Below are 57671 nucleotides of genomic sequence, written 5' to 3'. Positions count from 1 at the left end.
GTACTATTTAATATTGTATAAGAAGCAGTACTTACAACTCCATTCAATTCTGCAGTTACTGTAAATGTATAATAGGCAAGGGATGGCAGGGTAAGATCCCAACCATTGATACCAGAATTATATACAGCATAAGAAGAAACATCAGCCCCTGTAAGATCATTAACCAGCTTAACAGTAACATTGGCACCCGGAGTGGAGTTGTTTCTGATAGTAAGGGTTTTATTTACTGCCGGCACGCAGGAACCATATATGGAACCTGCTACTATTACGTTAGTACCAGAAGCTGTAGCAGAAGCGTTTACTGTAGTACCTGTAGCAACCGAAATTGTACCCCCATATACAGTGGATATGGCAGGGTCAGTAGACACCACCTTTATTTTATATCCTGTACCTGCAGCAAGTGAAGTAGGTAAAGTTGCATTTATAGCATTAGTATAAGTAGCGGTATAAGTACTTATCAGAGTTTGACTGGCAAAACTACCACTGGCATCAGACAGGTAAACCTGAAAAGTATTGCCTGCATTAAATGTTCCTGAAGGTGTTATTTCCACTCCAATTGAAGCACCTGGCGCGTAGGTGCCTGATACAATATTATCAACCGCAATACCTGCTTGTCCAGAAGCACTATTACAAAACAACACGCACAGCACTACCGAAAGTATATGTATAGGCCTAAGGGTCAAACGCACAAGGGTTTTCATATTCTTATTGGATGTTATCTAAACGCTTAGCTAATTATCCTAAAAAAGATAGTTAGCCAAACAACGGGACAAAATAGCACGATTGAATTTAATGGTGGACCACTTGTTCTAGGGATATGTCTCCCCGTGATTAAAATCGCTGGTAACTAATGATTGATGAAATGGTTTCTGTGTAAGGGTTTTCAGCATTTTCAGGAAGTATGTTTATCAGATAGAATAAATAAAAAAGGGTGGCAAAAAATTGCCGCCCTTCCTCAAAATTCCTGATTTATTTATTTCTCCTGCAATGAAACCTGCTATTAACAAAACCATTGTTTTTAGCACAATAGCTTTATTGTTCCTAAATAGCCTGGATATGCAGGGTTATTTCCTCTCCTCTGTTCAGCGCTGCATAAACCAGTTTCATCAATGGATCAAAAACCATCCTGGATTTTTCACCACAGCCCGGCCTTAACAAAGTGCTTACCGGTGCAATGCATCCTTTTAATTCCAATTCGGCATTATTGGCCGGATGTATTAATATAAGACTGCGGTCAGGAACATCCTGCACCAGCAAATGGTGTTTAAACTTGTCACTATATCGCTTTACCAGCATATAGGTTCCTTCCGGAATACAGCTTACCTGGGGTTTATTGTCGCGCCAGGGCAATTCTATGGTATAACAAACCAGTTTACCATTCAGCTCCAAAGTCCCGTTGGTTCCACCTGGGCGATAGGTGCGTGTTAATGTTAGCTTCATCATGTTATCCTCCATAGGTTACGGTTACAATATCGCTGGGTTTACCAATTTCCTCCCTGCCGTTGAAATAGCGAACCATGTATTCGCGTATTTCCGGCTGGTTGGCCACTGCAAGTGGTCTTTTGTCTTCGTAGGGACTTTCATAATCATTACCCAGTTTTTCCCATCCCATTGTTCCTTTAGGCCGGCAATAAACACTTACGCAGTTCATTTTTTGCAGGTTGAAGGCCAGGGTTACTTTACCTGCATGCACCTCGGCGCTTAAAATAGGCTTCAGGTATTCAGGATTTAATACCTGAACCGAGCCTATAATTCTTAATTCGCCACCGATAGAAGGCAGGTAAGCAGGATGCTTTTTTAAAGCAAGCAGAGAATTTACCACCAGCTGTAACTCGTTCTCCCGCATTTCATTTTTGGCATTCACCGCATTAGAAAGCTCGCCGCGCTTAGCTTCCACTTTATTTACCGCATCTATAATAAACTGACAGTAGTCCTGAATTTGCGAAACCTGTGCAGCAGAATAGCCAAGTATTGGCCCCCATATCACAATTTTTTCTTTCAGGTTAACCGCCCACACTGCTAATTCGCCATCATTACGTGGCACAAATGAGAAAAATGTCTTTTTCATAAAAAATGAGTTATTTGTTTTTAATGAATTGGACAAAGCCGCTTAGCCTTATGTATCCTCCCTTGTTGTGATGCTTTTTTATGCGCAATAACCGGATAAGCAATCACAGCCTGGAGGCGAACGGCCGTTCTGATCAATTGGTTAGCTGCTTTGCAATATAAAATTGCTGACGGTTAGCCTGCTTACCAGCGCGTACCGTACGCGTACCCATGCTCAAAGGCAATGCACATGCGGAAAAGATTTTTTAAAATATTGGTTGTAAAGTTTCGTGTAGTAATCAGTTTTTATATAAGAAAATGAAAATCAGCGCAATACACTTAAGCGTACCCACAACTTCAGGTACGCATAAGGTACGCATAAGGTACGCACCGGGTTACTCAATGTTACCATCGAGATAGTCCAGGAACTTCATAACGTATTCCCTGATAATTTTCCGGGACTTTTCCCTATTACGCCTGGTAGCACTCTCCAGGTAATTACCGGAACACGAATTCCCTTTTCCTATATCTCCGGTTTCTATAACAGCATTACATAATTGCGCAAAACTGTCGTTTAAAATAAAGCCACAGGTCAGCATCATTTTATACGTTTCTGCTACCACAAAAGCCGGCTCTTTGTAAATGATTTTATCAGGTTTCCGGATTTCTTTTCCTGTCTGGTTCTGACATCGGTGCATATGCTCTTTTTCCTTTAGTAAGGTAACAGAACCATTTACCCAGTAAGTGATTTCATCCTGTAACGATGGTGTGCTGGAGAATAAGGGAGTGGGTGATACAGGCAGTAGAAAATTCAGGTGGGCAAGAGCCAGATGATACCCCGCAATTTTTTCATCATAAGCTGTTAGCAGGTGAATTTTATCATCCAGGTGTTGCTTGTAGTAAGCAATAAATAAAGGCGCGTTGAACTCTTTACTTATCAACATAGACATGATACCACCCTCTAGTTTTATGCTATTGGAAGCATTCGCCAGCAGCTGCTCTAATTGCAAAAAAACATCATTGACATAATCAATACGATCAGCTGTGAGCTGGTAAGTTTTTTTGGTAGAAATAAAACTGAACAGTGTTTGTAACACAGCATCGCTCAATGCTTTGTCAATACCCCTGCATTGCTTTTTTAATACACGAAATTTTCTGCACCAGACAGAACGAATATCAAAAATTTCCCTGTCTGTTTTTTTCACATCTCCCGAACAATGCAGAAGCCACCGCTGCTCAATAAAGCACAGCACTTTTTTGATTTCGTATAGCAGGTTGCTATAGGCTATTACACTGCTTTCTCTTTTTCTAAATTGCTGGATACCATTATCCAGTCTGTCGTAAATTTCCACCAGTACCTTACGAGTATTGGCAATACACGATTTTTTTCCTTTTTTAGGAAGAGTGGCCATTTTGGTAATCAGATCTTTCCGGATGTGATTACAAACAGCTTTACACTCAGACAATACGCTTGTTACAGGTGTGTTGGTAAGTCCTGTTTGCAGCAGGTCATCCACAAGCAAGTCAATTCTACTTAATCCACAGAGTTGGATGGCAGTTCCATCCACGTTTTTTACAGCCATATTCTGATTTTTCAGGTTAAAAAATCAGAAGAAACAGCGAATGAAGAAACCTAACGCCACTTCTTCCTTATGGCTTTTCATGGGAATTGGATTTATTGATAATAAAGCGCTCTACAGCCTGTTTTAAAACTTTGTTTTGATTTTCAACAACATCAATACGCTTTGTAAGTGCTTACAGAAGACTTTGTAAGTACTTTAAAACCATTCGTAAGTACTTACAGAGGACCTTGTATGTACTTACAATACACTTTGTAAGTGCTTACAGAAGACTTTGTAAGTACTTTAAAACCATTCGTAAGTACTTACAGAGGACCTTGTATGTACTTACAACACACTTTGTAAGTGCTTACAGAAGACTTTGTAAGTACTTTAAAACCATTCGTAAGTACTTACAGAGGACTTTGTATGTACTTACAACACACTTTGTAAGTACATACAAACAATATCGTAAGCACTGCACAATCATTTGTACTTACTTTGAAAATGTTCTGCAGTTTGTACCAATGCATGGGAAGGATCTTACATGTCTTGTACAGCACTTACAAACAAGTTGTAAAAACTTTACTTTCAGAAATAAGCACTTACCACACTATTGTACATAGCTGCATCTTTACCATAAGTAATTTCAACTGCACAGCAAGCACATGCAAACCGAACCAGCATACTACAGGAGTGCCGGTAAGCGCCTGCCATTGCACAGCAAGTACCACCAATCACATACAAAGCACACCACGATAATTTTGTAGGGGAATCAACACATTAGTAAGTATTTCAACGCAAAACGAATACACATAAAATTCAATAATAGCAATAGGCCAGAACCCGAAGAATGCACTGGGGTTGATGGTAACACCTCTTCTGCTAAAATGGTCAGCGAATCGTTTTTCAAAAGCTCTTCTATACGAATATGATACTATTTCCGGAATAAATAAATATTATACTAAACTATTTACCTACAGTTTTTTACTCCCATCCGGTACCCTTTCCCTAAGGGAGGTAACAAGCACACAAAAGGAAAAACCTGTTTCACTTTTGGTAATTGTTTACCCCTCAAAAATATTCCCTTTATGGCTGTAAATGTTCCTTTTAACACCAATAAAACACAATTGTGTAAACAAACTGGCACCCTATTCGTTAATTATACGCCAGAGTTAAAACAAGGCTGTCATTTTTGGCAATATTATCGTTTACTTTGCCTGTTCATTTTTCTAACGATTAAACAGTGTAATGGAATATTCAGCAGCGGTGCCACCGGTAGAAACATTGAATGTGAAAACAATTAAAAGTGGCCTTAGAGACAATATAGTGACACGCAGATTTATTTATCTTGTAAATCCGATATCAGGAACCTCTAAAAAAGAGGCCTTTATCAAATTGTTGAAAAATATCAGCAATCAGCGTAATCTCAACTACGAAATTGTACCTACCAGCTCAACGGGAAATTATGATTTCCTGATTGATAAGATACGTGACGAGCAAATAACCGATATAGTGATCATTGGCGGTGACGGAACTGTGAACCAGGTAATCAACGCCCTGCGACACCTGCCCGTGCGGTTTGGCATTATCCCTTTTGGTAGTGGTAATGGCCTGGCTTTTTCGGCCGGCATTCCTAAAAAGCCCAAAGAAGCCTTTGAACTGATTTTAACAGGTAGCGCCATGCCGGTGGATGCCTTTATGGTAAATGATCAGTTTTCGTGTATGCTTACCGGTTTAGGCTTCGACGCCCAGGTGGCACACGATTTTGCCACTAAAGATTCCAGAGGGCTATTAACCTATACCCAGCAAAGCCTGCTGAACTTTTTTAAGGCACATCCTTATCAGTTTGAGGTGGTTTTAGACAGTTTTTCGTTTTTTACGGATGCTTTCTTTATCAGTGTGGCTAACAGTAACCAGTTTGGTAACAACTTTACCATTGCGCCGGCTGCCAGCCTGCAGGATGGGCTACTGGATATTGTAATTGCCCAAAAAATGAATAAAGCCAAGCTTCCTTTTGCTATCTTGCGTCAGATTAGGGGCAATAATAAGCTACAGCAACTGGTAGAAGATATGGCCAACAAAAACGTGCTGTATTTTCAAACTCCCTCATTAACCATCAAAAATCTGAAACATGCTCCCCTGCATATTGATGGTGAACCACGGGAAACGATAGAAGAGCTGAAAATTGAGATTATTCCCCACTGCTTTCATCTGATTCGCAGCATGGCATAAAATCAGTACATTTGTTACATAAGCAATAATTTTTAATGGAATACAATACTACCCGGAATTATTTAGTAATGCGTGAATATGGCCGCCATATTCAGAAGATGGTAGAACACCTGCTAACGCTTGAAGACAGGGAAGAACGTCAGCAACAGACTAAAGTGGTGATTGAACTGATGGGATTTTTAAACCCCCACCTGAAAAATGTGGAGGATTTCAGACACATGCTTTGGGATCACCTTTTTTATATCAGCGATTTTAAATTAGAAGTGGATAGCCCTTATCCTATTCCTACAAAAGAAACCTATAAGGCCAGACCTGATCCGCTGCCTTATCCTAAGCGCTACCCTAAATACTCGCACCTGGGCAAAAACCTGGAAACAGTAATAGAAAAAGCGTTGAATGAAGAAGATCCTGAGAAAAAAGCAGGTTTTGCCAACACAGTAGCTTACTACATGAAGCTGGCTTACAGCAACTGGCATAAAGAACTGGTACACGACGATGCCATCCGTGTGGAGATGAACCAGATTACCGGTGGTGAACTGGAATTCAGCAATACTCCTTACATTAAGCACAGGGCTCCGGCATTTGATCGCGACGATTATCCTTCCCGTAGCAACAATCGCGGCGGAAGACAACAGCAAAGCTTTAAAAGTGGCGGTGGTCGCAGCAATAACAACAATAACCGTAATAACGGTGGTGGCAGCAACAACCGTGGCAACAATGGTAATGGCAATAACCGCAACAATAATGGCGGTGGCGGTAGTAACAACCGTAACAACAATAACCAGAATTTCAAGAAGAGATTTAAGTAAACTCCTATATGGCTTCATTTGAAGTAAAGGGCGGCAAAAAGCTGCAGGGCACAATTGTGCCCCAAGGTGCTAAAAACGAGGCACTACAAATTATTTCTGCAGTACTGTTGACCCCCGAATCTGTTACCATTGAAAATATTCCTGATATCCTGGACGTAAATCTGCTGATTGAGCTGTTACAGGATATGGGAGTGAAAGCGGACCGTGTTGACAGGCAAACCTGTATTTTTAAGGCGGATAACGTAGATGTAGATTATCTCAGCTCAGAAGATTTTCGTAAAAAAGGCGGACGCCTGCGTGGCAGTGTGATGATTGCCGGCCCTATGCTGGCCCGCTTTAAAAAGGCATTTATTCCCAAGCCAGGTGGCGATAAAATTGGTCGCCGCAGGCTGGATACCCATATTATTGGTTTTGAAAAACTGGGAGCCCGTTTTGATTATCACGACGAGCTTAATTATTTCCAGTTAAGCACTTCCCGTTTGAAAGGCACTTTTATGCTGCTGGACGAACCTTCCGTTACCGGTACCGCCAACATTGTAATGGCTGCGGTAATGGCAGAAGGCACTACCACTATTTACAACGCCGCCTGCGAACCTTATGTGCAGCAGTTATGCCGCATGTTAAACAGGATGGGCGCTAAAATATCCGGCATAGGCAGTAACATGCTTGTTATTGAAGGCGTGGACGCTTTAGGTGGTACCACCCACCGTATGCTGCCTGATATGATTGAAGTGGGCAGCTTTATCGGATTGGCCGCTATGACCCAAAGCGAAATTCTGATTAAGGGGGCTGGCGTAGAACATCTGGGTGTTATTCCAGAGAAATTTCGCCAGTTAGGAATCCGGATGGATATTAAAGGCGACGACATTTTCATTCCCTCACAGGAGAAATATGAAATAAGCACCTTCCTTGACGGAAGCGTATTAACCGTTTACGATCATCCCTGGCCGGGCTTTACCCCCGACCTTATCAGCATTGTGCTGGTAGTGGCTACCCAGGCAGTAGGCAGCGTATTGATTCACCAGAAAATGTTCGAAAGCCGCCTTTTCTTCGTAGATAAACTCATTGACATGGGTGCGCAAATTATTTTATGTGATCCGCACCGTGCCACCGTAATAGGCCTGGGCCGTAAAAACCAGCTGCGCGGTATTACCATGAGCAGCCCCGACATTCGTGCCGGACAAGCGCTGCTGATAGCCGCATTAAGCGCTGAGGGCAAAAGCGTAATTCAGAACATTGAACAAATAGACCGTGGTTACCAGTACATTGACCAGCGCCTGAACAGCCTGGGTGCTGAAATTACCAGGATACCTTAATACATCATTTAGAAGCGTAATGGAGAAGATGGCAACACTTACACAGATTATTGAAAACCGTCGCAGTATTAAACCGGCGGTAATGAACGGACAAAAGATTGAAGACAACGTAATACGCGAACTGTTACAACTGGCCGATTGGGCACCTACCCATGCTAAAACCGAGCCCTGGCGCTTTGTGGTGTATGCAGGTGAAGCAGTAGCCCGCTTTTGTGCCGATCACGCCAACCTGTATAAAGAAAACACACCTGCTGAACGTTTCAACCAGGGAACATTTGACAACCTTACCAATATGGGCAATAACCTGAGTCATATTGTAGCAGTGTACATGAAGCGTGGTGCCAATCCTAATATTCCTGTAATAGAAGAGCTAGCCGCTACTTCCTGTGCAGTACAAAATATATTACTGGGTGCAGAAGCCAACGGCATTGCCGTTTTATGGAGCACTGGCGGTATGACCTTAAAACCAGCTATGAAACAGTATTTTCAGCTGGAAGAAGAAGACGCTGTACTGGGCCTGTTGTATATGGGCTACGCTGCCGACAGCAGCAAACCCGGTGCGCGCAACACACCATTAGAACAAAAAGTACAGTGGCACTCCTAGTACCCTGTTACAGATACATTTTTCAAAAAGGCCGCTTTCATAGCGGCTTTTTTGTTGCTCTGGATTTTTTCCGGCCCTCTTTCCAATATTTTCTACCTTTGCAATACCGAATAGTGTTCGGCTGCTGACATCTCTGTACGGGGCAGATGTATCCTTCCAAGGCCCCATGATCTAATCTTTTTAGTCTAATTTAAAGAACATGTCATCTATTGACTTTTATTGCAATGCTAACAGCATTGAGCAAAATGCGTTGTCGCAACTACAGCAGTATGCACAAAAACCCTTTGTAGAAAAGATTTGTGCATTTACCGATATACACTATTGCACCGAAAAGGCTTTGCCGGTAGGTGTGGCATTCACCACCTCACAGTATTGCTATCCTTTAATTACCGGTAAGGACATTGGATGTGGCGTGATGTATCTGAAAACAGAGAAATCGTGGTGGCTGAAGCCATTCAACAAAAGCACTCATTACCAGGCATTACAGTTTGCCCATACCCAAATGACAGATGATGGTTTGGGTGGGGGCAATCACTTCTTATCTATTGAAGAAGATGAGAACGCCGTATATATCATTTGCCATACCGGCACCCGCAACCGGGGAATAGCCTTGTATCAGCAATGTTTACAGCTAACCCGGGATTTTTCACGGGAATATGGACAGGAGGTGGATTTTGTGCACCGGGATTTTTTAACCCCCACGTTTACAAAATATTACGAAGAAACCCTGGAGTTTGGTTATGACAGGCGTAAAGCCTTCTGTTTAAAAACATTGCAGTTTTTGCAAAACGCCAATTATATCCGTTGTAATAAAGCGGGAATAAACAAACAGTACCTGCAAAACAACAGTAACAGCTTTGCAGAGCAGGATGAATGTAATGGAACGCCCTATATACTGGAAGACTCCATTCATAACCATATCCGTTTTAATCAAACAGGTATCTGGCACCGTAAAGGAAGTACTGAATTGAGTGTTAACAAAACAGTAGTGATTCCCTTATCCATGTCAAGGGGTAGTTTACTGGTCAAAGCAACTTCGGAACAGGCTGCAGCCCGGGCACTGTATTCCTGTGCACACGGAGCAGGCAGAAGATTATCCCGCTTTGATGCCATGAAATACTGGAGCAGTACCTTAAAAGAAAAAGAACGCAGGGCTTATAAAGCCCGGTTCAGCGAGTTACTGAACAAATCAGGCCAGTTTTCGCAGGGTTATGTACAGGAATTTGATTTTGCCTATAAAAGTGATGCTGTTATTTTTCAATATCAGCCCTATTTAAAAAAGGTAACGCAAACCTCTCCTGTGGTAACTATTAAGTACACGGAAATATAAACAACCAGCCCTATCGGGAGAGCCGATAGGGCTATTTTTAGCTTTACTCTCATATTTACATTTAGAATACACCACTGTTTTTAAGCTAAAACAAAAATTTTTGCCCCACGTAAGGGTAAGTGAATACATGGTTGTCTTACCTGCAAACCCGGCCGGTTTTGCAAAAAGATTCAAACCATGAAACAGATCATAACAATCACTTATATCCTATACCTGCTTTTACAGGCAGCTTACGCACAATCATTTACACAATCCGTAAAAGGCCAGGTTACCGATGCTGAGTCGCGCCGGACGCTCGCAGGCGTAAGCATTGTGCTGATGCCTGGTAACATACGCGCTATTACAGACAGCCTGGGCTTTTACCATATTGCCAACATAGGCACTGGCCGGTATACAGTACAATATACCATTGCCGGTTACGAACCACAGAGCCTGCCTGATGTGGTAGTGAATTCCGGCAAGGAAGCCGAACTGAATATTGGCATGCGGGAAGATTTTAAAAACCTGGGTGCTGTTACCGTTACAGCCCGTGGCAGAAAACCGCTGAATGAGTTTGCTGCTGTTAGCGCCCGCTCCTTTTCTATGGAAGATACCAAACGTTACCCCGCTTCGTTCAGCGATCCGGCACGTATGATTATGAACTTCCCGGGCGTGAGCGCCGGTTTTGATGGCAGCAACGAAATACTGGTAAGGGGCAACTCGCCACAGGGTGTGTTGTGGAAACTGGAGGGCATTGAAATACCTACACCCAACCATTTCAGCACTTTAGGCTCAACAGGTGGCCCTATTAGCATGTTCAGCAGCAATGTAATTGGTAAATCAGATTTTTATACCGGTGCTTTCCCCGCTAACATTGGCAACGCCACTTCTGCCGTTTTTGATATGAACTTTCGTAACGGTAACAAAGACAAGCGGGAATACACTGTGCAGCTGGGTACTTTAGGTGCAGAACTAGGCGCAGAAGGCCCTTTGAACAAAGCCCGTACCGCATCGTACCTTGTCAACTACCGTTACTCTACCCTGGCTATTTTAAAACCTTTTATAGGATTGGACCAGGCGCCTACCTACCAGGACCTGAGTTTTAAATTCAACTGGAACACAAAGAAAGCAGGCGAGTTTACCCTGTTTGGACTGGGTGGTTACGACAGCTATACCAGCGATCCGGAAAAGGATAGCACCCAATGGAACAGCTACGATAAAGACAACTTTTACGTAAAAGGCAATTCCAAAACAGGTGTCATTGGCCTTTCGCACCAGATTTTCGTACACCGCAATGCTTACATTAAAACCGTAGTATCTGCTTCCTATTATCATTACGGACAAGACAGAGATACCCTTAACCCTGCAGCAGATTACGCCCATGTACACAATGCCACGGAGTTTTTTACAGACAAGGCTTTCCGCTTTTCTACCTTTTACAATTATAAAATAAGCCAGCAGCACACTTTTCGCGCCGGCTTTATTTCGCAGGAATTACAATACAATGCAGGTAACCGTTACTACGATATACACGAGCAACAATGGAAGCAGGTGCTGGAAGGTAAAGGCACTACCAACTTTTACCAGGCATACATGCAATGGAAATACCGCCTTACCAGCCAGCTAACCGTTAACACTGGTATACATAGCAGCTACCTGGCACTGAATAAAAAGCATAGTGTAGAGCCACGTTTGTCGGCCACCTATAACTTTGGCGCCGATGTGGTAAGCCTTGCAGCAGGTATGCACAGCAGGCCGCAACATATATCCACCTATTTGTTTGAAAACACTACAGACGAAGGTGTTCACAGTCAGCCCAACAAAAACCTGGATATGAGCCGCGCCCTGCACCTGGTAGCAGGATATGAACATACCTTCCGCAGCCTCAACCTGGTTACTAAAGCAGAAGTGTATTACCAGCACCTGTATCATCTGCCGGTAGAAGAAAACAGCAACAGTGCCTTTTCGGCAGTGAACATGCTGGATATGTACGACCTGGTAGATAAGAACGCCCTGGTAAGCACCGGCAAAGGCAAAAACTATGGCATTGACCTGAGCGTTGAAAAACCGTTTTCCAATAACTATTATATCAACAGTACAGTGAGCATTTACAAATCGAAGTACACCGACTTTTATGGCAAGGAGTACGATACCCGTTTTGCCCGTAACTACTCGGTAAATATTATCTGGGGTAAAGAATGGCAGTTACGCAACAACAAGCACGTGGGTATGAGTGGCAAAGTACTGGCCAGTGGCGGTATTAAAAATTCAGTAATTGATATTCCCGCCTCTATACAAACCGGTAAGGAAGAATATGTTCCTGGCAGTTATTACAGCCAACGCGGTCCTGCTTATTTCCGGTTAGACTGGAGCGCCTACTACCGCAAGGATAAGAAAAACAGCACGCACACGCTTACGCTGGAAATTCAGAACCTTACCAACCGCGAAAACTTTTACCGTTATTATTTCGACACCCGCAGCGGGCAACAGAAAACCATTCATCAGCTGGGCCTTTTTCCTAATTTGAGTTATAAAATCCAGTTTCACTAACATGCAGCCAACCTTAGATATCAGTTATTCCGGTTTAATGCGGCTGTTGCTGGCAGGCGATGAACAGGTGTTTGAACAGGTGTTTAAAACACACTTTAAAAGCCTGCATGCCTACGCCTTCACCATACTGAACAGCGAAGCCGTTGCGGAAGAAATGGTGCAGCAGGTATTTTACAAACTATGGGAACGCAAAGAAACAGTAGAAGTGCACACCTCGTTAAAAGCATATCTGTACCGTGCGGTACATAACGAAAGCATCAACTACCTGAAACACCATACCATTAAAATCAAACATCAAACATATGCCATGCAACAACAGCAACATCAGCAGGAACAGAGCGCAGGGGAAAAGCTGGCAGGCAAAGAGCTGGAACAACAAATACGTCAGGCCTTAAACGAACTGCCCGAGCAATGCCGCACCATATTTCAGCTAAGCAGGTACGAAGAGTTGAAGTATAAAGAAATAGCAGATCAACTGGGCCTGAGTATAAAAACCATAGAGAGCCAGATGGGTAAGGCTTTAAAGCTACTGCGTGTAAAGCTGGCCGATTTTCTGGTACTTATTATATCCTTATTGCTTTATCGTTAATGCCCACTATATGCATACAGAAATGAACGAACAAACAGATATACTACTGGTAAAATATATGCTGGGCGAAACTACAGCCAACGAAAAGCAAGAGGTAACAGCATGGCTGGCACAGGATAGCGCCAACCAGCAATATTACGAGCAGTTGCAAACCATCTGGCAAAAAAGCAAGCAACTGGAACCACATACCACAGTAAATGAAAATGATGCCTGGCAACGTTTCCAGCAAAGAGCAGGCAATGGTAATCCTTCTATAAGCACACCAGCCGCCCGCGTGTTACCACTAAGGCGTATAGCTGCAGCCGCAGCAGTTGTGCTGCTGGCTGCCGGTGGCTGGTGGTTGTATCAAAGTGGTGTGTCAGGCCGCAATACCGTAACCCTTACAGCCACAAGTGAGGTAGTTACAGATACGCTTCCGGACGGATCGGTAGTAACGCTGAATAAAAATGCACAATTAAACTACCGGAAAAACCTGGCCAGCACAGACAATAACAGGAAGGTGAACCTGGAAGGAGAAGCCTTTTTCAATATTGCCCCCGATAAAAACAAGCCTTTTGTAATTACTGCCGGTGATGTTACCGTAAAAGTACTGGGCACTTCGTTTAACATTAAACGCACTGCCACAAGCACTGAAATTATTGTAGCATCCGGAGCCATAGAGGTAGTACACCATAACCAGGCAATGCGCCTGCAGCAACAGGAAAAAATAGTGGTAACCACAAATGATAACCAGCTGCAAAAACAACAGAACAACAGCGAGCTGTATAGTTATTACCATACCCGGCAGTTTGTGTGTAAAAACACGCCGTTGTATCAACTGGTAAACGTGCTGAACGAAGCCTACGATGCGCATATTGTAATAGCCAACAAGGCTATTCAATCATTACCCCTTACCACTACTTTCCAGCAGCAACCAGTAGACAGTATCATTACTGTTATTACGCAAACGCTGGGAATTGAAGCCAAACGGCAAAACCACCAAATTATTCTACAATGATCAGAACATATTTTCTCTTTTTGATAATGACACTGCTTTGCGGTCAGTTACAGGCCCAGGGCCTGCTACAAATGCCTGTTACCATAGAAGCACATAACCGGCCGCTGGAAAAAGTGCTGGACACCATCAGCAAACAAGGCAGGTTCATTTTCTCATATAACAGCAATTTGATTAAAGCCGACAGCCTGGTTACGCTGAGCGTAAAAAACAAAACCGTGAAGCAGGTGCTGGATCTTTTGTTCAACGAAACCCTGCAATACAATCAATCGGGTAGCTACCTGATATTGCAGCCTGCCGCCCACCAACCCAACAGCTGGTATGTAACCGGCTATATAGAAGATGCCGTGAGCGGCGAAAAACTGAACAATACCAGCATCTACGACCGCAACAACCTGGTAGGTACCATTACCGATGAACATGGCTTTTTTAAATTAAAGCTGAAAGAGAAAGGAAATTACCCTCCCCAGCTGGCCATTAGCATCAGCCGTATTTCTTATGCAGATACCGCTATTATAATACGGCCTGGCCAGAGTTATGAACTCACCATTGCCATTCAACCAATATCGGCCGAGTTAGATCCGCTGGTGCTGAACTCGAAAATTGAAAAAGGATGGATAGCACATTTGTTTATTACGCCTGCACAAAGTATTCAAAGCCTGAACCTGCGTAACTTTTTTGCCAGCAAACCTGTGCAGTTTTCATTAACGCCGGGCCTGGGCTCACATGGCAACATGAGTACCCAGGTGGTGAATAAGTTTTCTTTTAATGTGCTGGGCGGTTATACTGCCGGTACCCGTGGGTTGGAAGTAGCCGGCCTGTTCAACATCAATAAAAAAGATGCAAAGTATGTTCAGGTAGCAGGCATTAACAACGCAGTAGGAGGTAAAGTGGAAGGGTTACAGGTAGCAGGCATACACAACCATGTGCAGGATTCGGTAAAAGGATTGCAGGTGGCGGGTATTGTAAACACATCCGGGGCAGTGAAAGGGATGCAGGTAGCAGGCATTGCCAACATTACCGACAGCAACATTACCGGTTTTCAGGTGGCGGGCATTGCCAATATTGTAAAAGGAAGCACCAGCGGTTTACAGGTGGCAGGCATACTTAACCGCACACGCCGCTTAAAAGGCCTGCAGGTAGGATTAATAAATATTGCTGATACCTTGGATGGATGTAGCCTGGCCCTGGTTACCATTACTAAAAGTGGGTATCATAAAATGTTGGTAATCCATAACTCCTTAATGGATGTAAACCTGGCATATAAAGCAGGTAATAAAAAATTGTACAGCCTGGTAATGGGCGGCATCAATACAGGAAGCAACCGTAAAGCCTATAGTTACGGATATGGGTTTGGTACAGAGATAGCACTTAACAACAGCATCAGCTGGATAAATGAAATTACCGCACAGCATATTTACAATGGCCAGTGGCAGGAAATTTATAGCTACCAGCCTGCCTTACAAATGATGCTGGGTAAAAGGCTGGGGATAATAGCAGGGCCGGTATTGTATGTAGGCAACCCCAAAGCAGCCAAAGCCGGTTATGTGGAAACAACTCCTGCACATTCCCTGTTTTCCGGCAATGCCACCCGTGGCTGGCTGGGATGGCAGGTAGGCGTGCAATTGTTTTAAGTAACGGTTACAGTATAAAAAGCAAAGGAGCCTTCGCAGGCTCCTTTTTCATGGTCTATGTTCTTTGTACTCAGGCATGTTGCTTAATAATCTGCTCCAGGTTTCCTGCGGGCACCACACCACTCTGACGCCACTTGATTTGCCCTTTTTTAAACAGTATCAGGGTGGGAACACCCTGTACCTGGTAAGCATTGGCCGCTGCCGGGTTTTTATCAACATCTACCTTAATAATGGTAGCATTGTCGCCCACTTTGGCTTTTAATTCGTCCAGTATGGGTTTCATCATTTTGCAAGGGCCACACCACTCTGCAAAAAAATCTACCAGCACAGGTTTATCGCTATTGATAATTTCAGTGAACGTTGCCATATGGATTCTATTTTCAGGTTAACTTTTTACTTCTTCAAAAGTGATGTCGCTTTCCGCCTGTTTTTTCCGGGTAAAAGGGTTGGTGAAACAACCATTTACACTACTGCAGCCTACCGTGGTAAGTGCCTGGAACAATAAAAACAAAGCCGCCAGTGCCAGCACCAGATCGTGCAATACTATAGAAGCGACTAAAAAGAACGTGCCAAACACCAAACGCACCCAGCGCATAAAATGCCATCCCGAAAACAATACCCTTTGCCAACGTGCTTTCATTATCTGTTTGTTTTTATAACATAGAAACCGGCTTCACATAATCTGTCAGAGAAAACAGGTTGGTTTCTTTAATAGCCCCCATACCGCCTTTCACATCTATCAGATTATGGTAACCTCTTGCTTTTAAAATAGACACAAAGATCATAGAACGGTAACCGCCTGCACAATGCACATAGTAGGTTTTGTTTTTATCTACCTGATCCATCGTCTGGTTAATATAATCCAGCGGCAGATTTTTAGCTACCCTGATATGCTCTGCATCATATTCGTTTTTCTTCCTGATATCCAGAATATCCAGGTTATCGTTAGCTGCTTTTTTCACTGCGAAAAAGTCTTCCGCAGAAATAGTTTGTACGGTATCCAGTTCTTTTCCCGCATCTACCCATGCCTTAATACCACCTTCCAGGTAACCAATAGCATTGTCGTAACCTACGCGTGCTAAACGGTATACCGCTTCTTCTTCACGACCAAACTCAGTGATCAGTAAAATGGGTTGCTTCGTATCCTGGATAAGCGCACCTACCCATGGAGCAAAACTACCATCAATGCCAATGTTAACAGAATTAGGAATAAAACCTTCTGCAAACACAGAAGCTTTACGCGTATCCAGCAATAAAGCCTTGGTGCTGTTGGCCAGCGCTTCAAACTCTTCTGCACTGAAAGCACGTGAACCTTTCTTCACCACCTTGTCAATGCTTTCATAACCGGTTTTGTTCATCATTACGTTGATAGGGAAATAAGCTGGTGGAGGCATTAACCCGGTGGTTACTTCCTTTACAAACTCTTCTTCCGTCATATCAGCACGTAAAGCATAGTTCTGACTTTTCTGGTGACCCAGGGTATCAGAAGTTTCCTTGCTCATATTTTTGCCACAGGCACTACCTGCGCCATGCCCGGGATAAACTACAATATCATCACCCAATGGCATAATTTTATCGCGCAGGGAATGAAACAAAATCTTAGCCAGTTCGTCTTGCGTTTTGCCGGCAAATTTCTGTGCCAGGTCAGGGCGACCTACATCACCAATAAACAGGGTATCTCCTGAAAACAGGGCAATATCTTTACCATTTTTATCTGTCAACAGGTAACACGCACTTTCCATAGTATGACCAGGTGTATGTAATAAGGTAAAAGTTACTTCGCCTACCTGGAATTTTTCGCCATCGTAACCCACATGCGCATCAAAAGCAGGTTGCGCAGTAGGTCCAAACACCACGGTTGCACCGGTTTGCTTAGCCAGATCAACGTGACCTGAAACGAAATCGGCGTGGAAATGGGTTTCAAAAATATACTTGATCTTACCCTCGTTACCTAAGGCACGCAGGGTGTAAGGTTTTGTTTCACGTAAAGGGTCTATAATAGCTATCTCACTTCCACTCTGGATGTAGTATGCACCATGGGCCAGACAGCCGGTGTAAATTTGTTCAATTTTCATGTTCGGGTATTTAACGGATTCTTCTAGTGATTATCTTTTCCAAAGTTCCTGTATAAGAGGTATCCGTTTGGTGACATTTGTTACATTTCTCTCAAAAGCAATGTTATTTTTTAGGTGCGGGGCGGTTAGCTAATGCCAGCTGTCTTTTTTACAATGCCTTTTACTACCTGGTCCAGCTGATCGCAGGCCCGTTGCATCAGCAATACATGCTTTTTCACTTCCTCGTCATTCACATCTTTTTCGCTTTCCACTTCCGATTCAATAATGGAAGCCAGGCCCATAATATTGGTTAAAGGCTGGCGTAATTCGTGTGATTGTATCCAGGCAATTTCACGTAGCTGGGTAAGCTGGCGCGACATCAGATCTTCCGTTTTTTTACGGTCGCTTATATTCCGCGAAATACATCCCACCCCAATTACCTGGTCGTGTACATCATAAATGGGGTTGAGTGATATGTCCAGGCAAATTTCTTCGCCGGTAGAAGGAATTTCGTACTTATCTTCTTTGCGCACGCTTTCTCCTTTCATAGCCATTTTGATGTTCTTCAGCCATTCTTCACCAAACATTTTAATAGGAAGTTCGTACAATGAAATAGGAGTATATAACCGGTGTGCACCCGGGAAAGAATTATTATATAATGCTTCAAAAGCGGCATTAATGGTAACCAGGTTCATATCAATGTCTACCATAAAAATGATATCCGAAGTGCTGTCTATCAACGACTTTAGCTTTTTTTCGGTAGAACGTATGGCATTTCTGGCCTTTAGTTGCTCGTCCACATCGGTAATTACTATCATACGTGCCCTCCGGTTTCGGAAATCGGTAGCATGCGAAGTAATGCTGGCGTAGAATTCCTGGCCGGAACGGGTAACCTGTTTCCATACACCACTTTCTGAAATAGGTTTATTGACCACATTGCGGATAAAATCCAGCGCCTGCAACCGCTCATCTACTGTGCAAATATCCATTACCTGTAGCCTTTCCAGGTCTCTTTCGTCATATTCATACCGCTTTAAGAATGCCTCATTGGCCTTGAGGATATAAAGTGTTTCTATATCGTAAATAACAATAGGATGCGGGCTGCCTTCAAACAAACGCCGGTAATCCAGCTCACGCCGTAAAATGCGGCGGTAACTGCTAACCCCCACCACATAAAATATAAGTGCAGTAATTAGTGCAAACAGTAAACCCTTTACCGTTTGAAAATACGCCCACCCAGCCGTATCCACACCTCGCAAGGCCAGATCGGTAACAACAATCCAGGTGCAGGCAGCCAGGAAGTATATAATAGCTACGCGTAAAGGGAGCCTTTTCATGGGGCACAAGTAATTTACATGACAAACATTGTGTTACAAAAAAAGTGCAAATATTACCCTGTAACCCACTGTGTATAAAATGAACAGGTTTTAGTGACTTATCTTTGTCCCCTATGGGCCAAAAGAAATTAATCAGGTTTAATGAGATAAAAACCTTTGACAATGTGCTGGAGTACCCGGAAAATATGAAGGGTAAATGGCATGAGTTTTTTAATAATAATCAACCGCTTACGCTGGAATTGGCTTGCGGAAAAGGTGAATATGCCGTGGGTTTGGGCCGGATGTACCCACAGCGCAATTTTATTGGAATAGACGTAAAAGGCAACCGTATATGGCGTGGCGCTAAAACCGCATTACACGATGGACTGAAAAATGTAGCATTTGTGCGCTCACAGATGGATAAAGTAGATCAGTATTTTGAAACAGGAGAAGTGGCAGAAATATGGATCACCTTCCCCGACCCGCAGCTGCGCCTGTCACGTATTAAGAAAAGATTGACCCACCCCAAGTTTTTACGCCTGTACCAGCAGTTTCTGGCACCGGGCGGAGTGGTGCATTTAAAAACAGATAGCCCCAACTTATACGAATTTACCAAAGCAGTAATTAACCTGTATGGATTGGAGCTGCTGGCCGACGATAACGACGTGTATCGTAACGGTAACTATACAGACGAACTGAAAATTAAAACACATTACGAAGGACTGGATATTGCACAGAGTAATCGCATACATTACCTGAAATTCCGTTTGAATGTAGTATTAGCAGAAGAAAAAGACGAGATACTGAAAAGCATGTTTCATGAGTCAGAAGCTGATTGAGGATGTTGACTTCTACTTTAATGAAGAAGGACTGATGGTGTTAACAAGCACCTTTCATTTGAAGAGAGGTGTTTGTTGCGGCAACGGTTGTTTACATTGCCCCTATGAATATGAAAAGGTGCCCGAGCCAAAGCGCAGCCAGCTGTTGTTACAACGTGCCCGCAATAGCAACCCCGCCACCAACTCCGGTACAGAATAAACACTTTATCGGTTATCTTTAAAGAGTGAAAAAAGCTATTAACTCAGACAAGGCGGCAAAACCGGAACAGAAGCCTAAACAATATTCCTTTTTTGAAAATGTATGGGCCGTTGTACGGCAAATACCCAAAGGGCGGGTTACTTCGTATGGAGCCATAGCACGCTACCTGGGTACAGGCCTGAGTGCACGCATGGTAGGCTGGGCATTGTTCAGCGCCGAATATGCTAAACCTAAAATTCCGGCACACCGTGTGGTGAACAGGAATGGTATGTTAACTGCCAAAGTGCATTTTAAACCGCCATCCTCTATGCAGGAAAAGCTGGAAAAGGAAGGGTTAATAGTAGAAAATGACACGATTAAAAATTTTAAAGAACGATACTGGGATCCCACTACAGAACTAACATTATAACCTGTATGAAAAAAATGACAGCGATTGTTGCAGCAGTAATGATGCACCTGTTTACCGCCTGTGCACAAGGCAAGGATGAGTATACCAAACTGGAAAAGATGATTCCCATGCGGGATGGCGTGAAACTATATACCGCCGTTTATATTCCTAAAGAAACCGGTACAGAGCCTTATCCTATACTCATGCACCGCACTCCGTATTCCTGCGCACCCTATGGCGACAAAATACCCCGCCGGTTTGGCCCGGGTAATTTGTTTAGCAAGGAAAAATACATTTACGTGTACCAGGATGTACGCGGCCGGTACATGAGTGAAGGTAAGTTTCAGGAAATGACGCCTGCTATTGACAAAAAGAAAAGTAACAAAGAGGTAGATGAAAGCAGCGACACCTATGATACCATAGAGTGGTTGTTACATAATGTGAACAACAACAATGGCAAAGTAGGCATCTATGGAATTTCATATCCCGGCTTTTATGCTACCGCATCTTTACCTGGTGCACACCCGGCTATTAAAGCGGTTTCGCCACAGGCTCCGGTTACGGATGAATTTGAAGGTGATGACGCTAACCACCGTGGCGCTTTTTTCCTGCTGGATAACTTTAGCTTTTTAAATTACTTCGATTATCCACGGGGCGATACCACCTGGCAGGACTATCCTTCGGTTTGTGATACTTTAAAAATAAAACCGGATGCCTATACCTTTTACCTTGGCATAGGCCCCATTAAAAACCTGGACAAGCTATACTTCCACGGAAAAAGTGTTATCTGGAATGAATACCTGGAGCATAGCACCAAAGATGCCTACTGGCAGGCCCGTAACATACGCACCCATTTAAATAATATACAACCTGCTGTGCTGGTGGTAGGCGGCTGGTTTGATGCAGAAGATATGTTTGGCGCTTTAAAAACCTATGAGGCTATTGAAAAGCAAAGCCCCAACAATAACAACCGCCTGGTAATGGGCCCATGGACACATGGTGCGTGGGCACGCGGTGACTGGAAGAAGTTTGGCGGGTATGATTTTGATATCAATGTGAATGAGAAGTACCAGCAATTGGAATATAACTTCTTCACCTGGTACCTGAAAGGTAAAGGCAGTTTTAACGAAGCGGAAGCCACGGTGTTTGTAACCGGCAGCAACGAATGGAAAGGTTTTGAACAATGGCCACCCAAAGCTGCTACTGCACAAAAATGGTACTTGGGTGCAGACCACCAGTTAAATACTACACCTTATGCCGCTAATACTTCTTACGACGCTTATGTATCCGACCCCGCCAACCCGGTGCCTTACATAGACCGTAAATCAAGTGGCAGAATAAACGAGTATATGACAGCCGATCAAACCTTTGCTGCTGAGCGTAAAGATGTATTGCATTACAAGGGTATGGTCCTGCCACAGGATCTTACTGTTTGCGGACATGTAACTGCACAGTTGTATGCAAGCACTACTGGTACTGATGCCGATTTTGTAGTGAAACTGATAGATGTTTTGCCCGATGGTAAACAGCAACTGGTAAGGGCAGAAGTGATACGTGGTAAATTCAGGAACAGCTTTGTAAAACCAGAAGCTTTTGTACCCAATAAAGTAACCCCTGTTACCCTGGAGCTGAACGATGTAGCCCATACCTTTAAAGCAGGCCATCAATTAATGGTGCAGGTACAAAGCAGCTGGTTTCCATTGGTAGATAGGAACCCCCAGAAGTTTGTAAACATACCGGAAGCCAATGCTTCAGATTTTCAGAAGGCCACTATCAAATTGTATCACGATAAAAAATATCCATCCAATATAGAAATTGATATACTTTAGCAATTATGCAAACCCTTAACCCTTCCAACTTTCGGAATATTATTCCGGGACTGTTGTTATTGTTATTGACAAGCAATACAAAAGCCCAGACCAATATCCCTTATGTGCCTTTAAAGGACGATTCCATTGCAGGTGTAAACCTGGTAAAGCAGGTAGAGCAACGCTATAAACAGGATGTGAATACCCTGAAAGGCAGTAACAAAAAATCTATAGCCGACCTTTATGAATATCGTCTTACGGAGGTAAAATCAATGACCTCACATAAAGAGGTGATTACTGATGCGTCCGTACAGCAATACCTGCAATCGCTTACTTCCCTTATTATCAACGCCAACAGCCAGCTTTCAGGAATCAGCACCCGGTTTTATTTTTCTCGCTCGGCTGTGCCCAATGCCTTTAGCATGGGCGATGGCACTATTATCTTTAACGTGGGACTGTTTACCAAATTGAACAGTGAAGCCGAAGTAGCTTTTGTGTTATGCCACGAGTTAGCCCATCTGTATCTGAATCATAGCAACAATCGTATTGAGCAGTATGTAAATACCATGTACTCGAAAGACATGCAAAAAGAACTGCGCAAAATTCAGAGTTCGGAATACAGGCAAAACGCACAGCTAAAATCCTTATCAGAAAAATTCTCTTTCAACAGTAGCAGGCATAGCCGCGATCATGAATCGGAAGCTGATTCTATGGGGGTGGTGTTTTTAAGAAATACCCGCTTTAATACTTATGCCACCGTTTCTGCCCTGGGCATACTGGATACGATAGATGTAGAAACATTTAACACTAATGCCTTCTTACAACAGACATTTACCTCTAAAGCATACCCCTTTCAAACTAAGTGGTTGGAAAAAGAAGAAGGCTTGTTAGGTGGCCATGCCACACTGGAAACCAATAAAAAGCTGGAAGATTCTTTAAAAACACACCCCGACTGTCAGTTACGTATAAAAGCCATCACTTCCATGGTAGTGCCAACTGGTGCAGATGGCAGACAAGACTTCCTGGTAAATGCCGGGGAGTTTACCCGCTTGAAAAAAAGCTTTGCATACGAAATAGTAGATCATTATTATAACAGCAGTAATCTTTCCGGCTGTTTTTACTTTGCCGTGCAAATGCTGCAGAAAAATGTAAACGACCCCTATGTTGTGGCCATTATAGGTAAGTTGTTCAGCCGCATGTATACTTTACAAAAAGCCCATAAGCTCGGTTCTTATACCCAACAGCCTGCCCCATATTACAGCAGCAATTATAATAACCTGCTACAGTTTATTCAAAACCTGTATCTCGAAGATATGGCTGCTATCAACTATCACTTTTTACAGCAGTACGAAAAACAGGGACCTTTGTTATCCTATGAAGATTTTGTATATGCCCTTACTATGAGCAAACAACAAAACGATAATCCCGAAGAACTTTCCTATTGGAAGAACTATTATAACAAGTCATTTTCTCCTAAAAAATACAGTTTCAACTAAACCATTTATGAAACAAACAATCATTGCTGCATTTTTTTGCATGCTGGCAGGCATAGGCTTGTGCCAGAACAAATTAAGTATTGACAACGTAAGATCTGTTTACCTGCGAAACTCAGGAACTATTAAAGATGGCGACCAGATTAAAGGTTACTACCTGTTTTATCAAAGTGATAAAGTAGATAAAAAAACCAATGAGTACACCCTGCAGATACTGGATCAGAACCTGAACAAGGTAAAAGATGTGGTGTTTGAAGACTCTAAAAAAGTAGAGCTGCTGGAAGCCTCTTATAACGGTGAACAGCTGGGCTTTTTATTTAAGAACGGAGATACCAAAACACTGGACATGAAAATTTACGACATGACCGGTAAAATGATGGCCAGCTTTTCTAACGAAATAGACAAAAAGGCAGAAAGACGCCTGGCATTGGCTTACGCCGTGGTAAACAACGATGAAAACACGAACAAAAATATGTTCGGCTTAAAAGGGCAGGGATTTGTGACAGTGTTTCCGGTAAAAGAAGATGGTCACTTCACATACCACCTGGAATTTTACTTAGCCAACAGAAAGCAGTTTAGCTTTACATCAGAAGATGAAGAGAAGTTTTCGGTAGCAAGCTACCTCGGATCAACAGACAGCCTGCTATTACTGGAAGTAATTAAAAAAAGACCCGGATTATCTTCCAACATTGTAGCTATTAACCTTTACACCCATAAAAAGCAGTTTGAGATAAGTACCAAAGGCAATGAAAACCCATTTGTACCTGTTAACATGACTGTGCAAAAAGGAACAGGTAACCTGATTATTATGGGCGCTTATTACGAGCCTGATGCTAACATTATCAAAGACAATAGCCAGGGTATTGGTGTATATGTGTACAGCACAGAAGGCAAGCTGGTAAACAAAAGCCAGAACTCTTTCACAGGTGAATTAAGCAAGTACTTTAATGTGAGAAGTAATGGTAAAATTGAAGATATCGGTTATCTCTATTTCCACGACATTATACAGGCTGCTGATGGTAAAGTGTTTGCTGTAGCTGAAGGTTATAAGCGTGTGGCAGATGCGTTAGGTATTGGTTTAAATGTACTAAGTATGGGTAGCCGAAGTGGCGGAGGTTATGCAGGTTATACCAAAATGAAGGTTACCGACCTGGTAATGCTGGAATTAAACACAGATTATAAAATTATAAATGCAAAGATTTACGAGAAAAATTCCAACTCTTATCCAACCCCATACGCCGATTACAACAGCCAGCATGCACTTGCTCTGATTATGAAAGCGGATGGTGCTTTTGATTATGAGTTTACGTTGAGTAATGCAGATAAATCTTCTTTCTCTGTTTGTTACAACGACTATGAAAGAAGCAAGGATTTCAAAGGCAATGTATTTCACTCTATCCGCTATAACGGAAAAAGCTTTAGCACCGATCAGATTAATCTCGGTACTAAAGCCACTTCTATGAAAGTGCAGCCTGCAAAACAAGGCTACGTAACTATTCTGGAATATTACAAAAAGGACAAACGCATTGACTTAAGAATGGAAAAACTAAACTAATTCCATTACCTGTAATAAGGACTTATCATAGCATATACGATAGGTCCTGTTGCAGCTACATAAAACCATAATGGCCAGGTATACCTGGCTATTTTTTTATGTGCCGGAAACTCGGCGGTTAAACCCCTGTAAGCAGTGAACAGTATAAAAGGTAATATTACCGCGGCCAGGAACACGTGCGTACTGAGAATAATGAAATACACCATGCGCATACCACCAACAGCAGCCTTTTCTGCATCACTTACCAAACCATCATGATCTGCATCGCCAAAGCGAGCTTCACCTGCAAACAGTTTGTGTGTGATATAAGAAACCAGGAAGGCGATGGATAACACCAATGCTACCATCATAATTTTTTTGTGGGCTATAAACCTGCCTTGCTTCACCGCTACCAGGGCGGCTACTAAAAGCACCGCTACCATAGCGTTTACTACTGCGTTAAACAACGCAAACACATGTACATTAAACCCTAATTGTACGTTCAACTGTATTTTACCCAATGCCACCACAACTGCAAACACCACAACCGAAAATATACCAATAAGCCAACCGGCCTTTTTATCATTCTTCTGTAAACTAGCCTGTAACATGATTATACTTTAAAAATTATGCTTTATTCTTTTTAGAAACAACCGTTAACACCACCACTACCACTACTACCGAAATAATAAGAAACACCAGCATTAACAAAGGATCGAAAGGTAATTTGCCAGGGTGCATACTATCTTTTTCCAGCATCAGTACCCCAATGTCGCGGGCCAGCTTGCGTAGGGAAACAGAATCTAACCCGTTGTAATAACCGCGTACATAGTGGTCTTTGTCAATCAATACAAAACGGCTGGTGTGCACAAAATCCGGGTCAATAGGCTCGGTACTGAACTTATCTACTTTCAGTTCTTCAAAGGCAAAGCGGTAAATGCTGTCTTTAGGTCCGGTAAGCATCCACCAGTTATCATGGTTTACGCCAAAGTGGTCAGCGTAATTTTTAAGGCGGGTAACAGAATCACGTTCCGGATCAACCGTAAACGACATAAACTGTACAACGGAGGTATCTATCTTATTCCTGGCTTCACCGCCTTTATTAAAGGAGCGTTGCATTTTAAGCATATTGCTGGTAAGAGTAGGACAAATGCTGCCGCAGCTGGTAAAAAAGAAATCAGCTACGATTACCTTACCCGGTACATCGTATAAACCTACCGTATCGCCCAGCTGGTTTACCAGGTGGATATTTTTGGTAACATGCCAGATACTGTCTGTTATTTCCTTTCCACTTTCTACCCGGGTAATAGTAGTATCCAGCAGCATGCGACGAGGCACAATTACCGCATCAGTGCTGGCATATTTCATTATCAGGTAACTTACCACCGGAATCATTATGGCAATACATAGTGCCAGTAGCGCTTTCTTATTCATTCTCTTCTTCCTGTAGGTTTAAAAAAACACATCCCGCTGTTACCGGCGGGATGGTTTAAAAGATAGTAAACACTAATGTATTTGCTAATATCTTAATGCAGCTCACCGGTTTTTTCTTCACCAGCAGCGTGTTCTTTCTCGTGAGATTCGTGTTCTTTCACTTCCATTTTCATCTTAGACCTTTCCACATAAGCCTTGTCGTACTTATTTCTCAGGTTGTTATAAGAATGGCCATCAGCAAGGAATGCGATGATAAACCAGATGAACAGGAAAAGAGGAACAACAATCGTCATCAGGAAGTTGCGGATTTCATGTTTTAAGTGCATGAAATAGCCAACGATATAAGTGGCTTTCCACATCATCATAATGATGATTAAAGTTTTCAGAAAGCTTCTGAAAGCACCTTCTTCTATTTTAGCACTGTACATATAATAACCAACAATCAATTCCAAAATGGTTAAAACAGACAGGTAAAGCGTAATTTTTTTAACCTCTTTCTTTCCAGCTTCCGCATCGTGGTGAACGTGCCCTTCGTGATGTAATACTTCTGATGTATGTTCCATTACAATAAGATTATGAATTCGTTTTTAAATTTAGATCAGATAGAAACAGGTAAATACGAATACCCATACTAAGTCTACAAAGTGCCAGTATAAACCAGCTTTTTCTATCATCAGGTAATGACCTCTTTTCTCGAATTTATCATTCAGGGTCATAATCAGCATTACAATGTTGATAACCACACCAGACAATACGTGGAAACCGTGGAAACCAGTAATAGTGAAGAAGAAGTTAGTGAAGTTAGGGCTGCTTAAAGTGCCATCATGGTTAGGGAAAGGATTGCTACCCCACCATGCGCCTTCGTGGAACAGGTGTGTCCATTCCCAGGCCTGACAGCTTAAGAAAGCTAAGCCACCTATAATAGTCCAGATCAGGTTTTTAACTACCGCCTGTTTTCTCATTTCCTGGCCAGCTTTCACTGCCAGTACCATGGTAACAGAGCTTACGATCAGGATAAAAGTCATTAAACTTACAAACAACAATGGATAACCAGCGCCCAATCCAGGAAATGAATTAAACACGTGGTTAGGGTCAGGCCATCCGTTAGTGGCAAAACGGGTAGTACCATAAGCAATCAGGAATGCACCAAATGTAAAGGCATCACTCATCAGGAAGTACCACATCATCACCTTGCCGTACTCCACGTTAAAAGGGCTTCTTCCGCCCGCCCAGTATTTGGGTTTTGTTGTAGCTGTCGTTGCCATTGTAATTAAGGAAATTTCGTTCGCAAATTTAATCTATCCAATCCAGTTAAAAAATACAAATAAGTATATCCAGAGTATGTCAACAAAGTGCCAGTAAGTAGCCACGATTTCCACCGGTGTGCTCGCGTACTGTTTGTTTTTCACACTATAAGCCCTAAAGAATATCACCAGTATAGCCACTACACCACCTAATACGTGTAAAGCATGCAATCCGCCGATAATACCCAGGAAGGAAGAAGACGGGTTGCTGTTTTCATACAGCATAGGCACCTCGTGGTTTACCTGTAAAAAGCCAACCAGTTGTAAACCGGCAAATAATAAACCTAATACCGCGGTAATAGTGATCAGTAAACGGTAGCGCGCCATTTCTCTTGCTTTAAAAGCCTTTAAGGCAAGGTGAATAGTACCGCTGCTGATTAAAATAACCACCGTAGCTATCCAGAAAGTCACAGGCAGATCGAACTCAATCCATTTGCTCTGTGCTCTTTTCACCACATAGGCACTGGTTAAACCAGCAAACATCATAATAATGCTGCCCATGGCTACCCACAAGGTAAACTTGTGAGGGTGTATTCTTTTTTTCTGTGTATCCGTGTCTGTACTCACCGCACTCATATACATCACTTCAAAAATTTAATACCGTTAATGATGAATTTTGTCTGCCAGTAAAGCCAGTAATACCAGCGGCAGATATATATAGCTGCTGAACATTACCCGGCGTGCCGACTTAATATCCATTGCTATAAACAACCGCACACATTGCATTACCAGGAAACCATTTAATACCAGCACTATCCAGAAACTCACAATACCTGTTAACCCAAAATAATAAGGCAGCATACAAACAGGGATCATCAACACCGCATACATCACACATTGAACAGCTGTAAACTTAGTGGGTCCCTTATCAGCAGGTAATAATTTAAAACCTGCTTTACTGTAATCTCCATGCGCCACCCAGGCTATTGCCCAGAAATGCGGAAACTGCCATAAAAACTGGATGCCGAATAAAGCCCAGCCACCTGCTCCAAAATCGTCGTTACCCGCTACCCAGCCAATTAAGCAAGGTAAAGCTCCCGGAACAGCGCCCACCAGAACGGCGATAGAACTGATTTTTTTAACCGGGGTGTAAATAAAAGCATACAGGAACAAACTAAACAGGGAAACCAATGCAGAAGACAGGTTAAAGAAGTGATACATCATAAACACTCCTACCAGGCCGGCAATCAGTGCAAACGTGTAAGCTTCTTTTACCGACATACGACCGCTGGCCACTGGCCTGTCTGCCGTACGTTTCATTACTGCATCCGTATCTTTTTCCACTGCCTGGTTAATGGCGTTGGCACTACCTGTTACCAGCATACCGGCAACAAATAACAGGATAATCTGAATCCAGTCGTACTCCACTACTTTAGGCGCCAGTAAATAACAAATCACGCAGGAAAAAACCACTGTAAAGCTCAGTGTAAACTTTATCAGCTGCTTGTAGTCCTGAAGTTTGCTCTTCAAACTAAACGTGTTATGTATCTCTGCCGTCATCAAGTTCCTTCTTCGCTTTAAAAGTGATGCCCTGATTTCTCAGGGCATCAGACATATTAGTTAAAATAAACTGTAGTTATTAGTGTGCCGACTCATCATCGCCAACAGGTACTGTTTGCGGAATGAAATCATGACCATCCTTACCGTAATCGTAAGCCCAACGGTGAACTTCAGGAATTTCTCCAGCCCAGTTACCGTGACCAGGATTGATAGGTGTAGTCCACTCCAGGGTGTTAGAACCCCATGGATTGGTAGTAGTAACCTTTCTTCCTTTGAAAATAGAATAAAAGAAATTAAACAGGAAGAAGAACTGTGCAGCAAATACAATGATTACTACAGTACTGATAAATCTGTTCAGTTCAATAAACTGTTTAAAGCTTTCCCAAACACCGTAATCGTAGTAACGACGTGGCATGCCGGCTAAACCTTCGTAGTGCATAGGCCAGAAAATCAGGTAAGCACCAACAAGGGTAATCCAGAAGTGGATATAAGCCAATGTGTTGTTCAGGTAGCGGCCATACATTTTAGGATACCAGTGGTAAACACCGGCAAACATACCAAACATAGACGCTACACCCATTACTATGTGGAAGTGGGCAATTACAAAGTAAGTATCGTGCAGGTGAATATCCAGTGCAGAGTTACCTAACCAGATACCAGTTAAACCACCTGAGATAAATAAGCTTACAAAACCGATGGCGAACATCATACCAGGAGTAAACCTGATATTACCACGCCATAACGTTGTTAACCAGTTGAACACTTTAATAGCAGAAGGCACCGCAATTAACAAGGTCAGTAATACGAATATAGAACCGAGGAATGGATTCAATCCGGTTACGAACATGTGGTGTGCCCATACTAAGAAGGCCAGAACCGCGATAGCAAACATTGATCCCACCATTGCCATATAACCGAAGATAGGTTTGCGTGCGTTGGTAGATAATACCTCTGACGCCATACCCATAGCAGGTAACAGGATGATATATACTTCGGGGTGACCCAGGAACCAGAACAAGTGCTGATAAAGGATGGCACTACCACCTTCGTTAGGCAACGCAGTGTTGGTAGTAGCAATAAAGATATCAGACAGGTAGAAGCTGGTACCGAAGTTACGGTCGAATATCAGCAGGATAAAACCTGAGAATAATACAGGGAAAGATAATACACCCAGAACAGCGGTGAAGAACAATGCCCAGATAGTTAATGGCAACCTGGTCATGCTCATACCTTTGGTACGCATGTTAAGGATAGTAGCAATATAGTTCAAACCAGCCAACAGCTGAGATACCACAAACAGGGCCATCGCTGTTAACCATAAATCCATACCGGTTTTAGAACCTGGTGAAGCATCGCCTAACGCACTTAACGGAGGATAAGCTGTCCAACCACCACTGAATGGACCGGTTTCAACAAATACAGATGAAAGCATTACGATACTGGCAATGAAGAAAAACCAGTAGCTAAGCATGTTCATTAAAGGAGAAGCCATATCCCTTGCACCAATCTGCAACGGAATAAGAAAGTTAGAGAACGTACCACTTAAGCCTGCTGTTAATACAAAGAATACCAGAACGGTACCGTGTGTAGTAACCAGTGCATAATAAGCTTCAGCGCTAATACGACCACCTTTAGCCCATTTACCCAGGATATCTTCTAACCATGGAAAAGTAGAATCGGGGTAGCCCAATTGCAAACGGAATAAAACAGACATTAAACCACCAAGCACAGCCCAAACCATCCCTGTTATCAGGAATTGTTTTGCAATCATTTTGTGATCCATGCTGAAAACGTACTTGGAGATAAATGTCTCATGGTGATGCCCGTGATGTTCATCATGATGAGCATCATGCCCGGAAACACCCACGTTTGCATGCAGAACAGCTTCGTTACTCATATCAAACTCTTTATTGGACTATATAACTTATTCTAAAATTTTGTTTCAATGACATTACGTCAACACTAATTACTAAACTAGTGAGCCAGCGCCACTTTTTTAGTGCTGTCTACAACAGGTGTAGTGGCAGCGGCAGCTGGTGCGTTGCTAGGATCCTTATCAGGATTAGCCACCAGGTAGTTAGGTTTTTGTTTTGCCATCCAAACATCAAACTCTTCCTGCGTTACTACTTCAATGATCCCTTTCATAGAGTAGTGTCCGTTACCACACATCTGGTCGCAGCTTATCTCGTAGATAAAGTCAGGGTTACCTGTCTTCTCTTTCATTTCTTTGGTAGTGTACTTAGGAGTAAACCACAAAGTAGTGGGTGTACCTGGTACAGCATCCATTTTCATACGAAACTGAGGTAAACCTACGTCATGGATTACGTCTCTTGAACCAATGATCAGTTGAACCGGCTTGCCTTTTACACAATACATAGTTTGAGACTGAACGATATCATCGTTGTTAGCAGGATCAGCTTTCATATTAAATTTCTCCTGATCAGCCCAAACCTGACCCAGTGGGTTATTGTTTGCGTCGTCAATTACACGGAAATATTTTTTACCGAATTCGTTGTCTTTACCTGCATAACGGAATATCCAGCCAAACTGTTTACCTGTTACTTCCACACGCAGTGAATTGGCAGGAGCATCACTGGTAAAAGTAAACCAGTTACGTAAACCAATTACTACCAGAATAGTAAGAGTGATAGCTGGAACAACTGTCCAGATCAACTCCATGGTGTTGTTATGAGGGAAGAAGAAAACCTTGCGTTTTGGATTTTCCTGATACTTATAGGCAAATACAAACAATACTATTTGTGTGGCTACAAATACGAAACCTGTAATCCATAAGGTAACAATTAACATGGAATCTACCTTCTCACCTTGTTCGCTGGCGCTACCTACAGGCAATAAAGTTTTAGGATATAAAGCCTTGTTGCACAGGTAAACACCTATTAAGCCCAGCACAAGAAAAGCCACCATCAGGAAACCGTTAATCTTATTGCTTTGCGCACGGGATTTTTCTTCACCCTTCAACACAGATACGTACTCACTGGCTTTAGCAATCTGGAAGATCACCAGGAAAACCAGTACTATCACTGCGATGGTAAAAAACATTGACATAATCTCTTATTCTAGTTATTTTCTAAATCAATTATCTTCTGCTATTCCTCCAATCTTACGTATGGTGGATGATACTTTCTTTCAGGAAAGGATGGTATTTCGCAACCAGTGGTTTGGAAGCCAGCGCCCTGCCTACAAAGAATATAATCATACCAACAAAGAATGCAGCAATACCGAAATCCAGCCAGCCTAAGGTAACATGTTCTTTAGAAAGGCTACCCATTACCATTTGATAAAAATCAACCCAGTGACCGAATATGATTAATACCGCCATAAAGGTAATCAGCGTATAGTTTCTTTTTGCACCGCGTTTCATCAAAATCAGGATAGGACAAATAAAGTTGATGATCAGGTTCAGGAAGAAGATGCCTTTGTAAGCACCCTGAACACGGTGTTTGTAATAAATAGTTTCTTCAGGAATGTTTGCGTACCAGATAAGCATATACTGAGAGAACCACAGATATGTCCAGAAAATAGAGAAGGCAAACATGAACTTACCAATATCGTGCAGGTGTTCCTGGTTAGTGTATTCCAGGTAACCTTTATTTTTCATGTAAATAACAAACAAGGCAACCAGTGACATACCAGAAACAAAAGAGCTTGCGAAAGTATACCAGCTATACATGGTGCTATACCAGTGTGCATCAATACTCATCATCCACAACCAGGGGATAGTAGAACCTACCGTTAAAGCAAACCATACAATAAACAAGGCAGCAGAAACTGTGTTTCTCCAGATAAAACGCTGGCCTTCTTCACCGTTCATAGCTCTTTCATCTGCTTCAGAGCTTAATTTACGCATTCTTGCACCTAATAAACTCCAGCCACCAATAGCCAAAATAGTCCAGGTGATGTAGAATGTTGGGTTTAAGAAGCCTTTTTTACCGTTCAAGATAACATCACCCGATACCGCTTCTTTATCCAGCCAGTGGTAAATATGATGATTACCGGTTAAAACAACATAAAGTAAAATAACTAAGCTTATAACTCCGAAGATCGGAACCAAGGTAGAAATAGCCTCTGGTATACGACGGAATACCATTTGCCAGCCACCCAAAGCCAAAGTAGTAGCGCAAATGAAAAACATGCTTGCATTACATACCAGCATAAAGAATATGCTGTTGTACATGAGAGTACCTATGAATTCAACTTTTTCATGTTCGTTGCCCATGCCTTTGGTAACCAATCCTATAATGAAAGACAGTAAACCTATAGCGATCAGGGCTATCGACCATGTTTTCATTTTACCCGGAATCTCAAATTGCGCTCTGATAGATGCCATTGTATATCTTTTATCTCTGGTTAAATGATTTGCTCTTGTTTATTTCTTAGCAGTGGTGGTGCTATCCTGAGCAGCTGCTGGTGCAGCGGCAGGAGCAGAACCGCCTTTTGCTTCAGCTTGTTTTGCTTTAATGTAATGAATAATGCTCCAGCGCTGTTTGCGGCTTAATTGAGAAGCGTAACTTCCCATCAGGTTTTTACCGTATTGTACAGAGTAAAACATCTGGCCTTCAGGCATTGCTTCATACTTAGCGTCACCTACCAGGGTAGCAGGTTTAGCAGGATATGGACCATCACCACCTTTATACAGAGGACCATTGCCATCCAGTTTAGGACCATGACATATAGCACAGTTGATCAGGTATAAACGCTCTGCATTTTTCATTTCAGTTTCGTTCAAAGCCGCAACCGGGTTAGGTATTGATTTTGAAGCAAAATAGTTTGCAGTATCGCCAGCTTTGTCTTTTGCCAGTGAAAAAGGCATTTCTTCTCCACGTGCAACAGTACCGTCTACTGGTCTGTTATTATAGTTAATTCCTTTTTCTGCAAGGTTACTGTGATCGGCGTACGTTTCGTAAGCACGGCTGTAAGCCATATCAGGCATATACACACTTCCTGGCTTACGCTTAGCAGAATCACTGCAGCTAACAATTGTAACACCTGCTGCTGCCAGAACAAATATGATTGATAATTTTTTCATCTTACTTAAGTTCTATTCTTTTATGCAACTGTAGCTGTCGGTTCAGTAATTAATTGTTGATCCTCATCGTAACGGCCGTACCACCATCCATCTTCAGCAACCTGAACGTTCACTTCTTCAGCGCCGGTGCTTTTTAAGAAGGCTTGTAGCTCGTCAACATTTGTTTTGCTGGTACATTCAATAGCCATGATGAACAGGTCATCAGTAGCGCGGGCGTGGAAGTGATGCTTCTTTACAAAAGGTGCCAGCTGACACAGGAAGCAGAAAGTAAGTACCATACCTACTGCCGCAAATAATACCGTTAACTCAAAAGTAATAGGTACCCATGCCGGTAAAGCAAAGTGAGGTTTACCACCAATGTTTAAAGGCCAGTCTTTCGTAAATACCCATGAAATGCAGCTAAGGGCAGTAGTAGTACCGGTGATACCATATATGAAACCTGCAGTGTGCAGGCTGGTTTCCCGCATACCCAGCGCATGATCTAAACCATGCACAGGAAAAGGCGTATACACATCTTGTATTTTATAGCCTGCAGTACGTACCTTCTTTACCGCAGGAAACAATACCGCCTCATCGCTAAAAGCCCCAACAACAAATGTCTTTTTTGCCATAATATTTTGATTCAAAAGTCAAAAACCAAAAGTCTTTCTACTTTCTAATTTCTAATTCAATTAATGTGCGTACTCGTGAACAAACTCATCCACTTCCATTGTTTCTTCCTTGGTAACTTCTGCCTTATAGTTGTCACCGGTGGTTTTCAATACGTACTTGATTTCCGCGATGGCGATTACAGGGAAGTATTTCGCAAACAGGAAGAAGCAGGTAAAGAATAAACCGAATGTACCGGCGTAGAAGCCCATTTCCCAGGTAGAAGGACTGTAGTATACAGACCAGCTGGATGGTAAGTAATCGCGATACAGGGAAGTAACGATGATTACAAAACGTTCGAACCACATACCGATGTTAACGATGATACTCATGAAGAAGGTAACAAACAGGTTTCTTCTCATTTTCTTGCTCCAGAAAATCTGAGGGCTGATTACGTTACAAGCCATCATACCCCAGTAGCTCCAGCCATAAGGGCTGAACAGGTTGGCACGGCTGTACCAGAATGTGTAACCCTCGTATTTGTTCTGGCTATACCAACCCATGAATAACTCGGTTAAGTAAGCACAACCTACGATAGAACCGGTTAATACAATTACCTTGTTCATCGCTTCGATGTGACCCAGGGTAATATAATCTTCCAGTACAAAGATTTTACGTAACATCAACATCAGCGTTTGCACCATGGCGAAACCGGAGAATACCGCACCCGCTACGAAGTAGGGAGGGAAGATGGTAGTGTGCCAGCCAGGGATAACTGAAGTTGCGAAGTCAAAAGATACAATGGTGTGTACAGACAGTACCAGTGGAGTAGATAAACCCGCCAGTACCAGAGATAAACTCTCGTGACGCTGCCAGTGTTTAGTACTACCGGTCCAGCCGAAAGAAGCTACACCATATAATAACTTGCGTAATTTAGTTTTAGCGCGGTCACGAACTGTAGCGAAGTCAGGAATCAGACCTGAGTACCAGAACAGCAGTGATACGGTAAAGTAAGTAGAGATCGCGAACACGTCCCACAACAACGGAGAGTTGAAGTTAGTCCATAAAGGACCGCGGGTGTTAGGATAAGGCAGTACGAAGAACGCCATCCATACACGACCCATGTGGAAGATAGGGAACTGGCCTGCGCACATTACCGCGAAGATGGTCATCGCTTCTGCCGCACGGTTTACACCGGTTCTCCAACCCTGACGGAATAACAACAGGATCGCTGAGATCAAAGTACCGGCATGACCGATACCTACCCACCATACGAAGTTGGTGATATCCCATCCCCAACCCACGGTTTTGTTCAGGTTCCACTGGCCAATACCGTAAGTAACCTCCCTGTATACACTATATACACCAAACATCAGCAGACATACTGCGATGAAAAAACCAACATACCATAATTTGGTTGGCTTAGCTTCAATAGGGCGACAAATATCCTCAGTCACCTGGTGATAATCTTTATTACCAGTTACCAGTGGTTCCCTTAGCTGTGATTCGTACTTAAGATGCATTTGGTATGGTTTAGATCCGGGCTAACCCGGCTTTAACTTTAAATTCTTATTTCGCCTTCAATTTCCTTTTATCAATTAACCGTGATGAGCGGGAGCTTCTGCTTTTTCAGCTTTCTCTGCTTTATGAGCTTTATGCTCGCCGGCACGTTCATCAGAATTACGCACTTTAGCCAGGTAATTTACGTTAGGCAGTACATGAATTTGCTCTAACGCATAGTATAAGCGGTTAGGGTTTTCAGTACGAGCCTTGTAAATATCGCTTTCTTTATCGTTTACGTTACCGAAAACAAAGCAATCGCTAGGACAAGCTGATTTACAAGCCACATCCAGATCAGAATCTTTCAGCGGTCTGCCTTCTTTCTTAGCTTTCAGTTTGCCATCCTGTAAACGTTGTACGCAGAATGAACATTTTTCAATCACACCACGTGAACGAACTGTAACGTCTGGGTTCAGTACCATTCTGGTTAAGTCGTCGTTCATGTTCAGAACCACTTCATCCAGTTCACCAGTCTGGTTGTCCGGGAAGCTGTCAGAACCTGTGTAATCAGCCCAGTTGAAGCGACGAACCTTGAAAGGACAGTTGTTAGCGCAATAACGGGTACCAATACAACGGTTGTAGGTCATTTGGTTTAAACCTTCAGAGCTGTGGTTGGTAGCAGCTACCGGACAAACGTTTTCACAAGGAGCGTTGTCGCAATGCTGACACATCATTGGCATAAACACTACATCCGGATTATCAACATCACCACTGTAGTAACGGTCAATACGTAACCAATGCATATCGTGATAACGCATTGCTTCTGATTTACCTACAACAGGAATGTTGTTTTCGATGTTACAAGCCACTACGCACGCACCGCAACCGGTACAAGCGTTCAGGTCTATGCTCATACCCCACTTAATACCTGGACGGTCGTAAGTTGGATAGATGGTTCCTTTTTCTTCGTAATGTTCTAAACCACCCCATGGTTTCAGTTCTTCTTCCCTTTCTTCACGGATTTGTCCGGGATCGGCCAGGAAAGCAGACAGTGGTAATTCTTTTACAACTTCGGTACGTACACCTTGTGATGTATCGTAACGGTTGTGTGTTTGTGTTAAGGCTACATCGTATGTTTCACCTTTTACCACTTCAATTTTTACGTCAGCTGCAGTGTAATCTACAGTAGCGCCTTTTAAAGCAGCCAGGATGAAAGCGTTTTGACCAACACCTTTGGCAGCCTTACCTACTTTTTCAGAACGTCCGTAACCTACAGCGATACCGATGGTATCAGCCTGGGTACCAGGAATGATCAAGGCAGGTAATTGTATAGTTTTACCGTTAACGGTAACTTTTACTACTTTTTTAGCAGGACGTGTTTCGTAAGCATCCGCCTGACCATTGTTGTTCAGATCGATGTCTAACAGCGTTCTTGCCATAGCAGGAGAAACGATAACATAGTTATCCCACACTGCACGGGTGATTGGATCTGGTAATTCCTGCAGGAATGGGTTACTGGCACCCTGGCCTTCACCGATACCTACTTTTTGATATAATACCAGTTCAACACCTTTCTTAGGAGCGCTTACTGCAGAGATAGCAGCAGTGGCAGCACCAGCGTTAAACGTAGCAGCTGTAGCAGCAGCTTCAGTTGGGTTGATAACACCATCTTGTAAAGCCTTGTCCCATGCTGTTTCGTTACCCAGTTTAGCAATCCAGTATTGTTTTACCAGACCCAGGTAATCAGTAGTAGCACCACTCCATTTTAACAGGCTGTCCTGCCACTGGCGTGTTTTGAATAATGGGAAAATAGTAGGCTGTATCAGAGAGAAGTAACCAGTTTTTGGTTCTGCATCACCCCAGCTTTCCAGGTAGTGATGATCAGGAACAACAATCTTACATAAAGTTGTTGTTTCATCTTCTTTCGCGTTGAAAGAGATGGTAGTGGTTACTTTTTGTAAACCGCTTTTGAATTTGTCAGCAGCAAACCAGCTGTAAGCAGGGTTTGCACCGTGAATCAATAACGCTCCAACTTTGCCGGCATTCATATCTTCTACTAATGCTGCAAATTCAGAATCGATACCCTGACGGTTATTTAAAGTAGCAGACCAGTCGATGGTTTTACCACCAGCCTGTAACGCTTCGTTGATAGCGTTTACTACAATCTGAACATTTACATCGTTGCTGGCACATACTACTAAAGCCTGGCCTTTGTTGGCAGCCAGTTCTTTGGCAGTTTTAGTAATGCCTTCGTTTAATTTTGCGTCAAAACCGCTTACAGCCTGACCATTGATCGCATTCAGTAAGGCTACTGCAATAGCACCCCATTCTGAAGGACGACAAAGGATTCTTTCGTCAGCAGCTGCACCAGTAGAGCTTAACACACTTTCAAACTGGAAGTGCTTGCTCATGCTTGGGTTTTTCTCGTCTATTCTTCTGTTGGGTGCATATTGTTTTGCAAACTCAGCAGGAGATAACCAGGTTGCTAAGAAATCAGCTCCGATAGAAGCGATTACTTTAGCATTATCGAAACGGTAAGAAGGAATTGCCTTTTTACCATAAGTAGCTTCGTTAGCAAGTAAGATACCGCTGTAAGAAACCGCATCGTAAGTAACTTGACGGCTACCTGGATATTTAGCTAAGAACTGGGCAATTACTTCTTTAGTAGTAGGAGATACAATTGAAGTAGTTAAGATAACAACAGGAGCGCCACCCAGGTTGCTTAAACCGCTGGCAACTGCTTTATCTGCTGCATCGAAGGTTACTTCTTTGCCGTTGATAGTTGGGAAACGTAAACGTGCTGTATCATACAGGTCTAACACAGAAGCTTCCGCTCTGGCAGTTGTACAACCTTTATATAAAGGACTAAGATCGTTACCTTCTATTTTGATGGGACGGCCGTCTCTTACTCTTGCCAGAACACTCAACACATCACCATCCTGCACATAGGTAGTAGCATAATAATTAGCTACACCAGGTACAATATCTTCTGGTTTATTGGCAAAGGGGATTGCTTTTTTAACAGGTATCTCACAGCTCGCAGCTACCGCAGCAGCGGCAGTGCTAAAGCCCAAATATTTCAGAAAATCTCTTCTGGGAGTAGCTGTCTCAAGGAAGCCTTTGCTATCGGATTCGAAAGGAAGTTGTTCCTGGAACTCATCTTTACCAGATTGCTGAAATGCTTCTGATTCATTCAGCTCACCAAAACTTTGCCAGTACTTTTTCTGCTCCATTATATCTATTTGATAATATTCGATAATTGGTAAAACGGGTCTCTTTGATCTTTATACGATCGGGATATCCTATTAATAGTGACATTTTTGACACTCAGTACCACCGATCATTTCTACAGTAACACCTTTAGTGCTGTCTAACTTACCGTTTTTCAGCTGCTCGTGGTACTTCTCGAAAATGCTGTAGTAGCCATTGTCTTTGAACTGAACCTGAGTAGTGCGGTGACAGTTAATACACCAGCCCATGCTTAAGTCAGCAAATTGCTTCACTTCGTCCATTTTGTTGATCTCGCCGTGACAGGTTTGACACTGTACTTTACCAGCCATCACGTGTTGTGAGTGGTTGAAATAAACGTGATCAGGAAGATTGTGAATGCGTGTCCATTCAATAGGAGTTGCTTTAGAAGCATCCCATGGTTTACCCGGAGTATAACCAGCATATTTATATAACTTCTGGATTTCAGCAGTACCATTTACTTCTTCACCTTCTGCGTTATACAGTTTCTCTTTACCTGAATATTCATTGATAGCCAGGTGACAGTTCATACAAACGTTCACTGAAGGAATAGTAGCCTGCTTGCTTTCCTGTGCATTACCATGACAGTACAAACAGTTGATCTGGTTGATGCCGGCGTGCACTTTGTGAGAGTAGAAGATTGGTTGTTTAGGCTCGTAGCTTTGTGTGCGGCCTAAACCGATAGCACCTTTAACAGTGAAGAAGCCACCTACTAAGAATAAGATTACCGCAACGAAAGCGATGTAGGTTTTGTTTCTCCAGAAAGGAACTGGTTCGTGTGCAGGAATTCCGTCTTTGTCATCAGCCAGTTTACGCAGGTTTGCGTTAACCTGTAACAAGATGAAAGCAACTACGGCTAAAACTAAAGTAAGGATACCAAACAGTAAGGTGTTGTCACCTTCAGCTGCTGCTGCACTTACTTCACCACCAGGAGTACCAGTTGCTGGAGTTGCTGTAGCAGTTTTGTTAATGTAACCCAGAATTGCATCAATTTCCGCATCAGTTAAGTTCGGAAATGTGTTCATCGGAGTTTTGTTGTACTCATTGTACAGGTTTACCGCATAAGGGTAACCACTTTTAATTACAGCCTGGTTATTCTTAATCCACGCGTGTAACATTTTTTTGTCAGGCCAGCGGTCTTCCACACCTGCAAGGGCGGGACCGGTTAATTTCTTACTTACAGCGTGACAAGATGCACAGTTTGCCGAAAACAACGCTTTACCATCCTGAGCGAAAGCACCATTTCCCAACTGCAATATAAAAGCCAGTGTGAATCCAAATATCAACTTCCCGGCAAAACGACTTAGGTGGATCATATTCACAATTCTGTTGTGTAGATGTGGAAAAATATCCGTGAACGGGTGCAAAAATATGACACGATGCTGACAAAAAACCATCACCTTAAAAATTTTTTTAACCACATGTAGCTTGCATTTCAGCGATTTGTCTGAAAATTGCGTGGAGAAAGCAGTTATAATTTTTGTCAAGGGGGCTTTATTAACAACGAACTGAACATATTGTTTACTGCCATATAAAATAAAAGAGCAAATATGACGACAGATAAAAACAACGCTACCATAAAGATTGCAGTTTTTGCTTCCGGCGCCGGATCGAATGCACGTAAGCTGATTGAGCATTTTAATAGCACTATCTCCTCCCCACTATCGAAGGGTATAGAAGTGGCCCTGGTGGTGAGTAATAAAATAGATGCCGGCGTTTTACAAATTGCCGCTGAGTTCCAGATTCCAACCCTGATTATTGAGAAGGAGAAATTTTTCAGGGGTAACGGTTACGTAGATGAATTAAAGCAATCGGGGATTGATTTTGTGGTACTCGCCGGATTTTTATGGAAGATACCTTCTACCCTGGTACAGGCGTATGCTGGTGCCATGGTGAACATTCACCCGGCCTTGTTACCCAAATATGGGGGGAAAGGCATGTACGGCAATTTTGTGCATGAAGCCGTAATTGCTAATAAAGAACCGGAAAGTGGTATTACCATACATATGGTAGACGAAGTATTTGATAACGGCGCGCATTTATTCCAGGCTACCTGCCCTGTGCTGGCAGATGACACCCCGGCTACACTGGCGCAACGCATTCATCAGCTGGAACACGCACATTATCCAAGGGTGGTGGAAGAAACCATTCGTAAAACGGGGAAAGCGTAATTAGTAAAGAGAAAACAGCCGGATTGCTATTGGCAAATTCTTATCCGCATTGTCAGTGATCGAAAATACCTCCGGCTGATTCATTTTATTGGTTTATAGCACGTTGAACAACGTATGCTCGAAACGGATTAAAAAGCTATTGGCCGAATAACGGCTTAATGTGCTGTATAATTGCTGACGGTAACCTACATCTATCCGGGTTTGGCTATTAATGATAAACTGTATGGCCGGAGCGATGTCCAGGAACGATTTATTATTATTCAAACTGTGTTGGCCCAATAATTCTACCATCAGGTTAAAATTCAACTGACCGTAATGGGTATAGCTGGATGGATAAAGCAGCCTGCCGGTAGACAGTGAATAATTCATGGCCTCACCCGGAAAACCGGTTTGACGGCTGTTGCCCACCACCTGTTCGAAACTGACACTGGCCGAAATGGCCTGTTTGTGCAATAATTGGGTAGCTATAAACCCTAGCTCATAACCTTTTTGTAAGCCGTTGGTTTCAATTTCTTCCTTCACGCGGCTTACCCCGGAACTGCCTGCCCTGCCAAAAGCAGCCAGCCGAAAATGGCGATACATATTATCAGTGGTGTAAAAACGGTATTTGGCGTAAACCCCACCACCTTCTACCCGGGTGGTGCCATTGCTATTACTTACATATCCCTCGCCGTGAAGCATCAATTTTTTGTTGACACCCAACATTACCTCCGGAAGCAGTTGATAATCAGGTGTTCCGGTCATGCGCTGGGTCATAATATTACTGGTTAGCCGCACACCCATCGATTTGGCCGGCATGTTACTGGCCGGCTCGGAAAACACAAACAATTCCTGTGCATGGCTGATGCATGCAGTAAATAAAAGGCCAGCCCACAAGCTGCCGGCCTTGAAATATTTTGTCATACGTTCTTCTTCTTATTGCATGGTTACATGATAAATGCGTTGTTGCTGGCCTGAAGCGTTTTTCATTTTTCCGCTTTCAAAGCAGGTCATTGTAGTAGCAGAAGCATACAATTTCCTGTCTTTTTCAGGCAAAAAATCTTTGTCCAGCACCAGCAGCTTTTGCTCGCCCTGCAACGTGGTGTTTTGCACCTTCATAAAATGGAACGTACTGTTGTTCACTTTTACATGTGAATCGTTTTCAATAGCTGTGTTGGCAAAATTGGCTTTCACCTCCATGGCAGCCACAGAAAAACCGGCGTCTAATACGGCATCTTTTAAAGCATCGAGACTGATAACCGCGTCGGGTTTAAAAGTGATCAGGTAGCCGGAGTTTTCAATATCAGCTTCTACCGTGTTCACAGCAGGCTGTTTTTGTAAAGCTTTAAAAATGGCTTTACTGCACATACTGCAGGTAAGACCACTGGCTTTTACATATACCGAAGTAATTTCCTGGGCAGAACCAGCCACAACGGCCAGCACTACCAGGGCAAATGCAAATACTAACTTTTTCATACTCATTTTTTATGCGTGTGTAATGACTTATTGTTTTTTCCTTTCGTACTGGCAACACTCATCTAACTCGCCATAAGCCTTGTCGTCTGCTTTGTATTTTTCAGTGTCGTAACCTACTGCTGCAATTTTCTTTTGTACAGAGTCGGTATTCACTTTAGCAGGATTGTAAGACAGGGTGAGTTGCTTTGTGTCTTTATTCCAGTCGGCCTTGGTTACGCCTGGTTGTTTGGCAGCGGTTTCAATTTTCTTTTTGCACATGCCACATTCACCGTTTACTTTAATAACCACGGTTTTGATTTCCTGGGCAAACAGAGATACAGTCAGGATAGCACAAACGGCTACCAGTAACATTTTAATTGATTTCATACAATTACTTTTTTAATGGAATGATGGGAAATAAGAACACTGTTGGTAACCTGTTGCTACGGGTACAAACAGGATTGGCCATACCGGAAGGATGGCTGTATGCATAAAAAATGAGTATCAGATACGAAATACGCAGTTACGTACAAACAAAGGAACCTCGCTGGCAAGCGGAGGAGAATGCGGGGAAGGGAATAAAACGGGCTGTTCAGCAATAGCTGTAATACCTGCGTGGTATTGGTGAACTGGTTGATATACCACAGGAGCCTGCATCAATTCTATAAAAGCAGATGCCGTGTGGTCTTTCTCCAGTTTTACCAGTTTATGCTCGTCTTTGCAGCAGCTTTTGCCAGGCGCAGCGGATTTTTTCATTCCACATTTACCGCATTTATGGCTGTCGTTGTCTACCAGGCTTACCCCCAGCAACTTGCCCATGCAAAAATGCAGGTGCAAAGTAGCGCCGGAAGAAACTCCCAGGTACAGAACAGCTAATATGGCTACTACGAGCTTTTTCATTATCCTTTCAAAAGTAAACAGGATTTGCCGGATGATATTTATAAAATTTCCTAAAAAAATTGCAACATCCTGTTTACCTCGTATTTATTTTATCCGCAATTGCCGTCGGTAGTGCAGGTTTCGCCCTCATTTACTTCCAGAGTGGTTGGTTGCTGCTGCCACTCAGCAAATGATTTTTCCAGGATTTGCAAAAAGGCTTCACTTTCCTGCGCACCGGAAACAGCATAACGCCTGTTCATTACAAAAAACGGTACCCCGTTTACACCTAACGCTTTGGCTTCCATTACATCCAGCTGCACCTGGCTGGCATACGTGTATTTTTCCAACATCTCACTCACCGCCGCCCTATCCAGCCCCGCTTCTACTCCCAGTTCTGTTAAAGTGGCTTTTTCCGACACGTTTTTGCCATCGATAAAGTAAGCACGAAACAGAATTTCTTCCATTTCATCTCCTTTACCAGCTGCCTTAGCCATCTGGATGAGGCAATGTGCCCGGTAGGTGTTAGCTAAAACCGTGTTTTCCATGTTGAAATGCAAACCCGCGTCTGCAGCCATGGAGGTAACACGCTCCTGTATCTGGCGCACCTGCTCTACCGGCCAGCCCTTGGTTTTGCTTAAATATTCTTCAAGGTTTTTATACACACCATCTTTCAAATCAGGGTTGAGTTGAAAACTGCGCCATTCTACCTGTAATTGATCTTTATGTGGAAATTGCTCCAGAGCTTCTTCAAACCTGCGTTTGCCTATATAGCAAAAAGGACAGGCTACGTCACTCCATATCTCTACTTTCATACAATAACGTTTAACCAGTAACCCAAAGTTACGGCTTCTTTACAGAGGATCATTTTTATGTTCTTTCCGGTATTTTTTGAATAAATCCAGCCCGATTTTGATGTTTCCCTTTAAATCGGGCCGGGCGCGGAGGTGGATACTGGCTCCCATTTTAGCATGGGCACCCTTGTTTTTAGGTTTTTCCTGTGGGGTAGACAAAAAACTATGCAGCGGAATCTGGATACTGATATCTGTATTTCCCCGCAGACTGTACAAACCTTCTACATAGAGGGTCATAACGGTAGATTGTATTTCCATACGCTGGATGCGCATTTCACTGTCTTTGATAATAAGGCTGTCTTTCAATTCGGCAAACTGTACATGGCTAAGGTCTTTATCGCGAAACACAAAGCTTTTAATATTTTCCAGTGGTTCAAATTTGATCAGCTCTCCATCTTTGACAGAAAAATACACCAGGCCATTCATAGTATTGGATACAATATCCCCTTTACTGTCCAGGTTCAGCCGCAGTTTGGCGTTGGTACTCAATCGTCCCCGCAGGTTTTGAGAACTAAGCCCTTTTAAACCAAAATTGTCGAAAGCATAAAAAGCCCGCCGTATATCCACATTATTTAAAGCAATACGGGTAGAAGCCACGTGCTGGCTGCCATCCTGTGTGATGGTACCCTGCATTTGCAAAGATCCGCCTGCATGATCTACACTTACCTGTTGTATATCCCAGCTGTCGCTGCTGAAAACGACTTCGCCGTTTAAGCTGGTAGCAGTAAAGTGATTGAGTTCAATGGTATCTGCACCAATTTTTAGATGGAAGGTGCCTTTTTCCAACAGGTCATCAAATTTCCCCGCTACCTGCGACATGGATTTCATACGCCTTCCACCAGAACTTGCCTGTCGCTGTTTTTTGCTGAACAGCGTGCGAAAATCGGCCAGGTTTAAAAACGGTGTACGCAGTTCACAAAATAAGCTGGCTTTTTGTTCGGCCTTTTCCAGCGTAAGCGAACGAAGATCTTTTCCTTGAAGGTTAACCGTAAAATGGTTTTTACCTACGTTACACTCCATATTGGTAGTATGAAGGTCGTCCGGAGAAAAAGCAATTTCCCCGTTACAATGTGAAAACAGAAGATTCCGGGGTTCATATTGAACAGCGCCATCCTTCACTATTAATTTACCACTGAGATATTGGGTAACATTGGTGTTAATAGCAACAGGACCATTATACTGTAAAAATATCTGTGCTGTGCCGTTTACAAAATGGAGAGTTTGTAATCCCGTTTTGCCTTCCAGCGCCGACAATGCACAACTGCTTTTTACATCAAAAAAGAGATTCGGGTGTACCAGGTTGGTGAGCATGATCTTCTCCCCTTCAAACACAGCACCGCCCCAGCCCGCTGAAAAATGATTGAGCGCTATCTGTGAGTTTTCATCTATGTAAGGCAGGGTATCGCTGACTGCATTGGTAAAAGATGCCGTGAAAAAACATTGATCGAAACGGGCCAATGGTGTTATCAGAGCATTATCTGCCACTTCGCAATATACATTTACCCGGGGCCGGTGACCGCCCGTGAGTTTTCCCTGTAATGAGACCGATACATTCAAAGGCTTTTCAAAATTGATAATGCCCAGCCGCTGTTGTATACGTTGGTTTAAAATAGAAGCAGCCTGCTGATACATCACCTTTTTAGTATTGGCTTCTATAGAAAATTGCGACTGGGTGCTATCGCCCAGTACAAAGAATCCTTTGATGTTAAAAGGTTGGTTGTCGATTTTTACACGGGTATCAGGAAAAGACAAGGTTTTGCTGTTGGTGTTATATGCCAGCTTCCAACGGGCTTCCAGTGTTTTATTGGTAAAATAACTGCCCCGCTCCAGGTTAAAGCCCAACCCTTTTATCAGCACATTTTCTCTCAGGTCAATGGCATACACAGTGTCCTTTTTACGCACGGTAGCATCCAGCTTTTTAAAAGCGATTTCAAAACGTTTGTTTTTGATCGCGTTTTCTGAAACAGCCGTAATGTTTTGCAAAGCCACTTCTTCAATCATCACCTGCCGGCGGGTAGTGGAATCTTTGGGGCGGGGTTGTTTAATAGCCAGCAAATATTTATTGGTGTAACCTGTGGAATCAGTAAAAATATGCACCGTTCCCTCAGACAGTTTTACATACCGTACTATTACCTTTTTACGCACAATGGCCATAATAGGAATGCGGGTAGAAACTTCCTTTACATCCAACAGTGGCTTATGATACAACGAATCGGTAATAGTTACCTGCTGCAATACAATGTTGATGTTAGGAAAATAACCCCAGGCATTTACTTCCAGGTTTTGCACATGAACATCGCCCTTGAGCGCTTCACTGAGCTGGGAATTGATGCGTTGCAGTAATTCGCTTTTGTGGGAGGAAATATAAACCTGGGCGATAATGATAATAACAGCAATAAGGCTGATAATAATTAATACAATCAGCGCACTTATCCTTACCAGTTTATGCTGCATCCATTCTTTCATAGGTTTATTGGTATGTTAACGAATGGTCTTTTTTATCTCCTGCCACAGATCGCGGTAACACTGTGCGGCATAACTACTATTGGCAAAATCGAACAAAGGCAATTGGTTCACACCCATTTTCTCCACATCGCTGAGATAGGGTATATAGTTTTTAAAAAAGATCTTGTCTTTATAAAACGTCTGTACAATTTCGTGATGCAGGTTTTTACGATGATCCACCATGCTGAAAAAGCATTTGATCTTAGCCGTGTCCAGATCATGCTCCGTAAAGTAATCCACCACTGTTTCGTAAGAACGTATGGAAAGTGTGGTAGGTATATTAGGCATCAGCACCCAGTCCGCCGCATGAAAAACATTATCGTGTAACAGGGAAATCCCCGGAGGACAATCCAGAAAAACAATATCAAAACCTTTTACATTGCTAAGCAGGTTTTTGATTTTCTTTTTGCTCTGCTTCATTTCATCCAGCACCACATCTGCATTACGGGCAGAAAGGTCGGCCGGGATTACCCATAAATTTTCGTAAGCTGTTTCGTGAGCCGCATCGGCAATTGAAATTTCGTCGGTAAGCAGTTTCCTGCTTACATTTTTAACGTCCGATTCTACGTTGAAGTAATAAGAAGAAGATCCTTGCGGATCAAGATCCCATACCAGCGTCTTCCACCCATCTGCCGCTGCCAGGTAAGCGAGGTTCACTGTAGAAGCAGTTTTACCCACACCTCCTTTCAGATTGTATAAGGCCAGTGAAATCATAGTAACGGTTTTAAAAGGGAATATACTATTTTTTCATCGCTTCCAGCTCTTTCTGAAGCCTGAACATCTCGTCTCGCAAGCGGGCAGCTTCTATGAAATCCAGGTCGCGTGCTGCTTTTTCCATCTCTTTTTTCACTTTCGAAATGCCCTTTTCCACTTGCGGAATGGTTTTGTACACCTCCTGCTCTTCCGCTGCCATGTGTACAATATCTTCATCCGGCTGTATAGCGTATTTATCTTTTGTATCGTAGCCCTTAATATCCAATACAGAAGTCTGCTTCATAATCTGCTCTATCGACTTCTTCACCGTTGTAGGCGTTACACCGTTTAATATATTGGAAGCAATCTGCTTTTCGCGGCGGCGATTGGTTTCGTCAATGGTACGTTGCATGCTCTCTGTCATCTTATCGGCATAAAAGATAACAAGGCCATCCACGTTACGGGCCGCACGACCCGCCGTTTGGGTTAAAGAACGCTCGTTACGAAGAAAACCCTCTTTATCAGCATCCAATATAGCAACCAGCGAAACTTCGGGCAGGTCAAGACCTTCCCTTAACAGGTTTACACCCACCAGCACATCAATCTCGCCCAAACGCAACTGGCGTAATATTTCTACCCGTTCCAGCGTATCCACATCGCTGTGTATATATTTCGATTTTACATTAATGCGTTGCAGGTATTTATCCATCTCTTCCGCCATACGCTTGGTTAACGTAGTAACCAGGGTACGGTCGCCCTTTTTAACGCGCTTATCAATTTCGTTTAACAGGTCATCAATCTGGTTAACACTGGGACGTATTTCAATGGGTGGATCTAACAAACCGGTAGGTCTTACCACTTGCTCTACAACCATACCGCCGGTTTGTTCCAGTTCAAAATCGCCCGGAGTGGCACTTACATAAATGGTTTGTCCCGTCATCGCTTCAAATTCGTGAAAGTTAAGCGGTCGGTTATCCAGTGCGCTGGGCAAACGGAAACCATAATCTACCAGCACCATTTTACGACTACGGTCACCACCATACATACCGGCTATCTGCGGAATGGTTTGGTGACTTTCATCTATCACACATAAAAAGTCTTTCGGGAAATAATCCAGCAAACAGAAAGGACGTGTGCCCGGATTACGGCGGTCGAAAAAGCGGGAATAGTTTTCAATACCATTACAGTAACCCAGTTCCCGTATCATTTCCAGGTCGTATTCCACCCGTTCTTTCAAACGCTGCGCTTCCAGCAGTTTACCTACAGATTTGTAGTACTCTACCTGCGCCATCATTTCATCCTGTATCTCGTACATGATCTGCTGCTGCATGTCTTTCGGCGCCAGGTAAAGGTTGGCCGGGAAGATAGCTGCATTATCAACAGTGGCAATACGCTTGCTGGTAGTTACATCAATACTTTCTATCTCTTCAATTTCATCACCAAAGAAAGTAATACGGTAACCGTAGTCGTTGTACGGCAGGTTAATATCCACCGTATCGCCTTTTACGCGAAAGGTGCCACGCTTAAATTCTATCTGTGTGCGGGTATAGGTGCTGTTTACCAGGCTATGCAAAAAAGCCTGCCGGCTCAGCATCTGGCCCCGGTGAATGCGTATGATTCCGTTTTCAAATTCGGTAGGGTTACCCATACCGTATATACAGCTTACGCTGGCTACCACAATAATATCGCGGCGGCCGGTGAGCAGTTCGCTGGTTGCCTGCAAACGCAGTTTGTCCAGCTCTTCGTTAATGCTTAAATCCTTTTCTATGTAAGTATCGCTCACAGGCATGTAAGCCTCGGGCTGATAATAATCGTAATAGCTTACAAAATAGCCTACCGCGTTATCAGGAAAAAACTGTTTAAACTCACCATACAGCTGTGCCACCAGTGTTTTGTTGTGCGTAAGCACCAGTGTAGGGCGCTGCACATTGGCAATAACATTGGCAATGGTATATGTTTTACCTGAACCGGTAACACCCAGTAAAGTTTGATACATTTCTCCATCATTCAATCCATCTGTTAACTGGGCAATAGCAGAAGGCTGATCTCCACCGGGAGAGTACGGTGCGTGTAGTGTAAAAGGCATAATATTCGTATAGCAAGTTACGAATATGTCACTTGTGAGAATGTTAAAAGCTTTGTGCCAGAAAAACGCGGGCTGACCGGAATATTGTAATTTTAAAGTACATAGACATTATCAAACACATGTTTTCCCACGAAGAAATTAAGAAGCGGGTTGCTGAATACGCAGCCGATTACGTAGAAGCGGGCATGACCATAGGCATCGGCACGGGCAGTACAGTGTACTGGTTATTACAGGAATTGGGTAAACGTGTGCAGCAAGGCCTGCATTTTAAAGCCGTACCCACCTCACGACAAACACAAACACTGGCCACTGAACTGGGTATTTCACTGGTAGACCTAAACAACGTAGACCAGTTGGTACTTACCCTGGATGGTGCAGATGAAGTAGCCCCCGGTTTACAATTGATTAAAGGAGGAGGTGGTGCATTATTACAGGAAAAAATTGTAGCCGCTGCTTCGCGCCAACTGATTATACTGGCCGATGAAAGTAAAATGGTGAATGTGCTGGGCAGGTTTCCCTTGCCTGTAGAAGTAATTCCATTTGGATGGAAGCAGGTACAGAAGAAAATAATACAGCAACTTGGCTGTCAGCTGGTGGAGTTAAGGGAGAAGAACGGGGAAACTTTTGTGTCCGATCATGGCCACTATATACTGGATTGCCACTTCTCGCAGATAACAGATACACCTGAGCTCAATGAAGCTATACATAACATACCCGGTGTAGTAGAAACTGGATTGTTTCCGAACATGGCAGATATAGCGGTGGTGGGTTACGCAGATGGGCGCATTACCACCACCACCAGTACTTTACCATAATATTGTTAGCCCGCCAGTTTTGCCAGCAGGTATAAATGATCAGCCAGCTGGCGAATGGCATCGGCAGCCAAATTAATTTGTTCCTGCGCCTGATTCCACTTACGCTGTTCTATAGCTTCCCGTATACCCGGCATTGTTTTTACACCATAGCCCGTATAAAATCCGGGAGCATATAAAGTATGTTTAAACCAGGGACGGCTAGGCAATCCCTTCGGATTCATTAACTGTTGCTCTGCCTGGAATAATAATTTATTGATAGGCCCATGATCGTTGGTGGTAAGCAAAAACCTGCTCAACGAATCTCCCGCCAGCCGGGTTACTTTATCAAAATCCTGCATGGCGTTTTGCAAAGGCGAAAAATCCATATAAGGCAATTCCTCCTTTGGCTTTGGCGCAATACTCAACGTTTTAGGATCAGCTGCCAGTTTATAAGCACGACCACGTAGTATCTGGTTTTCTACATTGGTAGCTTCCCGCATCTGTTCTACCTGGCTCATTAGATCGGTAACATATCCGTTTACGGTTGTATATAATGTACGGAAATTAAAAGGCAGGATTTCTGCATTTGCCATTCTCAACGCTACACGACCCGCAGTTTGTGCCAACGCTGCTCCATATAAAAAGCCAGAATCTTTAAAACGTACATAGTTGCTGTAGGAATCATAAATAGAATGATACTCTCCGCCATCATCTTCTCCACCAAACTCCAGGTTTAAACTGGGCACACCCACATGCTGCAGAAAAGAAGTATAATCAGAACCTGAACCCAGCGCACTTAAACTGAGTGATCTTTTAGCCAACGCATCTTTACGGGCAATAAGGGTAGATGCTTTAATAATATCATTTGCCTTTCTACGTTCGTAAACACTTACTTTGGTTTGTGGATCAATCACTGCTTTGGCAATATCATCCATTAAAGGCTCCAGGGCATGTGAACCGCCAGCCTGTAAAAAGCCGCGACCATTGCCATCGGTGTTGATATAAATAACTGCCTTTTGTTCCAGTTCATCCGCGTGTGCTTCTACCCATTCGGTGGAACCCATTAAACCCGGCTCTTCTCCATCCCATGCACAATACACCAGGGTGCGTTGTGGTTTCCAGCCTTGTTTCACCAGTTGTCCAATAGCTTTTGCTTCTTCCAGCAAAGCAGCCAGGCCACTAACCGGATCAGCAGCACCATTTACCCAGGCATCGTGGTGGTTACCTCTTATTACCCATTCATCAGGATAAGCCTCTCCCTGCATAGTAGCAATAACATCATAACAGGGTGTTTGCTTCCATTCGCATTCTACATGTAAATGCACTTTGGCGCTGCCCGGACCTACATGATAGGTAATAGGCAAAGCACCACGCCAATCTTCCGGAGCCACAGGGCCACCCAATGCTTCCAATAAAGGTTTAGCATCGTGATAGCTGATAGGCAGTACCGGTATTTTTAATAAGTTGGCTGCTTTAGATCTTTCCAGCCTGGGCGCATTTTCTGTAGAAGCGATATTAGGAGTAAGCGGGTCGCCGGGATACACTACCATATCCATTACCGAACCACGCTGCACACCATATTCATTTTTGAAAGCACCTTTTGGATACACCTCGCCCTGGTAATACCCATCATCTTTGGGATCGGAGTAAATGATACAACCTATAGCGCCATGTTCCTGCGCTATTTTAGGTTTAATGCCACGCCAGGACCGGCCATATTTGGCTATTACAATTTTGCCGTTCACATCAATGCCCAGCTTTTCCAGCTGTTCATAGTCAGAAGGCAGCCCATAGTTTACAAACACCAGTTCTCCATTCACATCCCCATCTGCACCCCAGGCATTATAAGTAGGCAATTGCCCTTCCTGTGATGAACTGGGATCTTCTTTTACAGCCAGCTCTTTCAGTACTGCTTTGTATTTGGTGGGATAGGTTAATTCCAGTTCACGCACTTTGGGTGTGGGAAACAAAACCTGGAAGGTTTCAATATTGACAGTAAAACCGTACTCCTTAAACCGGGCCGCTACTTTCCCGGCCACTGCTTTACCTGCAGCAGAACCTATATGATGCGGACGGGCAGAAAATTCGTAAATGGTTTTGCCAATATTATCTGCACTGATCAGCTGGTCGAACCTCGCTTCGTTTTGCAGTTGTGTCTGGCTGGCTTTTTCGGTAAAACCTGCCAACGGTTTGGTATTGGATTGTGCTAAAGCTGCACTACTCATCAGTAGTAAACCTGCCATTGCACCGGTAACAATTGTGGGTTTCATTTTATGCTGAGATTTAGGTGTGAATGCCCCTCGATAAATAACCCGTGTAATCAGGCACATCAGCCTCATATTCACTTTTCATGTAAGGAGAGGTCATAAGAAAATCTGCCGTGGCCCTATCCATGGCCATAGGAATGTTCCAGGCAACTCCTAAACGAAGCAATGCTTTTACATCACTATCGTGCGGCTGCGCTTCCATCGGATCCCAGAAAAAGATCATTACATCTATATCGCCCGTTGCAATCATTGCCCCCAGCTGCTGGTCACCGCCCAGCGGACCACTTAGTACCCGCTTTACCGGTACGCCCAGCATTTGTTCCAGCAATTTACCTGTTGTACCTGTAGCTATTAAATCATGCTGCGCCAAATGCTCTTTATTGGCAGTAGCCCATTCTATCAAATCTGCTTTCCTGTTATCATGCGCAACCATGGCAATCCTTTTGTTGATTGCTAGTTTTTTAATTTTCGGCATACGCAATAATAAGATATTTCCACATAGTAACATCTGCTTCAAATTGCAGTAAAGCTGCATTGGATTTTGAGCTATTTAGTCAGTAACTGCCGCCTGATACGGCTAAGGCTTTCAGGCGTAATACCGAGGTAAGAAGCAATATGAATAAGGGGTACACGATTGGCAATATCCGGATGGGAATGAAGTAATTCGGCATACCGCTCTTCGGCAGTAACACTAAGGGAGGAGTTGAGCCTGCGCTGTACAGCCACGTAGGCATTTTGTAGTAATAACCGCTTCCAACGTTCCAGCATAGGAATTTTGTTGAAGAGGTTTTCCATGTCTTCTTTATAAAGCAGTAACAAGTCACAATCCTCCACGCTTTCTATATGTAGAAGCGAAGGCGCTTCTGAAACATAACTGTACAAATCGCTGATCCAGTTATCTTCAAAAGCAAACTGCACAATAGATTCAACCCCTTTGGAATTAACAGAAAACGACCGCAGGCAGCCCTTGTTTACAAAAATGGTGTAGTTACATATTTCGCCGGCCGTAAGTACACGCGATTTCTTTCGGATAGAAAGCGGTTTTACCACAGCTTCGATTTGTTCAAATTCACTGTTGGTAAGAGAAACTTTTCGGGTAATGTTCTGGCGAAGTTGTTCGTACATAACCCGTTAAAGGTAAAAATAAAATAGCCATCCCGGAGACCCGGGATGGCTCATACTTACTAAACCCCCAAACATATACTTGGCAACCGCCATGGATTAGGCTTCTGCAGATTCAGCAACAGCAGGTTTTACTTCTGCTATGCCAGCTGCGGCCTGTGCCACTTTGGCTCTTATTTTCCCTTCGATTTCTGCAGCCAGCTCTGGATTATCGTGCATTAACTGCTTCACAGCATCACGACCCTGGCCTAACTTATTGCTTTCGTAGCTGAACCAGCTACCACTTTTTTGAACAATACCCAGCTCAACACCCATGTCGATGATTTCGCCTACTTTGCTGATACCTTCACCAAAGATGATATCGAACTCGGTGCTACGGAATGGAGGAGCTACTTTGTTTTTAACCACTTTTACTTTAACGCGGTTACCTACTGCTTCATCGCCATCTTTAATTTGAGTAGAACGACGGATATCCAACCTTACAGAAGCGTAGAACTTAAGCGCGTTACCACCGGTAGTAGTTTCGGGGTTACCGAACATAACACCGATTTTTTCACGCAACTGGTTAATGAATATACATACCGTACCTGTTTTGCTGATGGTAGCGGTTAACTTACGCAGCGCCTGAGACATCAAACGCGCCTGTAAGCCCATTTTGCTGTCGCCCATTTCGCCTTCCAGTTCCCCTTTAGGAACCAACGCCGCAACAGAATCAATTACTACTACATCCAATGCACCGGATAAAATTAAACGATCGGCAATTTCCAGCGCCTGCTCACCATAATCGGGCTGGGAAATTAACAGGCTGTCTACATCAACGCCAAGTTTTCTGGCATAAGCGCTGTCAAAAGCATGTTCCGCATCTATAATAGCGCAGATGCCACCTTTTTTCTGTGCTTCCGCAATTACGTGTGTAGATAAAGTGGTTTTACCAGAAGATTCAGGGCCATATATTTCAATAATTCTTCCCTTAGGTAAACCGCCTACGCCAAGCGCAATATCTAAACCAATAGAACCGGTAGAAACTACTTCCAGTTGCTTATCAGTACGCTCATTCATCATCATTACGCTGCCCTTTCCAAAATCCTTGTCAATTTTGTCAATTGTTAATTTCAGCGCTTTCAGTTTATCTGCATTAGACATAGTAAGTATGTTTTAGTGTGTTTTCGTTTGTCAAATGTAACAACGCCATAAAAGTACAATAATTTTATTATCAACACTAACTTATTTAGTTTTTTATCCAATTTTTTTGGCACGTATAGTAAGTAATGCTAAAGTTTACAGGATAAAAAATAAAAAGCGGCAAACAAAAGGAGTAAAAATTCCTGCTGTTTACCGCTGGTCGTTTTATTCACTAAAATGTTGGTAATGAATTATAAACGCTCGTATAAAGCGCGTAATTTTTCGCGGGTCATTATTTTTTCCCAGTCTTTACCCAAGGCATTCTCCCATAAAGGCTTCATACCCAACGATACAGAGATCATGCTTTCAAACTGCTCTTCAGTAAGTCCTTTAGTAATTCCCTGCGGAATTTCTATTTTATGCTTCTCCACCATGCGTTTGAATTTCTCAACGCCTTCGGGATAATATTCTTCTAGTTTGTCAAATACAATACAGTTACCAATACCATGTTTGGTACCCAACACGTAGGCCAGGCCATAACTTACTGCGTGTGCCACGCCCACCTGGCTGTAGGCAATGCTCATACCACCGGCATAAGAAGCCATTACCAGTTTCTCGTCACACTCGTCATCCCACTGGTCTTTGTCCAGGAACACTTCTTCACACAATACCTGGGCTTTTTCGCCATAGCTCTGGCTAAAAGCGTTGAGGTAAGTTCCGTTTAACGATTCCACACAATGGATAAAGCAATCCATAGCTGTGTAAAAACGCTGGTTGTCAGGAACGGTTTTGCATAATTCCGGATCCAGTACAATCTGATCGAAAGTGGTAAAGTCAGAATTCATACCCAATTTACGGGTAGGACCAGTAAGCACACAAGTACGGCTTACTTCCGCACCGGTACCGGCAATGGTAGGAATACCCGCTTTGTACACACCTGGCACTTTTACCAGATCCCACCCCTGGTAATCAACTGACGAACCGGGGTTGGTCATCATCAATGCAACAGCTTTAGCAGTGTCCATTACAGAACCACCACCAATACCTATAATACCACTTACTTCACCAAACTCTGCTTTTAATTCATCACGCAGTTTGTCAACACCCGAAGTTTTAGGCTCGTGTTCTACATCTATTATTACTACTTTATCTTTTCCGCGTAAAGGAATACGGGAAAGAAAAGCCTGGTTATCTCTGAAAAATTCATCTACGAAAAAAATCATCGGCGCATCGCCCTTGCGCTGTGGTGACAGGATATCGTCTAATTGGTTAAACGAACCTCTGCCGTATACCACGTAGTTTACCATTCTAAAGTTTCGAAACTGTGCCATAGCTAGTTTATTAGAACAGCGAAGGTAATATGTTTAATCATTTACCGGATCGTTACCCTCACGGCAACCTTTTACCGCTTTTTGAGCCAGCGGCAATTCATAACCTTTTTGCAAAAGATAGCTGATAGCTTTTGCCTGGCGATTCAGATATTGCTCACCTTTGAGACTATCCCACTTATCTATAGCCAGCTTCTGCAGCGTGGCAGCGTAATCATCTTCATCTATAGAAGTCAATGCCTTCTTTAAATTATAACTGCTTACCCCTTTTTGTTTCAGCTCGTGCATTATTTTAACCCGACCCCATTTTTTTAAGCGGAACTTTCCTCCGGCAAACTGGCACGCAAACCGCTCTTCATTTAAGTAATCTTCTTCAATTAATCCCGACAGTATCTCCTCTACATCATCTTTGCGAAGTCCAAAACCATATAGTTTTTCTTTCACTTCCTGGTGGGTTCTTTCCTGATAAGCACAGTAATGCCTGATCTTAGGTATAGCTTTTTCTTTTGATATGTGGTTAC

Annotated in this window: 53 protein-coding genes (2 of these 53 cut by a window edge); 17 read left to right on the top strand and 36 right to left on the bottom strand. The window is 43.1% G+C overall.

The features are described 5' to 3' along the window. From FLA_RS28280 to FLA_RS28265, 4 genes are all read right to left on the bottom strand, one after another. Positions 1–701: the start of a PKD domain-containing protein gene (locus FLA_RS28280; RefSeq protein ID WP_076376675.1), read on the bottom strand. Its footprint begins 7825 nt before the window's first position; 701 of the gene's 8526 nt are visible here — the first part of the coding sequence; its start codon is at positions 699–701; its stop codon lies off the left edge, out of view. A 340-nt stretch (positions 702–1041) separates the two neighbouring features. Beyond that, entirely contained in the window at positions 1042–1455 is a 414-nt protein-coding gene (locus tag FLA_RS28275; RefSeq protein WP_200802570.1) for a DUF5675 family protein, read from the bottom strand. After that, entirely contained in the window at positions 1445–2068 is a 624-nt protein-coding gene (locus FLA_RS28270) for a hypothetical protein (RefSeq protein ID WP_076376673.1), read from the bottom strand. Before FLA_RS28270 ends, FLA_RS28275 begins: the two co-directional genes overlap by 11 nt. A gap of 373 nt (positions 2069–2441) precedes the next feature. Then, positions 2442–3629 carry a hypothetical protein gene (locus FLA_RS28265; protein ID WP_076376671.1) on the bottom strand — a complete coding sequence of 396 codons (1188 nt, stop codon included), beginning with the start codon at positions 3627–3629 and terminating at the stop codon, positions 2442–2444. A 1227-nt stretch (positions 3630–4856) separates the two neighbouring features. Here FLA_RS28265 and FLA_RS28260 point away from each other — a divergent pair. From FLA_RS28260 to FLA_RS28220, 9 genes are all read left to right on the top strand, one after another. Then, the gene (locus FLA_RS28260) at positions 4857–5840 is read left to right on the top strand and encodes a diacylglycerol/lipid kinase family protein (protein ID WP_231940345.1); all 984 of its coding nucleotides are present in this window, start codon (positions 4857–4859) and stop codon (positions 5838–5840) included. A gap of 35 nt (positions 5841–5875) precedes the next feature. Beyond that, complete coding sequence (locus FLA_RS28255; protein WP_076376669.1) at positions 5876–6649, top strand: DUF4290 domain-containing protein; 774 nt, start codon at positions 5876–5878, stop codon at positions 6647–6649. An 8-nt stretch (positions 6650–6657) separates the two neighbouring features. Continuing rightward, positions 6658–7965 carry a UDP-N-acetylglucosamine 1-carboxyvinyltransferase gene (gene murA, locus FLA_RS28250; RefSeq protein WP_076376667.1) on the top strand — a complete coding sequence of 436 codons (1308 nt, stop codon included), beginning with the start codon at positions 6658–6660 and terminating at the stop codon, positions 7963–7965. 19 nt (positions 7966–7984) lie between these two features. Further along, positions 7985–8569 carry a nitroreductase family protein gene (locus tag FLA_RS28245; RefSeq protein ID WP_076376665.1) on the top strand — a complete coding sequence of 195 codons (585 nt, stop codon included), beginning with the start codon at positions 7985–7987 and terminating at the stop codon, positions 8567–8569. 199 nt (positions 8570–8768) lie between these two features. Then, entirely contained in the window at positions 8769–9899 is a 1131-nt protein-coding gene (locus FLA_RS28240; protein WP_076376663.1) for an RtcB family protein, read from the top strand. Between the two features lie 177 nt (positions 9900–10076). After that, on the top strand, positions 10077–12428 hold the full coding sequence (locus FLA_RS28235; RefSeq protein WP_076376661.1) for a TonB-dependent receptor: 2352 nt from the start codon (positions 10077–10079) through the stop codon (positions 12426–12428). Position 12429: 1 nt separating this feature from the next. After that, complete coding sequence (locus tag FLA_RS28230; RefSeq protein ID WP_084206052.1) at positions 12430–13017, top strand: RNA polymerase sigma-70 factor; 588 nt, start codon at positions 12430–12432, stop codon at positions 13015–13017. 10 nt (positions 13018–13027) lie between these two features. After that, positions 13028–14014, top strand: coding sequence for a FecR domain-containing protein (locus tag FLA_RS28225; RefSeq protein ID WP_076376659.1), 987 nt, complete (start codon positions 13028–13030; stop codon positions 14012–14014). Beyond that, positions 14011–15645, top strand: coding sequence for an STN and carboxypeptidase regulatory-like domain-containing protein (locus tag FLA_RS28220; RefSeq protein WP_144263979.1), 1635 nt, complete (start codon positions 14011–14013; stop codon positions 15643–15645). The genes FLA_RS28225 and FLA_RS28220 overlap by 4 nt, the downstream gene beginning before the upstream one ends. Positions 15646–15715: 70 nt before the next feature. Here the strand turns inward: FLA_RS28220 and trxA are convergent, their stop codons facing one another. The 4 genes from trxA to FLA_RS28200 all read right to left on the bottom strand — a co-directional run bounded on the left by trxA (position 15716) and on the right by FLA_RS28200 (position 19036). Next, positions 15716–16012, bottom strand: coding sequence for a thioredoxin (trxA, locus tag FLA_RS28215; protein WP_076376655.1), 297 nt, complete (start codon positions 16010–16012; stop codon positions 15716–15718). Positions 16013–16030: 18 nt separating this feature from the next. Then, positions 16031–16285 carry a hypothetical protein gene (locus tag FLA_RS28210; protein WP_076376653.1) on the bottom strand — a complete coding sequence of 85 codons (255 nt, stop codon included), beginning with the start codon at positions 16283–16285 and terminating at the stop codon, positions 16031–16033. A 13-nt stretch (positions 16286–16298) separates the two neighbouring features. Beyond that, entirely contained in the window at positions 16299–17720 is a 1422-nt protein-coding gene (locus FLA_RS28205) for an MBL fold metallo-hydrolase (RefSeq protein WP_076376651.1), read from the bottom strand. 125 nt (positions 17721–17845) lie between these two features. Then, positions 17846–19036: a PAS domain S-box protein gene (locus tag FLA_RS28200; RefSeq protein WP_076376649.1), complete on the bottom strand. Its 1191-nt coding sequence runs from the start codon at positions 19034–19036 to the stop codon at positions 17846–17848. A gap of 113 nt (positions 19037–19149) precedes the next feature. Here FLA_RS28200 and trmB point away from each other — a divergent pair, with 113 nt between their 5' ends. From trmB to FLA_RS28170, 6 genes are read left to right on the top strand one after another with little or no spacing between them, the layout of a single operon-like run. Then, entirely contained in the window at positions 19150–19854 is a 705-nt protein-coding gene (gene trmB, locus FLA_RS28195) for a tRNA (guanosine(46)-N7)-methyltransferase TrmB (protein WP_076376647.1), read from the top strand. After that, on the top strand, positions 19835–20053 hold the full coding sequence (locus FLA_RS28190) for a DUF5522 domain-containing protein (protein ID WP_076376645.1): 219 nt from the start codon (positions 19835–19837) through the stop codon (positions 20051–20053). The genes trmB and FLA_RS28190 overlap by 20 nt, the downstream gene beginning before the upstream one ends. 25 nt (positions 20054–20078) lie before the next feature. Next, the gene (locus tag FLA_RS28185) at positions 20079–20462 is read left to right on the top strand and encodes an MGMT family protein (protein WP_231940344.1); all 384 of its coding nucleotides are present in this window, start codon (positions 20079–20081) and stop codon (positions 20460–20462) included. 5 nt (positions 20463–20467) lie between these two features. Then, entirely contained in the window at positions 20468–22270 is a 1803-nt protein-coding gene (locus FLA_RS28180; protein ID WP_076376643.1) for a CocE/NonD family hydrolase, read from the top strand. Between the two features lie 5 nt (positions 22271–22275). After that, on the top strand, positions 22276–23745 hold the full coding sequence (locus tag FLA_RS28175; protein ID WP_076376641.1) for a M48 family metallopeptidase: 1470 nt from the start codon (positions 22276–22278) through the stop codon (positions 23743–23745). A 7-nt stretch (positions 23746–23752) separates the two neighbouring features. Continuing rightward, a complete protein-coding gene (locus FLA_RS28170; RefSeq protein WP_076376639.1) occupies positions 23753–25297 on the top strand; it encodes a DUF6770 family protein in 1545 nt (514 codons plus the stop codon). Positions 25298–25302: 5 nt separating this feature from the next. On the opposite strand, the gene FLA_RS28165 is transcribed toward FLA_RS28170, so the two are convergent. The 14 genes from FLA_RS28165 to FLA_RS28100 all read right to left on the bottom strand — a co-directional run bounded on the left by FLA_RS28165 (position 25303) and on the right by FLA_RS28100 (position 41214). After that, positions 25303–25887, bottom strand: a complete 585-nt coding sequence (locus tag FLA_RS28165) for a DUF420 domain-containing protein (protein WP_076376637.1) — start codon at positions 25885–25887, stop codon at positions 25303–25305. A 16-nt stretch (positions 25888–25903) separates the two neighbouring features. Next, positions 25904–26710, bottom strand: coding sequence for an SCO family protein (locus FLA_RS28160; RefSeq protein WP_076376635.1), 807 nt, complete (start codon positions 26708–26710; stop codon positions 25904–25906). A gap of 92 nt (positions 26711–26802) precedes the next feature. Then, positions 26803–27273 (bottom strand): cytochrome C oxidase subunit IV family protein, encoded by a 471-nt coding sequence (locus FLA_RS28155; protein WP_076376633.1) that lies wholly within the window; start codon positions 27271–27273, stop codon positions 26803–26805. 30 nt (positions 27274–27303) lie between these two features. After that, positions 27304–27975: a cytochrome c oxidase subunit 3 gene (locus tag FLA_RS28150; protein ID WP_076376631.1), complete on the bottom strand. Its 672-nt coding sequence runs from the start codon at positions 27973–27975 to the stop codon at positions 27304–27306. 33 nt (positions 27976–28008) lie between these two features. Further along, a complete protein-coding gene (locus tag FLA_RS28145; protein WP_076376629.1) occupies positions 28009–28590 on the bottom strand; it encodes a cytochrome c oxidase subunit 3 in 582 nt (193 codons plus the stop codon). A 27-nt stretch (positions 28591–28617) separates the two neighbouring features. Continuing rightward, positions 28618–29484, bottom strand: coding sequence for a heme o synthase (gene cyoE, locus FLA_RS28140; RefSeq protein WP_231940343.1), 867 nt, complete (start codon positions 29482–29484; stop codon positions 28618–28620). Positions 29485–29593: 109 nt separating this feature from the next. Further along, on the bottom strand, positions 29594–31411 hold the full coding sequence (locus FLA_RS28135) for a cytochrome c oxidase subunit I (protein ID WP_076376625.1): 1818 nt from the start codon (positions 31409–31411) through the stop codon (positions 29594–29596). Positions 31412–31488: 77 nt separating this feature from the next. Continuing rightward, positions 31489–32580, bottom strand: a complete 1092-nt coding sequence (locus FLA_RS28130) for a cytochrome c oxidase subunit II (RefSeq protein ID WP_076376623.1) — start codon at positions 32578–32580, stop codon at positions 31489–31491. A gap of 55 nt (positions 32581–32635) precedes the next feature. Then, positions 32636–33862, bottom strand: coding sequence for a quinol:cytochrome C oxidoreductase (locus FLA_RS28125; RefSeq protein WP_076376621.1), 1227 nt, complete (start codon positions 33860–33862; stop codon positions 32636–32638). Between the two features lie 39 nt (positions 33863–33901). Continuing rightward, complete coding sequence (locus tag FLA_RS28120; RefSeq protein WP_076376619.1) at positions 33902–34561, bottom strand: c-type cytochrome; 660 nt, start codon at positions 34559–34561, stop codon at positions 33902–33904. A gap of 20 nt (positions 34562–34581) precedes the next feature. Continuing rightward, positions 34582–35172 (bottom strand): DUF3341 domain-containing protein, encoded by a 591-nt coding sequence (locus tag FLA_RS28115; protein WP_076376617.1) that lies wholly within the window; start codon positions 35170–35172, stop codon positions 34582–34584. A gap of 60 nt (positions 35173–35232) precedes the next feature. Further along, complete coding sequence (nrfD, locus tag FLA_RS28110; RefSeq protein WP_076376615.1) at positions 35233–36672, bottom strand: NrfD/PsrC family molybdoenzyme membrane anchor subunit; 1440 nt, start codon at positions 36670–36672, stop codon at positions 35233–35235. A 75-nt stretch (positions 36673–36747) separates the two neighbouring features. Next, positions 36748–39882, bottom strand: a complete 3135-nt coding sequence (locus tag FLA_RS28105) for a TAT-variant-translocated molybdopterin oxidoreductase (RefSeq protein WP_076376613.1) — start codon at positions 39880–39882, stop codon at positions 36748–36750. A 72-nt stretch (positions 39883–39954) separates the two neighbouring features. Then, positions 39955–41214 (bottom strand): c-type cytochrome, encoded by a 1260-nt coding sequence (locus tag FLA_RS28100; RefSeq protein WP_076376611.1) that lies wholly within the window; start codon positions 41212–41214, stop codon positions 39955–39957. Positions 41215–41448: 234 nt separating this feature from the next. On the opposite strand from FLA_RS28100, the gene purN reads away from it, so the two are divergent. Further along, positions 41449–42069, top strand: a complete 621-nt coding sequence (gene purN / locus FLA_RS28095) for a phosphoribosylglycinamide formyltransferase (RefSeq protein ID WP_076376609.1) — start codon at positions 41449–41451, stop codon at positions 42067–42069. 93 nt (positions 42070–42162) lie between these two features. Here the strand turns inward: purN and FLA_RS28090 are convergent, their stop codons facing one another. The 8 genes from FLA_RS28090 to uvrB all read right to left on the bottom strand — a co-directional run bounded on the left by FLA_RS28090 (position 42163) and on the right by uvrB (position 50517). Further along, on the bottom strand, positions 42163–42972 hold the full coding sequence (locus FLA_RS28090; protein ID WP_076376607.1) for a hypothetical protein: 810 nt from the start codon (positions 42970–42972) through the stop codon (positions 42163–42165). Positions 42973–42984: 12 nt separating this feature from the next. Continuing rightward, entirely contained in the window at positions 42985–43524 is a 540-nt protein-coding gene (locus FLA_RS28085) for a heavy-metal-associated domain-containing protein (RefSeq protein WP_076376605.1), read from the bottom strand. A gap of 27 nt (positions 43525–43551) precedes the next feature. Next, positions 43552–43890, bottom strand: coding sequence for a heavy-metal-associated domain-containing protein (locus FLA_RS28080; protein ID WP_076376603.1), 339 nt, complete (start codon positions 43888–43890; stop codon positions 43552–43554). A 117-nt stretch (positions 43891–44007) separates the two neighbouring features. Then, positions 44008–44403, bottom strand: coding sequence for an HYC_CC_PP family protein (locus FLA_RS28075; protein WP_076376601.1), 396 nt, complete (start codon positions 44401–44403; stop codon positions 44008–44010). A gap of 89 nt (positions 44404–44492) precedes the next feature. After that, positions 44493–45194 carry a DsbA family oxidoreductase gene (locus tag FLA_RS28070; protein ID WP_076376599.1) on the bottom strand — a complete coding sequence of 234 codons (702 nt, stop codon included), beginning with the start codon at positions 45192–45194 and terminating at the stop codon, positions 44493–44495. Positions 45195–45233: 39 nt separating this feature from the next. Then, positions 45234–47699, bottom strand: coding sequence for an AsmA family protein (locus FLA_RS28065; protein ID WP_076376597.1), 2466 nt, complete (start codon positions 47697–47699; stop codon positions 45234–45236). Between the two features lie 15 nt (positions 47700–47714). Further along, entirely contained in the window at positions 47715–48452 is a 738-nt protein-coding gene (locus FLA_RS28060; RefSeq protein WP_076376595.1) for a ParA family protein, read from the bottom strand. A 25-nt stretch (positions 48453–48477) separates the two neighbouring features. Then, the gene (uvrB, locus tag FLA_RS28055) at positions 48478–50517 is read right to left on the bottom strand and encodes an excinuclease ABC subunit UvrB (protein WP_076376593.1); all 2040 of its coding nucleotides are present in this window, start codon (positions 50515–50517) and stop codon (positions 48478–48480) included. A 119-nt stretch (positions 50518–50636) separates the two neighbouring features. Between uvrB and rpiA the strand changes: the two genes are divergently transcribed. Continuing rightward, a complete protein-coding gene (gene rpiA, locus FLA_RS28050) occupies positions 50637–51332 on the top strand; it encodes a ribose-5-phosphate isomerase RpiA (RefSeq protein WP_076376591.1) in 696 nt (231 codons plus the stop codon). 5 nt (positions 51333–51337) lie between these two features. Here rpiA and FLA_RS28045 read toward each other — a convergent pair whose 3' ends face one another. From FLA_RS28045 to FLA_RS28020, 6 genes are all read right to left on the bottom strand, one after another. After that, entirely contained in the window at positions 51338–53581 is a 2244-nt protein-coding gene (locus tag FLA_RS28045) for a transferrin receptor-like dimerization domain-containing protein (RefSeq protein ID WP_084206049.1), read from the bottom strand. Positions 53582–53594: 13 nt separating this feature from the next. Beyond that, positions 53595–54011, bottom strand: coding sequence for a methylglyoxal synthase (locus FLA_RS28040; protein WP_231940342.1), 417 nt, complete (start codon positions 54009–54011; stop codon positions 53595–53597). Positions 54012–54124: 113 nt separating this feature from the next. After that, positions 54125–54703 carry a Crp/Fnr family transcriptional regulator gene (locus FLA_RS28035; RefSeq protein WP_076376587.1) on the bottom strand — a complete coding sequence of 193 codons (579 nt, stop codon included), beginning with the start codon at positions 54701–54703 and terminating at the stop codon, positions 54125–54127. Positions 54704–54799: 96 nt separating this feature from the next. Then, positions 54800–55843, bottom strand: a complete 1044-nt coding sequence (gene recA / locus FLA_RS28030) for a recombinase RecA (protein WP_076376585.1) — start codon at positions 55841–55843, stop codon at positions 54800–54802. Between the two features lie 230 nt (positions 55844–56073). Next, a complete protein-coding gene (locus FLA_RS28025; protein WP_084206048.1) occupies positions 56074–57153 on the bottom strand; it encodes an iron-containing alcohol dehydrogenase family protein in 1080 nt (359 codons plus the stop codon). Between the two features lie 33 nt (positions 57154–57186). Continuing rightward, positions 57187–57671 carry the 3' portion of a regulatory protein RecX gene (locus FLA_RS28020; RefSeq protein ID WP_076376581.1) on the bottom strand. 13 nt of this gene lie beyond the right edge of the window, so the window shows 485 of its 498 coding nt (coding positions 14–498); its start codon lies off the right edge, out of view; the stop codon is at positions 57187–57189.

Source organism: Filimonas lacunae (genome assembly GCF_002355595.1).
Classification (GTDB): domain Bacteria; phylum Bacteroidota; class Bacteroidia; order Chitinophagales; family Chitinophagaceae; genus Filimonas; species Filimonas lacunae.
Note: the sequence above shows the minus strand (reverse complement) of the source record. Positions and strands in the feature narration are given on the sequence as shown.

Bases quoted from the DNA above. Each gene is read 5' to 3' on its own strand.
- FLA_RS28170 (WP_076376639.1), top strand. From the start codon at position 23,753: ATGAAACAAACAATCATTGCTGCATTTTTTTGCATGCTGGCAGGCATA.
- FLA_RS28080 (WP_076376603.1), bottom strand. From the start codon at position 43,890: ATGAAATCAATTAAAATGTTACTGGTAGCCGTTTGTGCTATCCTGACT.
- trmB (WP_076376647.1), top strand. From the start codon at position 19,150: ATGGGCCAAAAGAAATTAATCAGGTTTAATGAGATAAAAACCTTTGAC.
- FLA_RS28070 (WP_076376599.1), bottom strand. From the start codon at position 45,194: ATGAAAGTAGAGATATGGAGTGACGTAGCCTGTCCTTTTTGCTATATA.
- FLA_RS28265 (WP_076376671.1), bottom strand. From the start codon at position 3,629: ATGGCTGTAAAAAACGTGGATGGAACTGCCATCCAACTCTGTGGATTA.
- FLA_RS28190 (WP_076376645.1), top strand. From the start codon at position 19,835: ATGAGTCAGAAGCTGATTGAGGATGTTGACTTCTACTTTAATGAAGAA.
- recA (WP_076376585.1), bottom strand. From the start codon at position 55,843: ATGTCTAATGCAGATAAACTGAAAGCGCTGAAATTAACAATTGACAAA.
- FLA_RS28060 (WP_076376595.1), bottom strand. From the start codon at position 48,452: ATGATTTCACTGGCCTTATACAATCTGAAAGGAGGTGTGGGTAAAACT.
- FLA_RS28230 (WP_084206052.1), top strand. From the start codon at position 12,430: ATGCAGCCAACCTTAGATATCAGTTATTCCGGTTTAATGCGGCTGTTG.
- trxA (WP_076376655.1), bottom strand. From the start codon at position 16,012: ATGGCAACGTTCACTGAAATTATCAATAGCGATAAACCTGTGCTGGTA.
- FLA_RS28120 (WP_076376619.1), bottom strand. From the start codon at position 34,561: ATGAAAAAATTATCAATCATATTTGTTCTGGCAGCAGCAGGTGTTACA.
- FLA_RS28155 (WP_076376633.1), bottom strand. From the start codon at position 27,273: ATGGAACATACATCAGAAGTATTACATCACGAAGGGCACGTTCACCAC.
- FLA_RS28145 (WP_076376629.1), bottom strand. From the start codon at position 28,590: ATGAGTGCGGTGAGTACAGACACGGATACACAGAAAAAAAGAATACAC.
- FLA_RS28090 (WP_076376607.1), bottom strand. From the start codon at position 42,972: ATGACAAAATATTTCAAGGCCGGCAGCTTGTGGGCTGGCCTTTTATTT.
- FLA_RS28235 (WP_076376661.1), top strand. From the start codon at position 10,077: ATGAAACAGATCATAACAATCACTTATATCCTATACCTGCTTTTACAG.
- FLA_RS28045 (WP_084206049.1), bottom strand. From the start codon at position 53,581: ATGAAACCCACAATTGTTACCGGTGCAATGGCAGGTTTACTACTGATG.
- FLA_RS28260 (WP_231940345.1), top strand. From the start codon at position 4,857: ATGGAATATTCAGCAGCGGTGCCACCGGTAGAAACATTGAATGTGAAA.
- FLA_RS28210 (WP_076376653.1), bottom strand. From the start codon at position 16,285: ATGAAAGCACGTTGGCAAAGGGTATTGTTTTCGGGATGGCATTTTATG.
- FLA_RS28065 (WP_076376597.1), bottom strand. From the start codon at position 47,699: ATGAAAGAATGGATGCAGCATAAACTGGTAAGGATAAGTGCGCTGATT.
- FLA_RS28075 (WP_076376601.1), bottom strand. From the start codon at position 44,403: ATGAAAAAGCTCGTAGTAGCCATATTAGCTGTTCTGTACCTGGGAGTT.
- FLA_RS28160 (WP_076376635.1), bottom strand. From the start codon at position 26,710: ATGAATAAGAAAGCGCTACTGGCACTATGTATTGCCATAATGATTCCG.
- FLA_RS28200 (WP_076376649.1), bottom strand. From the start codon at position 19,036: ATGAAAAGGCTCCCTTTACGCGTAGCTATTATATACTTCCTGGCTGCC.
- FLA_RS28135 (WP_076376625.1), bottom strand. From the start codon at position 31,411: ATGAGTAACGAAGCTGTTCTGCATGCAAACGTGGGTGTTTCCGGGCAT.
- FLA_RS28130 (WP_076376623.1), bottom strand. From the start codon at position 32,580: ATGTCAATGTTTTTTACCATCGCAGTGATAGTACTGGTTTTCCTGGTG.
- FLA_RS28180 (WP_076376643.1), top strand. From the start codon at position 20,468: ATGAAAAAAATGACAGCGATTGTTGCAGCAGTAATGATGCACCTGTTT.
- FLA_RS28225 (WP_076376659.1), top strand. From the start codon at position 13,028: ATGCATACAGAAATGAACGAACAAACAGATATACTACTGGTAAAATAT.
- nrfD (WP_076376615.1), bottom strand. From the start codon at position 36,672: ATGCATCTTAAGTACGAATCACAGCTAAGGGAACCACTGGTAACTGGT.
- purN (WP_076376609.1), top strand. From the start codon at position 41,449: ATGACGACAGATAAAAACAACGCTACCATAAAGATTGCAGTTTTTGCT.
- murA (WP_076376667.1), top strand. From the start codon at position 6,658: ATGGCTTCATTTGAAGTAAAGGGCGGCAAAAAGCTGCAGGGCACAATT.
- rpiA (WP_076376591.1), top strand. From the start codon at position 50,637: ATGTTTTCCCACGAAGAAATTAAGAAGCGGGTTGCTGAATACGCAGCC.
- FLA_RS28165 (WP_076376637.1), bottom strand. From the start codon at position 25,887: ATGTTACAGGCTAGTTTACAGAAGAATGATAAAAAGGCCGGTTGGCTT.
- FLA_RS28275 (WP_200802570.1), bottom strand. From the start codon at position 1,455: ATGGAGGATAACATGATGAAGCTAACATTAACACGCACCTATCGCCCA.
- FLA_RS28085 (WP_076376605.1), bottom strand. From the start codon at position 43,524: ATGAAAAAGTTAGTATTTGCATTTGCCCTGGTAGTGCTGGCCGTTGTG.
- FLA_RS28025 (WP_084206048.1), bottom strand. From the start codon at position 57,153: ATGGCACAGTTTCGAAACTTTAGAATGGTAAACTACGTGGTATACGGC.
- FLA_RS28100 (WP_076376611.1), bottom strand. From the start codon at position 41,214: ATGATCCACCTAAGTCGTTTTGCCGGGAAGTTGATATTTGGATTCACA.
- FLA_RS28220 (WP_144263979.1), top strand. From the start codon at position 14,011: ATGATCAGAACATATTTTCTCTTTTTGATAATGACACTGCTTTGCGGT.
- uvrB (WP_076376593.1), bottom strand. From the start codon at position 50,517: ATGCCTTTTACACTACACGCACCGTACTCTCCCGGTGGAGATCAGCCT.
- FLA_RS28035 (WP_076376587.1), bottom strand. From the start codon at position 54,703: ATGTACGAACAACTTCGCCAGAACATTACCCGAAAAGTTTCTCTTACC.
- FLA_RS28240 (WP_076376663.1), top strand. From the start codon at position 8,769: ATGTCATCTATTGACTTTTATTGCAATGCTAACAGCATTGAGCAAAAT.
- FLA_RS28270 (WP_076376673.1), bottom strand. From the start codon at position 2,068: ATGAAAAAGACATTTTTCTCATTTGTGCCACGTAATGATGGCGAATTA.
- FLA_RS28150 (WP_076376631.1), bottom strand. From the start codon at position 27,975: ATGGCAACGACAGCTACAACAAAACCCAAATACTGGGCGGGCGGAAGA.
- FLA_RS28105 (WP_076376613.1), bottom strand. From the start codon at position 39,882: ATGGAGCAGAAAAAGTACTGGCAAAGTTTTGGTGAGCTGAATGAATCA.
- FLA_RS28205 (WP_076376651.1), bottom strand. From the start codon at position 17,720: ATGAAAATTGAACAAATTTACACCGGCTGTCTGGCCCATGGTGCATAC.
- FLA_RS28175 (WP_076376641.1), top strand. From the start codon at position 22,276: ATGCAAACCCTTAACCCTTCCAACTTTCGGAATATTATTCCGGGACTG.
- FLA_RS28115 (WP_076376617.1), bottom strand. From the start codon at position 35,172: ATGGCAAAAAAGACATTTGTTGTTGGGGCTTTTAGCGATGAGGCGGTA.
- FLA_RS28255 (WP_076376669.1), top strand. From the start codon at position 5,876: ATGGAATACAATACTACCCGGAATTATTTAGTAATGCGTGAATATGGC.
- FLA_RS28125 (WP_076376621.1), bottom strand. From the start codon at position 33,862: ATGGCATCTATCAGAGCGCAATTTGAGATTCCGGGTAAAATGAAAACA.
- FLA_RS28245 (WP_076376665.1), top strand. From the start codon at position 7,985: ATGGAGAAGATGGCAACACTTACACAGATTATTGAAAACCGTCGCAGT.
- FLA_RS28040 (WP_231940342.1), bottom strand. From the start codon at position 54,011: ATGGTTGCGCATGATAACAGGAAAGCAGATTTGATAGAATGGGCTACT.